The following is a 57671-nucleotide window of genomic DNA, read 5'->3' on the forward strand; positions in this document are numbered from 1 at the left end:
GAAGTTGTTGATCTGGATGAGCCCCACGACAGCCCCAACTACTGGTGGAAAACTGATTAAGCAATGGAATTAATTGTCGCCGGCGTTATTCCGAATTTCTCTTTAAAGGAAGCGTAAAAATGAGAGAGGTTTTCAAAACCAAGATCAAGGTAAATATCCACGGGTCTTTTTCGTTTATTCTCAATCAGAAAGTAGGCTTCGGAAAGACGCTTCTCCTGCAGCCATTTCCGGGGTGAGGTGCGGAATATTTTTTCAAAATCACGTTTAAAACTCGCTAGGCTACGACCGGATAATTTGGCAAAATTCTCCAAAGGAACATTATACTTATAATTTTTTAGCATAAATTCCTCCAGGTCAATCTTAAAGGGTTCGGAGAAATCAAATAGCAAATTTTTCAACGAGGGATATCTTTCCAATAATAAAGTGATCAATTCGTATATTTTGATAGTCTCCATTTGCGGGCTGACTCGATCCGAAGCTTCCGCATAGGGTGCCAGCGACTCAAAATAACTTTTGATAAACGCATCACCTTCCAGAAGGATATTGATATCTGTCGATTGCTTTTTATCCGAAGAAAGCTGATGATCCAACGCATACTTCTTGAGCCGGTCGGTGTGGAGCAAGATTGCAATAGACTGATAGACCGTATTTTTCGATGGGTATTTGAATGCCTTTGCCAATTGATTTCTTCGGGCAACCAGTAGCTGCCCTTCCTTTGTCACCAGCTTTCCCTTTTCATGGTCAAAATGTGTTTCACCAGATAGCTGGAACATCACCACATGTTCGGGAATAAACTGTTCATGACCAAAGGCCTTATCTACGTAACAAGAATACAAAAAGGCCTTTCCAAAATCTTTTTCTTCGATACTCATAATCACTTTTCTTGATAGGTTGACAATTATTTTTTTGCGGCCAGCCGCTTGCGAATGATGCTGACAAATTCGGGCGAAACACCGAGGTAAGACGCGATATAATATTGCGGTACCCGTTGTGATATCGTGGGGTATAAGTCGATAAATTCAAGATAGCGTTCAGCCGCAGGTTTGGCCATGGTATGGATCAGCCTATTTTGGAGCACGGCAAGCCGGCGCTGTACCAGCATACGAAAGACGCGTTCAAACTTTGGAACAGTATCCAGCAGTTTTTCTTTAGTCTCCGGTGTCAGCATCAAAAATTCACATTCTTCCAATGTTTCCATATACAGGCTCGATGCTGTATGATAATGGAAAGAAGCGATATCACTGATCCACCAATCTTCGACCGCAAAAGCCAAAGTCACCTCAAAACCATTTTCGTCAAGATAATAAATACGTACACAGCCTTTCTGAAGATATCCTTCAAACTGGCAGATTTCCCCCTCTTGCAGAAGCATCGTTTTCTTGGGTTCCTTCCGTATGGTCAACAGAGCGGTGAACCGTTCAGTTTCCTCATCTGTCAAGGTTATACACTTTGATACATTTTTGAGGATATTTTCGTATAGCATAGCAATTTGTTAAACCTAATTATTTTCGTGTAAAATATAACCCGCACCATAGATACTTTCAATATGGAGTTTATTATCGAGCTGAAGCAATTTACGGATACGCGAGATAAAAACCTCCAGGCTTTTACCATTAAAGAAATCCGTATTTCCCCAAAATAACAATAAGAGATCCTTCTTGTTGACCAATACGTTTTTATGAAGGATCAGATGACGCAATAATTCCGCTTCGCGAACGGTCAACTTTTGCGCTTTACCCTGCTTATCAGTCAAGCTATGGCGCTCCATATCCAGACACAGCTGACCGATCTGTAGCCTACGTTCGGGCACTATTTCGGGAGTCGAGGCCACAGCCAATAAATTACGGATCTTGAGCAGTATTTCATCCATGTCGAAGGGTTTGGCAATATAGTCAACGGCACCCAACGAGAGTCCCATTAGACGCGATGCACGCTCCTGCAGGGCTGTCAAAAAGAAAATGGGCTGTCCGGCGCTAAGCTGCAAGATCTCCTGGGCCAAATCGAAACCATTTCCATCAGGTAATTGCACATCGATAATCACCAATTTGGCCGCACATTCTCCAAAAGCTTCCAGTCCCTTTTTCGCGGTACATTCCCATATTACGGTAAAGCCCTTGTACCGGAGATAGCGCGAGAAAACCTCGCCCAAATCGGGTTCGTCTTCGATCAAAAGGATATCAATCCTGTTTTTTGCTATTGAAAGACCCATTGTCCATGTAAATATAAAAAATAGTACCGCCACTTAGGCTATTTTCGATGCGAATTGTCCATCCCAACCGATCCAAACAAGATTTCACATAGTATAATCCCAATCCGAGTCCTGGCTTGCCAACCGAAGACTGCCCACGATAGAATGCCGTAAATAACGCATTTTTGTCCGAGGAGTCAATTCCTCGTCCATTATCCTCAACTTTGAGGCAATATTGTTCAGCTTTCTGTTCCCAGCTCAATCGAATCGTCTTGCGCGGATGGTCATTAAATTTGATAGCATTTGAAATCAGATTGTCAAGTATCGAGAAATAATACCCTTCGTCCAGCCGTATGAGCACATCCTTTTCAAGTGGGATATAATCAATTTCAATCTCCCCTTGATAACGAAGACACAACTCATCCAGGATCTCCCTTGTCAATAAGTCGATAGGGGCCTGTATGATTTTAGCCTGCTGTTCCTGTAATGCAACAGATCCCATTACTTGCTCAAAATAATCGCGGAGCCGTTTCGCCTGTCGCTCCACAATCCGTCCCAATTGTACCACCTCTTTATTGTCCAGTCTAGTGTCCCTATCGATCAAGCTATGTGCACTGACCAGGATTGTTGTCAAAGGGGTATTAAATTCATGCCGCATGTGGTTTAAGAAACTCGTTTTCAGATCGGCCAGCTTACGTTGGTTGACCCAGTTTTTGTATGTTCGAAAACTCAGCAGCACGATAACAGCAATACAGGCCAAGGAAAGCAAAAATACAGGTACCATTTGCCGGATGATCCGCCAGTTCCGGTTCTCATAATCCACATAGAGACTATAGGTAAATCGATAAGGTATGGGCTCCTTATCACTGACCGCCAACTGGAACACCCGATTGTTGAGCGAGGTTTTCCTGAGCGAACCACTGATGGTTCCAGAGCTATCGTCACTGGCACTTTCATAGAAGACCTGCCAGCTATTATCCGCAGCATTGTAAAGTTCCAACTTATCGAAATGGAACAAGTAAATGAGTGCAGGATCGAGCTTTTGTTGCTTTACGATTTGGTTAAAGATGCTATCCAAAGACTGTTTCGTCCGCATAGTTTTGAGAAATAATTCCATTCGGGTCTCACCATACTGCACTGCATCGGGCGACTTATCCGTCACTTTCTTAAACCAGGTATTCAGGTAAGGCACCAGCTCCGTCTGAAATAAGGCATCTCCTCCAGGAAAGATCTTATCATCCATAATCGCTGTACCATAGGCATTCTGGACCAAATTGAGCTGGCCGATCTGATAATTCTTATCTTCCAATTGGTAGGTTTTGAAAATCAGAAAGCCGATCAGTACAGTCAAGATTAGGAAGCTGGTACCAAATGCCCAAGGGTATATATTTCTATCAGCGCTGTTCATCTGTTAAAAATAACATCTATTTATCTATTCGGAATAGCTATTAACCTTTTATTAGGCATTCATTAGGTTTCCGTTAAGCACAGTGTAATCTCTTGCATCGTATCTTTACCAGATAACAAATTAGCAAATTATGTCCAAAATTTCACAGACCTTACTTTACGGCTTATGTTACCTATTACTGAGCAATATGGTATATGCACAATCAAATTTCTCGAAGAAAGTACTTGAACAGAGCCAGCTTGATTTTGTCAATCTGGGATTCGGCATGTTTATTCATTACGGCATGCCTACCTTTATGGAGCAAGATTGGTCCGATCCAAATGCGGAGCTTGGGCTTTTCAAATCACCGAAGCTCAATGCCGACCAATGGGCCAAAGCAGCCAAGTCGGCCAATATGACCTATGGTTGTCTAACGACAAAACATCACAGCGGGTTTCCGATCTGGAACACCAAGACCACCGATTACAATGTGATGAACACCCCATTACACCGCGATGTTGTCAAGGAATTTACAGAAGCCTTCCGTAAAAATGGTCTGCGTGTCATGCTCTATTATTCCATCCTGGACATGCATCAGGGGATACGTCCACATACCATCACCAAAGCGCATATCCAGTTGATCAAAGATCAGCTGACTGAATTGTTAATACAATATGGTGAGATCGATGCTTTGGTAATCGACGGCTGGGATGCTCCTTGGTCACGTATCTCGTATGATGATGTTCCATTTGACGACATTTATTATCTGGTCAAGTCCCTACAGCCCAAGTGCCTATTGATGGATCTCAATTCAGCAAAATATCCTGGGGACGCCTTATTTTACACAGATATCAAATCTTACGAACAGGGAGCGGGACAGTTTATCTCCAAAGAACATAATAAGTTACCGGCAATGGCTTGTTTACCGCTGCAACAGAGCTGGTTCTGGAAAACGTCCTTTCCTACGACGCCGGTAAAAGATGTGAAGGAACTCGTAGAGAAATTTGTCATTCCTTATAATGATGCCTATTGCAACTTTATGCTCAATGTCGCACCCAACAGTGACGGTCTGATGGATCAAAACGCTTTGGATGCTTTAAAAACCATCGGAGCACTTTACAAGAAAACACCCAACTACAAAGCATTACCTAGCTACCAAGCACCGATTGTAGACCATAACATCGCTAGGCAGGTTCCTTCCAATAGCAGTTGGGGTGAAGATATGAGTATTATGGATTTCGCCAATGATGACAATTTCGGTAGCGCATGGGTATCCAATCCATCTACCAAAGGAGAGATCTGGTATGAACTGGATTTCGAACGCAGCAAAAATTTCAACAGTATTGTCATTACCGAAGGCAAGGACAATCCTTCCAGCTATAGTCTGAGCTATTTGAAAGATGGCAAATGGTCTCCCCTTGCGGCAAGTCCGGTCACACAGGGGCGTATCAAGATCTTTCGCTTTGATGAGGTATTGGGGCAAAAATTACGCTTGAGTATCCGCCCCGAAAAAGAGCGTGTGGTCCTGAATGAGGTGGGTGTTTATCAGGAGCGGCGTTAGCTTTTTTTCAATACAAGTACTATGGAGCCTGCTTCCAGTGCGTATGAATCATTGAGATAAAAATGTACTCCGAGTGGAGCATCATCCGGAGTAAGTGTTAAAAGCTGATTTACGAGTGAAATAAGTCTTTGCTTACTTGTGTCGACAATGGTATTTTTTTTATTGCAAAACGATAGTTGTCAAAATTATTCTAATGGTTCAATAACATAAAAAGCATCTCTTTTTGAGATGCTTTTTATGTTAATTGGAAACTAAGCTTTTATTTTGTCCATCCTGGATTCTGTACGAGGTTGGAATTTTTAACAATCGCTGTAGCCGGCAGTGGATAAAGGTATTGTTTATCTTCCCAGCTTCTCGGAACAGCCTTATACCATTCAAGGTGATTATCCGTTGTCATGGTCTGGAAATTCTTACTCCCCCCACCGATGGCAACTTTAGCTACTCCACTCGGTGCCGTTATGGAAGAGGCAGGTTTACTACCATCATAGAAAATCACATCCGGTTTGCCGTCGTGATCCAAATCCATCAGTTTTTCCAATGCTGGCACATAGATGCCTGTCCAAGCAAGGTTGGCCATCGAGGATCCCATTTTCCATCTTTTCAAGTCATTGAAACGGAAGCCCTCCAGTGCTAGCTCAACCTGCCTTTCACGACGGATTTCCAATAATACAGGATCATTTACATCCGGGAAAAATGTGTTTTTCAAATAGTTGTCCACCTTTGTTGGCAAGCTATTATTTCCTGAAGTGATTCCTGCTCGTGCACGCAAAGCACCAATGGTTTTAGTCCAATCCGTTAAATTCAACTGCCCGAGTTCCTGCTTGGCCTCTGCATAGTTCAACAGTATTTCAGCATACCGCATCAAAGGTACTGCGTTGATGTTATAGGCACCATTATCATAATAAGGATCATCCAGGGTATATTTAATCGGTTGATAGCCCGTGTATGTATAACTTGCAAAATTTGGAGGGGCAGCCTCTCCCCCACGCTTATACCCTGGTGTACGGATCAGCTGTGCCAACCGGTAGTCACGGTTTTGGCATTCTTCATAAAATTCCTCAGTTTGATAATTAGGACGATCGGTGTATGGTGTTCCATCAAGATTCAAAATGCTGTTGATAAAGGGTCTTACCAGGCTCAGTCTTGGTCCATAGGTCGCCGAGGTCCACCACCAGTTGGCATCGTTCATCAATGCCTGATCTTTGCTGAAAGCAAGACCGAACATGACTTCCTGCTTCACAGGCTGATTGCTCACAAATAATTGACGCTGTGACAGCTTTGGATCATTGGCCACATACACACTATAGGGTCCCGTTTCCATCAAGATCTTTCCTGCATCAGCGGCCATCTTAAAGAAATCCGCCGGTGTTGTCGCCAAGTTTAATTTGTGGTATTTTCTAAAAGTTCCTTCAAATAAGGCCACACGAGTCTTTAGACCCAATGCCGTCCATTTATTAATTAACGTACCATCCCCGCCGTCTCCTGTAATATTTGCATAGGCAAAATCCAGGTCTTCCATAATGCGCTTCATCACCAGTTCACGTGAATCCCTTGGCGCATGGAGGATATCTGTCTCATCAACGGTCAATGGATGATCTACCCAAGGCACATCACCAAAGCGCACCACCTTATCGTAATAGAACCAGGCCCGAAAGAAGCGGGCGATACCAATATAATTGTTTTTGACCGCATCACTCAATTGCGGGCTTGTACATTTGACGATCATCTGATTGATATTCCGTAAGGCTGTCCAGCTCCAGCCCGTACTGATTTCGGCAGAATAAGCACCTTTCACCATAAAATCATTCAAGCTATTTACTGCAGCGTAATCTGCCATCGCATCCCCTTTAAAAGCATCGCTTCTGGAGGTGATATCCCGGTAAAAAGAGTTACTGTAATTTTTCAGTCCATTCTCCGTTCCGAAGATGTCCTCTTCAGTTGCCGATGCTTTCGGTAGCTCGTTCAATTCACAGGAACTGAACAAGAGTGCTATCATAGGTATAAATAAGATTCTTTTCATTTTTAATACATTATAATCCAATGGATAAATTAAAACTAATGCTCTTCATCACCGGATAGTTAAATCCATCACCACTATTGGAATCACTGATATCCGGGTCAGATTTCATGAGATTGCCCACATCAAGATCTTTTGTTTTTTTATACAGAGGCGACCAAGTCCATAAGTTCTCGCCGGATAGTCCAGCCCGTAAGCTACTGATCTTGAGCTTCGAAGTCACAGATTTCGGAAAATTATAGCCAATCTGAATGTTTTTCATCCGAATGTAGGCGATATTCTGCAGGTACCTTGTCTGGGCTGTTGCTTTAATAGACTCGTTATAACCGGCATATCGCGGAAAATATCCATTAGGATTGTCTTCTGTCCAATAATTATTGAGGTGCCATTCGGGTAAATTGTTATATGGTCTATTGTACTGCCCCCAAAAAATAGACTCATTACTTGGGTACCAATTCTGTTTTCCAACCCCTTGAAAGAAGGTAGAGAAATAGACATTTTTCCAGTCCATATTGATATTGAAGCTATAGATATAACGAGGTTCGTAGTTACCGATAATGGTTTTATCGCCATGACTATTGATTGTATTTGTTCCGTAGTCAATTACCCCATCGCCATTGAGATCCGCAAAGCGTACATCGCCCGGATAGATAATACCAGAATTGGACGATTTGATGACCTTTTGTGTCGGAGCCGCATCTATCTCCGCCTGATTTTGGAAAAGTCCCTGGGTAACATAACCCCATATCTCGCCGAGTCGTTGTCCTTCATAATATCGGTCAGTCTGGTAGCGATCAGTCTGTAACAGACCGGCTTTATTTTCATAGCGATCTATGGTTGAGCGATAATCCGCCAAAGTAGCTTTCACCGACCAGTTAAATGGACTATTGTTCCAATCGAAACGGTCCTTATAGGCAACACTCAATTCATAGCCCTTCGTTGTCATATCCGCATAATTACCTTTTGGCGATTGCGCACCGAATATATCCGGCAACTCCACGCTGAAGGTATACATGTTCAAGGTCTTACGTTGGTAGAGATCACCTGTAAAGGTCAGCCTGCCATTTAATGATGAAAAATCCAGTCCAAAATTAGCTGTACGGGCCGTCTCCCAAGTCAGATTATCGGGAATAACCTTTGGTACCGAGGTATAGGAAGGTTTCTGTCCATTCAACAAACGATCCATGATCTTGATTTCATAGAGATCCATGTAGGTATAAGGGTCTACATTACCGTTCCCAAGTGAACCATAAGAAGCGCGAAATTTCAGGTCAGAAATAATCTTTTTGTCTACCGTAAAGAAGGGTTCTTCAGAAATGCGCCAGCCCGCAGAGGCTGAAGGGAAAAATGCCCATTGTTGGTTGGTCGGAAATTTGGAAGAACCATCGTATCGCCCATTGAATTCAAATAAATAACGATCCTTGAAAATATAATTGGCCCGCATAAATACACCAACATTCCGATACTTATTATAACCAGCGGTAGCGGTTGTATTTTGCCCGAGAGCCAGATTGATATTATCCACATTTTCGGTCAATAAGCCTGTTTTCGTGATATAGGAAGAGTTATAGACACGTTGTTCGTAATTATACCCCAGCAAACCTTTAACATAATGGTCACCTATTGTCTTTTCGTATTCACCGTAAAGGTTTCCAAATAGATATTTCCAGTTTTGGTCTACCTGGTAAATATTGTTGTTCATGTCTGTTTCCAGCTTGAGCACCTTACCTTCTTGCGTGCTATAAGGGACAGGCACACGTACACGGGTCGAGTTAAAATCGCGATTTCTAAAAGTCAGATCGCCCTTTATCCGCAGGGTATTGTTAAGAAATTTGGTTTCAAAAGACGTGGTATTGCGGAGATCCCGATTTTCACTTTCGGTTCTATTTTTTCCATAGATAAAATCACCCACGGAATAGGCCGCCGAGAAGCTAAGCGAACCATCAGGATTGAATATCGGTGAAGATGGATGTCCTTCATCCGCAATATTACGCCAGATATTCCCCCCTTCACCACCCGTCGTTGGGTCGCGGTATTTCGCGTAGTTGTAATCAATGTTATTAGCGATACGCAACCAGTCATTTACCTGTAAACCTGCTTTGGCCCTGGTATTGTAGGTCTTGTATTTATCACTATTAAAACGGTACATCCCATTATAATCATAGGCACGTCCAGAGATGTAGTAATCCAGCTTTTCGGTATTGCCACTTACCGACAGGTTATGATCCTGTACAAAGGTATTGTCCTTGATCAAGACATCGTAATAGTCCTCATTACCATAGTAAACGTAATTTCCTTTATCATCGACTGTAATTTCATCCGTAATCCCCTGCTCTTTGCGGCGTTTGAACTCGTTGAGCCAGTCCATTGTAAAGATCTGTGTTTTATTCAGCTTGCTGGGGATAGAGGAATAATTATTCCAAGCGTTATAGGCGGTAAAGAAATGCGATGCATACGCGTAGCCATCCGTTACGAATTTGGGCCTAGCAATTGGTTTCTGGAAGGATCCGCTTCCGGAATAGTTAATGGACGATTTTCCCGACTTCGCTCTCTTAGTTGTAATCAATACGACACCGAAAGTCCCCCTTGCGCCATAGATTGCAGCAGAGGAAGCGTCTTTTAGTACGGAGACATTCTCGATATCATTTGGATTTAATGAAGCTGGATCCCCCTCTACTCCATCGATCAAAATCAAGGCACTTCCGCCCTGGCCGATTGACGTGGTACCACGGATATTGAAACTCGGTGCCCGGTTAGGTTTACCATCAGCCGGGACGATATTTAGGTTGGGAACAACACCTTGTAGCATTTGGCTCGCATTGGCGAGTACGCGGCCTTCGAAAACTTCTGAGCCGACCTGATCAACTGCTCCGGTCAAGTTTGCTTTCTTCTGGGTTCCGTAGCCGACCACGACAACTTCCTCCAACTCGGTATCTTTGGATTCCATTACAAGTTGTAATTGAGCTGTATTGACAGTCACAACCTGCTCGTTATACCCCACCTGAGTCAGTTTAAGCTTTTGGCCGATGGCAGCCTCGATGTTAAACATTCCCGAGGCATTGGTAGATGTCGTTTTCTGACTGGATAAATTGGTGATGGTGACACCGGGCATAGCTGCACCGTTTTTGTCTTTTACCACACCTTTCACGGTAGACTGGACTGCAATAGCTTGCGTCTCTCTGTTCAATTTGACATAACTACGCTCTACATTAGCCCACGTGGGATATGAGAGCCCTAATGCCATACTGATTAGTAATGTTTTCTGCATTTTTAGTCTGGTTTAGAATTTAGCACCAAAGTTGGTACTTTCACTTGGTTTATAATTTACCTTAATATTAAGAAATATTTAATTAAAAACCATAACACCTCAAACTAAACAGGTTTAGCACCCTATTTATTAATAAAAAATAAACTTATAGATAACACAACTGGTAATTTAATAATTCAACACTTCATAGAGGGAATAGGGAAATTAATTCGTGAAATAAGCACAAGCAATCGTTGAAAAATATGGAATCCACGATTTGACTACAAGATCCATCGATTTGCCTACATCCAAAAAACACCTAATCATCACCTTTGTAATATCAAATTATTTAAAACAGAAAAATACATGAAATCACAAAAAGTATGGTTTGTCACTGGTGCCTCTAAAGGGCTTGGACTAACCTTAGTAAGAGAATTGCTCGCCCAGGATTATCTTGTTGTGGCGACTTCACGAACAAAACAAGCGCTGGAAGATGAAATTGGCGATCATGAAAATTTTCTGCCCCTTGAGGTAGACATCACCAACGACACAGATGTCAACCGGGCAGTACTCTCGGCCATTGACTATTTCGGTAGGATCGATGTCCTTGTTAACAATGCTGGATATGGGCAAACAGGTGCCTTAGAGGAGCTCAGTGATCTGGAGACACGACGCAACTATGATGTTAATGTTTTTGGCTCGCTCAATTTCATCCGGCATATTACACCTTATTTCCGTCGCCAACAATCCGGACATATTTTCAATATTGCTTCCATTGGCGGACTGGTGGGTAATTTCCCTGCATTCGGCGTATACTGCTCCACTAAATTTGCTGTCGCTGGTTTTACCGAAGCTCTGGCGGTCGAAATGCGGCCTTTTGGTGTCCATACAACGCTCGTTTATCCAGGCTATTTCAGGACTGAATTTCTATCTGAAAATTCCATCCACACCGCAGCGAATCCAATAGCAGACTACATCTCGGCTAGGGAAACCGAAGCCGCACATCTACAGCAGATTCACGGCAATCAATCGAATGATCCACAAAGAGCAGCCGTGTTATTGATCGAGCTGAGTACAATACCCAATCCCCCATTTCATTTTCTGATGGGTGAAGATGCTTATGAACTCGCTAAAAATAAGATCAATACATTGACTGCCGAGATTGAAAAGTGGAAAAGCTATACGATATCCACGGGTTTTGAGCAATCCGTTAAATAGCGCTTTAAAGCCGATGGTATCGAAGAATACCCCGTAATAACAAAGGATAAAATACGTAAATTTACAATTATGGAGAATACATTTCGCTTTCATTCCCTTTCGGAGTTCCATAGCTTTTGCGGACTGCCCAAGCCGGAGCACCCATTAATCAGTCTGGTTGATTATAGTCAGGTACACTACCCGATCAATGACACCAAGTTAAATTGGATCCAGCACTTTTATTCGATCGGATTAAAGCGAAATGTAAACGCCAAATTCAATTATGGACAACAACAATATGATTTTGATTCGGGGGTACTTACCTTTGTATCGCCCTTACAATTTCTAAAAGTTGAGATCAATCAAGAGATCCGTACCGAACCTAGTGGCTGGATTCTCTTGGTACATCCTGATTTTTTGTGGAACAGCGAATTGGCAAAGCATATCCATACATACGATTTTTTTCAATATGAAGTCAACGAAGCTCTTTTCCTTTCGGATAAGGAAGAAGCGATTATCGTGGATATTCTTCAGAACATTGAAAAAGAGTATCAGTCAAATATCGACAAGTTCAGCCGTGAGCTGATCCTTAAGCAGATAGAGCGGTTACTTATTTATGCCGAGCGTTTTTACGAGCGTCAGTTTATCACGCGAAAAAAATCGACCCAAGAACTTGTCATACGATTTGAACAACTCCTTTCCGCGCAGTTTGACCGGGACAAATTGCAGGAGCATGGTGTTCCAACAGTCAGTTATTTGGCGAGGCAGCTCAACTTATCTCCCAATTATCTCGGCAGCGTCCTCCGATTTTACACACAACAAAATACGCAGCAGCATATCCAACATAAAATGATTGAGTATGCCAAAGTCCGTCTGAGCACCAGCTCCTTGTCAATCAGTGAAATAGCTTACGAACTTGGATTTGAGCACCCGCAATCTTTCAGTAAAGTCTTCAAGAAAACCACCCAACAAAGTCCTGTTGAGTTTAGGCAGTTATTTCAGTAAATTCCGTCTTCAAAAAAACGAGTTCATCCGCATCTACCAGCTTCGCTTCATTTTTTTTCTCAGCATTAAGTATACATAAATCCTTACGCTAAAAAATGCTACTAACCGCTGTTCTATTGACCCGAATAATATCCTTTCACGCCGATTCCAATTGTCCAGAAAAATTTGGATTTTTCCAGGTCTTCGAGCAGCATATCCACATTATCTTCATACTCACCTTCGGCCTTTATTGCTTCGATGTCTTCCTGAATATCCTCTTCGGTCATCTGTCGCCAGACTCCGACCGAACTATTCAGAAAGGTATAACAGTATCCCGCTTCGGAATCATCAACGGGACCACTGTTCTTTTCACTGAGGATATTGAGTAGTTCCTCGGCCTCCACCTTAAACGGGTTCAGTCCATAGATGCTAATCTCCGTTTTTTCCGGAAATGGTCCATTAATGCTTTCGATAAATTCGAGTTGCCCATGATCATTGAAATCCAACCTCAGTTCGAGGTCATCATAATAATACTGGCCATCCAGTGCATCCGAAGGCGGTCCAAGAATAGCTTGCACTTCCATTTGACCCATGCCCAAAGCCACTGCCCCTAAATTCTCAATATCAATCCCCACAAGTGGGATCAGTTCGATCTTTTTCATAACTATTAACCAGGTTTGTGTTTATACCCTATAGAATATAAATTGTTATACTAAAGTTAGGGAAAAATTGTAAAGCTACCAGATGAAAGGAGATAATCTAAATCCATTGACATAAGTGATTTTAATGAGTAACTTTAAAAAAGCATCCAAAAAGGTATTATGACAGAGACACTGGAAAGTTTAGACTTACATATCAAAAATCTCAGACCAGATTTCTATGGCGATTTGCAAAACCCATTGAGCCTCGAAGCACTCAAAGCCCTGGAGCAGAAATATGATATACATCTCCCACAAGATCTCAAAGCATTCTATCAGTGGAAAAATGGACAGCGGAATAGCTGCTATGAAGCCTTTGTTAACAACTCAACGTTTATACCATTAGAAGAAGCATTGGACACTGCGCAGGAACTGACCAGTATGATAGGTACCGACTTTGAAATCGAGAACTGGTGGAACGAGCTTTGGATCCCGATTTTTCATAATGGCGGCGGCAGTTATATTTGTTATGATCAGGGTGGAATATTTACTGGTCAGGGAGGGCAACTAATTGAATATTGGAACCGGGATAATGACCGTAAAGTTATCGCCCCTAACCTCGAAGGATTTTTGGGTTTGCTAAACGATTATTACAGCAGTACGCCCAAAGCAGATTTCGACGAGTACTTCCATATCAATTCTGCAGCGGAATACCCCAAACGGTTCATGGTAAAATAAGTTTTCTGACTATTGACATCAATCTCTCTTCCACACTTCTTGCCATCTTCTAAATTCCGACGGTTTGATGCGAAAACGGGCAAAATTCCCTTCGTGTAGGGACAACAGTTCCGTATCGACAACAGTTATAAATTTCTGTCGGTCGCTTTCGGCAATCCGTTCAGCGTACTGTGCGATGGTATTGACGGCCTGCTGATGAGCCATCGACTCTAGGATGATCGCCCGGATCACCTCTCGGATATCATCGCGGTACTGCATCCGCCACAGGTCAGGCTCTCCCAGAGACTGCTTGATGGCAGCATACCGCATTGCCGAACGCTTATATGACCATATAAAAACATCTTTTAACAGGTCTATACGATTGAGTTCATATACCCCAAGCAATCCTTTAACATACAATTCTTCGGGAACATCCACAAATGCCAATGGCGACAGATTACGTTTGTTAAAAGGTATATTTGCTGCCAGGCGGGAAACGCGTTTATTGACATCATCAAAAGGCTGCAGATACGGCAGCTGTACCATGATAAAGAAGGCCTGTTCGAATGGATCTTCAATTTCCTGCGCTTTACTCAGTAATGTTCTGAACAAGTCATCAAGGAGCTGAGGTATAGCCAATGGTGTAAAAACAGATCTTGTGATACCGACTCCAAATGTTCGCAGTCGACCGGCAGCAGCGGAATCCGGAAGAAGATTATCTGCTAACAGTGCGTGCAGATTGGTAATTGTATACACATTGAAATCTATCTCCTCGCCTCCCTGAACAAGAAATTCAATAGCCTCCTTATGATTAAGAATCATCTGAGCATCAGCATCATCCTTGCGGTCCGCCTTTTTACCCAAAGAGATCAGATATTGGGTATCTAATAGACTATAGGTATTTCCCTCCAGCCGACTTGAATTCCACGAAAGATCGATCAGCAGCCGTTCCAGTACCGATCTCGCGTATGTTCCTGCGGGTTGATCCAGTGTATTTGTCTGACCTATCTCGGCTAGCTGCCGTTTTTCATCATTACTTAGATAACGATCTATATTGGGACGGTAGTTCAGCAGAAAATCAGCCTGGTAACCAACGGGAATCCGTTCAGTCAGTGGTCGGCCAACAAGCATCTTAATTTCCTCCCCCTCAGAAGACAGCGGAATTTCTGCTGACTTTTCAAACGGAAATGAAGGGTCCTTTAACATAGCTCCTTTTTCCGTCAGCGATGAAAGATGGTACATCGTGGAGCGCATGTTACCGGATAGGTATACTGCTCCCTCCTCTTTCAATTTCTCCAGACGCCTTTGCAGCGATCTGGTCTCAATAAGCAATCCGGACGCCTCCCTAATCTCTTTCAATGAAGCTCCTTGCGCAAATTTACCCAAAGTCTGCAAGATCCTATAGATCTGTTGCTCAATTTCCCGTTGTTTTCCCATAATACATCTGCATTATTTGCGACAGTTATTACGACAATAATACAAATAAAATGTCGCAATTTAGATTTATTACGACATAAACCACTCTATTTTGTCGCAATAAACCTCTATTGCGACAAAATACAATGAACAATTGCCTATGGGGTCAAAAAAAAGCCCCCATCCGGAGGCTCTCTCATTATATATTATTTGGTGGTTTTTTCTATGGTTGTCATTGGCATATCATCTGTTTTTTTTGTTTTAAGTCGATATACGCCGTTATTGCAACAGATATTATGCCAAATAATCCAATTAAGGTTATAATTAATATATTAATGCATTATTTTCTTCTAAAAAAAGCGATCAGCACTAGAAAAGTGGGATTGAGCATTCCAATATCTTTTTAAAGTAGGCTAAATATGATTATATTTAACTACCATTAGCAACAGTCGAGGCGCTATGGATGAGGTATGGATAAAGGAAAGCAAACTTTTGATCTAGCCAGTATAAGACTGGAGAAAGGACTGACACAACAAGAACTGGCAGACCAATCTGGTCTTACCAGCCGCACCATTCAACGTATAGAGAAAGGTGAAGTGATTCCCTATGGCGATTCTGTCCGGAAACTTGCGCAAGCACTGGGACTTTCCGTAGCGGAACTTTATTCTAGTTCCGGCAATACACAAACCTTAGAACCCGCCTTGGCCATACCAACTGTCAAAAACAGCGAAATTGAGGAAGTATCAACAAGCGCAGAAACCAGAATTCTAAGCTTTTTTCATTTTATGCCACTCGCTGGAGTTATATTTCCATTTTGCAATCTATTGCTTCCGCTATTTCTTTGGATCAATTACAGAGACCGAAATCGCTTATATGACTATCATGGTCGAATATCCATCAACTTCCAGTTGACCATGAGTCTCCTGCTTATGCTGTTGATTGTGTTGCTTGTATTCTATTTTCCTGTAGGCTTCGCGTTGCTCACAATTGTATATCTCTATACCTTGGTCAGCTGTATTATCAACGGCATCGGTGCACTCAGCAACAGGATACCCCGGTACCCCGGCGCTATTCCATTTTTAAAGCTTCCATCCCGCTAGTTCTAGGTTTCGATGCCTTTCATGCGACATGTCGCGCAGTTGTCGTGTAGCTGTCGTCCCTATCTCAATAGGCTTATTCAGATATTTGAAATAAAAAAAGCCATGAAAAAAATCTATCTTTTTATATCCCTGATCGGTTTATTATGTAGTAGCCGACAAGCGATCAGCCAAAGTCATGTTGTCACACGGTTGGATGGTTCAACTATTTCTGGAGGCGCTATTGATAGTATTTTAAATACACTAAAGAATCAGGCGAAAGTACCGGGAATCGGTCTCGCGATTCTCAACAATAAAAAGACCGTCTACCTCAAAACCTACGGCTACAAGAACAAACTTCGCGAAGAACTCCTCGATACCGCATCCATTGTCTACGCAGCATCCTTCAGCAAGGCTGTCTGTGGATATCTCTGTATGAAATTGGTGGACCGTAACTTGTTGGATCTAGACAAACCACTCTATCAATACCTCCGGAAGCCTATCCCCGAATACCCGAATTTCGTCGGACTAAAAGGGGACCAACGATGGAAAAAAATCACTGCGCGCATGTGTCTCAGCCATACTACAGGCTTTCCCAATCTAAAATGGTATGATCCAACGGCAGCCAATCCTGATTATGACTCGCTTGGTGTCGTCAAGATCTATTTTGAGCCTGGTTCACGCTATGCCTATTCCGGAGAGGGCTTTAAATTGCTCCAATTGGCGCTGGAGGAACTAAGCGGCAAGACTTTTGACGACCTGGCCAGCGAGCTGATTTTTAACCCCATCGGCATGTACAAGTCAGGCTATGTCTGGCACGATAGCTTTGGTGATGATCTGGCTATAGGCCACAATGATCATGAACAGCAGAATGTAAAAAGCAAAAAGACTGTTGCTGTAGCCGGTGGTTCCATGGTCACGACCATTAGTGATTATGCGCGATTTATCGAATATGTCGTCCAGGGTAAAGGAATCAAGGAAAACATATTCGAGGAAATGATCCGTCCGCAGATCCGCATATATTCCAAAACACAGTTTCCACCGATCAGCAGCGAAACAACAGACGAAAACGAAGCGGTTCAACTTGCTTATGGTCTGGGTTGGGGACTGCTCAAAACACCGTATGGCCGGGCCTTCTTTAAAGAAGGTGGTGACGACGCCTGGAAAAATTACAATATCAATTTTATTGACCGAGGTATCTCCATTGTGATGATCTGTAATAGCGTCAATGGCAGCATGTTGTTTAAAGACCTGCTTGCGCAGCTGATCGGCGATACTTTTACCCCTTGGAAATGGGAGCAGTATTATCCTATCGGTTACCAAGCGGATTAAAGTCCAAAAGAAACTGTCTTTAAGCAAAGATAGGCTCGATATCCTTACCTTAGACGAACTGGTCAGCTCCGGTAAAATCAAAGTCCCTGAAAAAAGTGTTACGCACTGCCCGCCGGATAGTTTCCAAATTTGGGGCAGTGCAACAATCTAGGACTTTATTTTAGAATCAATCCAGTACAGCGCAGCGTCTGCATGGCTAAAAAACTCCATGGGTGTCAGATGGCAATCCATGGTATCCTGCAGTCCCCCATCGGTGTAGCTAACCACTTCTTCGGAAGGTATGACCATTCCCGTCAGGATCGCATCTTCGTCAAGACAATTTAAATCGGACAGCAGTACATTAATATGGTTGGCCGTTACCCATTGTTCCATTTCCGCTTTGCTTACCCGCCGCACGCGTTCGGCAAGAAATTTCGCTTCCTCAACTTCTTTTTCAACACTATTCGGATAAAATAAGCGCAAGAAAGCTTCGTACTTATCAAATGATTTCATTCGGATGGACTCATTGCGTAGAAACTGCTTCTCCCCCAATTGTCCATATTCCTGAGCGTATTTCCGCAATTCGATCTGATGCAATTCGTGGTCGGCACATTTCGCCAGCTCAGATAGCGCATAGACATCTGTACCATGGCCATCGTGACTATTCAGATATTCCCAGATATCGCCCTGGACGACTTTGGGTTTCTTATGTTCCAGGACATTATATCCCTCGGCAATCCATTGTTCTATTTGTTCCCTTCTCATACTGTTACTTTTTTAGATGCATAAAACCCATGACTACGCCATAGGCATCGACGCCACTCCTACCAGCGCCGTCCCCTTATCTTATAGCTAAACAAATGGACGACAGAGAAAGTTTCCGATTTAATAGAAAAAGGCCAGGACACCAATAGGAACCTGACCTTTTATAACTAAGTTATCCAAACTATGGATACCTATAGGACAATAAATTAGCGTAGAAAGTTTGCCTATTTATCTATTTACTTTCGCCCATTCTACTGCTATCGAACGAATTTAATACACAAAAGTGTTTTCTATTGCTTGATATAATGCTCGACATAGATCGTTTCAAGACCTTCAGATTGATATTGACGCTGTTTTAACTCCATATACTGCCTATAGGTAAGTGTTTTATATTCGGGTTTCTCCTTTGCCTCCAGATAATAGTGATAAAACCGAAAATAATGACCTTGGGGAGCTTCTTCTTTGATGAGTGTCTGACTGCTTTTATTGACCACAAACAGCAATGCTGTTCTGCGGTGCTTCTTTATTTGATCAGGGTTATATACATCGAAATTTATTCCAAGATAATATAACAGCCCCTCTTTTTCCCAGACTCTGCAACTCAGCTCTTCGTCTTTATAGTAAAATTCCGTTTTCCCGAACTGCTTATCAAAATAGCTTTCCAATTGTTCTGTTTCTTCACTCGTACCAATAGTGACTTTATAGGCCTGAATGGTCTTATCTGTGCGGTCCTCCAAAAACTGTATGGTATTGGATGCATAGATATTCTTATCGTACCGACTGAGATTACCGGCCAATGCTATTCCGCCAAAGTGCATGACCGAACTGCTATCACTGCTGAATTTGATGGTCTCATCTTCAAGATATGTTTTGTAAGGTGCTGTTTCTACCCCCAGCATATTGAGCTGTTTCTTGTCGATTGGAAAACGGAGATCCGCCAAATCAAACTGCTTCTGTTTACAGGAAATACACAGAAGCAAAATCAGTTTGCAAATCAACAGTAGTTTTTTCATTATGAATCCTTATCTATCTTCACGTCTAGGCATACTTTCAGTCATCATCTTCGTATCTCCCTGTTCTTTGAACTCCTGTGTATTCAATTCCATTAAACCTCCATTAATGTGGTAAAGCCAACGATAGGATTTTGAAAAAATAAACCGGAAGTACCTTGCTGTGCCTGCAGCTCGAGCAAAATTCTTCGGGTCATAAAAGAAAGAATCTGCTCCCGCATATTTCTCCGGCATGGTTTCAAGTGCCCTGCCCATTTTATCTTTGTCCGCCCATTCATAACTATTCGCATAAAAGCTGATTTCGGATTTGTAACTGTTATACGTACTCTGGTAAACATGCGCCTTTTTCTTTGGATCAGTATAGGTTACTTTAAAATGTATGTCATCTAGGAATTCAATCTTGTAGGCTGTCTTTTCCTTACCAAGTACCAGTTGCATATCATTGGACTCAGAACTTGATAATGAACGATTATATTTGGCCGAAAAATACCAGGTCGTATTTTGGAACGGATAGGTCTCCGTCATCGGAAAGGTGCAATTGTCCGAAGAAAATGGAAATTTTTGCCCTTTGTCATACACCAGTAGGAATTTTATGTCACGAAACCGCTTACTGTCTATTACCGTATCCTCCGCGATCATAAACTTAATTAATAGACTTTTAAACGTCGCTTGGTAAGTATGCGCGTCGGTCTGATCTAGCTTAGGCTGATACTCCTGCAAACGCTCCCTAAAAATTTTCAGATCAGCAACAGTACGATAGGTTAGCAACACTTCATTCCTGTTGTCATATTGTTTGGTGGACAACATGACCTGTTCTTTATTTTGCTTATTTATATAAAGCGTATCACCTACCCGCTCAAATCCAGCAGAGGGTAGATAGATCGGATTTAATATGGCAACCTCATTTTCTGGAATCCCCTCATCGGTAAATGTGAGAAGGAAGTTCATGGGATAGAATTTTTGTGCAAATAAGCGATTACCCATACAACATGCAAATATTAGGAGGCACAGCAACATAACTATTTTTCTGTTCATTTTTTCTTTATGATCTATTTGAGCGTAAAGATAGGGATAGTCTGTATGCTGGCAAGCCCCCTTTAATATCCGTGCAGGGCCGCTTACAATTCGCTGTTCATTGTAAAATATACCAAAAGTTGATTTAAACCTTAAAGGTAAAAATGAATATAAAAGGCCAGGAACATACAAGAATCCTGACCTTTATAACTAAGTTATCCATCAAATGGATTAGTATAAGGACAACATTCAGGTTGAAATAGTTTAAAAAAGCTTCAATTAGTCCAATTTATTCTAAAGGTTCTATTTTACTGTCAGTTTATCATGTAAAATTTGGCAGTTTTGATGCAAAAATTTCAGTATTTTAAGCTCGGTATTTTTTTTGCGGGATATTTTATACAGTCGGCCGACTGACAGATTTAATTTATTGTTATACTTCATTAAAAGGAGGTTACTATGAAACTTGCAAAAAGAAATTGGAACAATTTTTCACTTTTTTCGCCCATGTTTGATAATTTTAACCGTGAGCTTTTAAACTGGGACAACAAAAATTACTCATCGATAAGTACCACCGTTCCTGCGGTCAACATCAAGGAAAACGGAGACACTTTCGAAGTTGAGGTTGCTGCCCCGGGCATGGCCAAAGATGATTTCAAAGTGACGCTAGACGGCAACCTATTGACCATATCTTCGGTTAAGCAGGAACAAAATGAGGAGCATCAGGACAACTATACACGTCGGGAGTTCAGCTACCAATCTTTCCAGCGTAGCTTCGAGCTCCAGAAGGAGGTTGTCGATCAGGATAATATTCAGGCACGCTATGAAAACGGTGTACTACGATTGACAATACCAAAAAAAGAAGAAGCCAAACAAAAAGAACCACGGCTGATCGAAATATCCTAAAGATCCAAATAGCAACTTTAACTTGGTTAGTCTCCCACGGGAGGCTAACCTATTTTTTCATTTATGCAGGATATGGAACGCTCAAATTATTATATAGAATTGCAGATGTACTGCCGCGGACGTTATATGACCATCGCCAGTTTTGACCGAAGCAGTTGCGAAAAGATTGTTCATGAACTATTTGATGAACTACGTGGGGACCCTCAGGCCTCCGATCTCCGGCTTCTGCGCATCAACCTTCTCCTCAATGATAACGAAAATTCAAAAACACAGCTGAGATCGATCCATTGTACGTTGGATGAATTGGCAGAAAACACGAAGATTATCATTAAGAAGACCTTCCGGTCAGTAAACTTCGACTGATGAACAGTCCGCTCCGCTATGCAGTGCAAACGATCAGCATACATACTATTTAAGCACATTTTTTTTACAATCGTTTTTTCTTTCACTCTTGATTTTTATCAAATTGATTTTTAATTTGGGAGCGGTTTTTTCAAAAAGGTACCTGATACCCGAACCGACATTTTTTAAAAGCTAATATTCTATTTAAATATAAATTTTAGTTATTGGATCATGTTAACAGAATTACTAATTACAAACACAGACCGACGTTTTTATTTCAGGCCATTTTTTATCGCACTTCTTGTGTTGGCAAACAGTCTCTATCTAACTGGTCAAACCATGAAACCGCTCAAATCCAGCTTCGAAGCGAGGTTGGTTAATATTGAAGCGCCTAGCAATGAACCTTTTCGTTATACGACGACCTTGACCAATGGATCTGCTCAATTGGTTAATTACAACTTTAACGCACTGCTACCCGATGGATGGCAGATAAGTTACCGCGTAGAAGGGTCGCAAGTGACCTCCCTACAGATGCAGCCCAATAAAGCACAGGAGATCAGCATTGAAATCAGCTGTCCGATTACCACTAAACCTAATAAATATAAAATACCTTTGAAGGCCATATCTGCGCGGGATACGCTAACACTCGATCTTGAGGCCGTCGTCAAAGGCTCCTATGCGCTAGAGCTGAGCACCCCCAGTGGGAGACTAAGCGACGAAGTCGTGTCCGGCAGCAGTAAGGAAATTCTGCTTAAAGTCAAAAACACGGGAACTCTCCCACTCAATGCATTGGATTTGAGTTCCCAGTTGCCCAGCCGCTGGGAGGCTACCTTCGATCCTGCGAATATCAAACAGCTCGAAGCAGGAAAGTCCCTCGATGTCAAAGTCAATCTTAAAGTTCCCGACAAGACTATCGCCGGTGACTATGCGGCCAAATTCGAGATCAAGTCTCCCAACAGCAACGCCGACATTTCATTCCGTATGATCGTCAAGACTTCTTTACTTTCTGGCTGGATCGGCATGCTGGTCATCCTATTGGCAATTGGTTTGGTGTATTATCTCATCCGTAAATACGGCCGCAGATAAAGTCGGGACAAAAAAGATTATCATGATGAAGGATCCTATCATTAAATTGACAGGTCTGACCAAAAACTACGACAAGTTAACCGCCGTAGACAAGTTGGACCTGCATATTTATCCCGGAGAGATTTTTGGTCTACTCGGCCCCAATGGTGCCGGAAAGACAACCAGCATTCTTATGATGCTAGGCCTGACCGAACCCACAGCCGGTACAGCTTACGTCTGTGGCCATGATGCCACCCGCAATCCGATAGCCGTGAAGCGCAAAGTTGGTTATCTGCCTGACAATGTAGGTTTCTACCCGGATATGACAGCTTTGGAAAACTTATGCTTCGTTGCAGAATTAAATGGACTTACAAAACCCTATGCACAAGCTGCGGCCAAAGATATGTTGTATGTCGTAGGACTCGAACGGGAAATACATAAAAAAACGGGTGCTTTTTCCCGCGGGATGAAACAACGTCTAGGATTAGCCGAAGTGCTGATCAAAGCCCCTGAGGTCGCTATTCTCGATGAGCCTACGTTGGGCATAGACCCCAAGGGCGTCGATGAATTCCTTGAACTTATCCAGAAGCTCAGTAGGGAGCATAATCTGACTGTACTGCTCTCTTCACACCATCTCCATCAGGTACAACGTGTATGCGATCGGGTCGGTATTTTTGTTGGTGGAAAGTTACTGGTCCAAGGATCTATCGAAAGCCTGGCCAATAACCTACAACAGCAGAAAGGCATCAGCACAGTCATTAGCCTTGGGCATTCCCAAGGCGATACAAATCGGTTTGAAGAAGCATTAAAAGTCCTACCCGGACTCCGTAATCTAACTATAAACGGGCTTTCAATCGAATTAAAGACCGACAGCGATACTACAGCAATGGCTGTACGTATTTTGGTAAACAATGGTGCTGATATTGTTGCTGTAAACCGTAATGACTACCAGCTTGACGATATTTATAATACATATTTTGAGAATAGCATAACAACAAATACTGTCTATGAAAAATCCAACGGTTTCTTCAAAAGATATCAATAACCGACCATCCGGTCCGATGCAGGTGCTGGTCCGCAAAGAAATAGCGGCACATATCCGCAGCTGGCGTTTTATTATACTTATCTTACTTATTGTACTAACCTTTGCTGCATCCATGTATGTTTCATCCATGGGACTCAAAGACGCCGTCAACATTACGGGCGATCCCGATCAGTCGTTTCTATATCTCAAGCTATTGACTACGACAGATAATTCCATTCCGCCATTTCATGTTTTTTTAAACTTCTTAGCACCATTATTGGGCATAGCTCTTGGTTTTGACGCCGTCAATGCAGAGCATAACAATGGGACACTCACCCGTCTGCTGGCGCAACCAATTTACCGCGACAATCTCCTGTTTGCCAAATTTCTAGCACCGCTGGCCGTTGTCGGTACATTATTTGTCGCGCTGGTCATGTTGATGATGGGGGGCGGACTCATTGGTATGGGAGTGCGGATAGAGCCCCAGGAATTGCTACGTATTTTTGGATTCACCTTGACCAGTGTGCTGTATGTTGCCTTCTGGCTGAGTCTTTCCGTCCTGCTGTCGATCCGCTTTCGTCAACCAGCCACTTCAGCACTTACCGCTATCGGCATCTGGTTATTTTTTACCGTATTTTTTCCAATCCTGGTGAATTTGGCCATCCGACCGTTTTTACCCAATCCCAATTATATTTCGGAGCAGGAGTACATTCGTTATAATGAATTGATCTTAAACCTGCTTCGCTTATCGCCAAGCCAGCTTTATACCGATGCGACAACCACTTTACTGATGCCATCCGTTCGTAGCTTAGGTCCTATTTCCATGGAACAGATGGTCGGTGCTATCCCCGCACCTCTCTCTTTCCGGGAAAGTTTTCTGATGGTCTGGCCACAGATTAGTGGGCTCACAGCCGCCATGATGATCTGTTTTGCCTGGTCTTATTACATATTTATGCGAAGGGAAATAAGGAGTTAATCGCAAATTATGCAAATGTTAAAACAACAAAGTCTGTACTGTCCGATCGGACAGTGCAAACTTTGCAAAGTATATAATGAATAAAAAATGGGTGCTTAATCTCTATTTTCCTTCTTATAGGCATAGTAGAAAACAATCGGCAGAATAGAGAATGAAAGAATCATACAGATAATCAACCCACCGACAATCATAATGGCCAATGGTTTCTGAATTTCGGACCCCATTCCGTTGGACAGTGCCGCTGGTAATAAGCCCATTGCGCCCATGAGCGCAATCATTAAGATCGGCCTGATCCGACTTTTTACGGCTTCGTAAATTGCAGGTATCAAGCCCATTTTGTTTAACAGGTTTTCTTTCATGACACCGATTAAAACAATTCCGTCGATCGTAGCGACACCAAAGAGAATAATAAAACCAATACCGGCCGAGATCCCAAATGTGGTCCCCGTTATCCACAGGGATACAAACCCACCGATAAATGCAAAAGCAAGTGTCAGGGAGGAGATCAGTGTATCTTTTAGATTTCCAAAATTAGCATAGAGCAAAAGCAAGATCAATAACAGTGAAACCGGGACCACCTGCATCAACTGTTTGGTGGCCCGCTCTTTACTTTCAAACTCACCGGCCCAGACAACCTTATAGGATTTGGGCAATTTAACGTCAGCCGCGATCTGTTTTTTTGCATCCGCAATGGTGCTGCCTAGATCCCGACCTTCGATGTTAAATCCAACCCCGATATAGCGGGAATTTCCGTCGCGATAGATAAAGGCTGGTCCTGTATGATAGTCTATGGTTGCTATTTCCCGCAACGGTACTTTCTGATCGTTCATCGTGGGGATAATGATGTTCCCGATCTTTTCAGGGCTATCGCGATACTGCTTCTGGAAGCGGAGACGGACATCAAAGATGCGCTCATTGTCGTAAAAATGCGTCACCGATTGCCCCCCGATGGTCATCTCAATAACCGACTGCACATCCTTGGTCGATACCCCATACTTCGCCATCTTGGAGTCATGCAGCTGAATCCGCAATTCGGGTAAGCCGATATTTTTAAACACGTTTATATCCGTGATCCCCTCGACCTTTTGAAGTGATTCGGCAAACTTGTTGGCTTTATTCTCCAGATCCTGGAGGTTCTCACCAAAAATTTTGATTACCAACGGACTTTTCACACCAGCCACATACTCCTCCACATTGTCCTGAATGGGTTGACTAAAGCCAAAATTTATGCCGGGGAAAGTCTGTAGGCTATCGCGCATCTGCCCGATCAATGTTTCCTTCGATATTTTCCGCTTCCACTCTCCCTCCGGCTTCAGTTCAATATTAAATTCGATATTGAAAAAACCCGTAGGATCAGTTCCATCATTGGGTCTACCCGTCTGTGTCATAATAAAATCAATCTCGTCAAACTGCTTGATCAATTTTGTTTTCATCGTTTTTGTTAGCTTGACAGATTCCTCCAGGTTGACACTATTTGGCAATGTCGCCCGGACATAAATGGCGCCTTCATTGAGTTTTGGCAGAAATTCTGAACCGTAATAGCTAAACCGCACCATACAGACAACCAATGCCAAGACAAAAATCCCCAAGGTCCATTTGGGATGATCAAAAGCTTTCTTAAATCCTTTAAAAATTACCCTTCGGCTTACCCGCGTTATTTTATTTTCATCCTCTTTGATGTTCTTCTTCAGCAGATATTTACACATTGCAGGCACATAGGTCAGACTCAGGACCAAAGAACCCAGCAGGGCGTAGCCAAGCGTAAAGGCCAAAGGTGAAAACATCTTTCCTTCCACCTTTTGAAAAGAGAAAATCGGCGTCAGGGCAACAATTAAGATCAATAAGGCAAAAAAGATATATCCTGCCACCGAGCCTGCACTCTTTTTAATGATACCCAGCTTGGAGACCTTATTGAAACGGGCCGTCCCCAGCCGGTGTGCCTCCTTTTCCAGGGAGACAAAAACCGTCTCCACGATCACCAGTGTTCCCTCGAGCAATAGGCCAAAGTCCAATGCGCCCATGGAAATCAGATTCGCCGGCAAGCCCTGAATTTTCAATAAGATGATCGCAAACAGGAAGGCCAATGGAATCACCGAGGCCACAATAAAGGTTGTCTTCCAGTTGTTCAAAAAGATAAAGACAATAATCGAAACCAGGATAACACCCTCGATCAGGTTTTTCGACACCGTATGCACTGTGTTGTTGACCAATTTTGTGCGGTCAATCACCGGTTCAATCTTGACATTTTCCGGTAAGATACGGCCGTTCAATTCCTCAATTTTTTCTTTCAGGCGTGTCACTACTGCCGATGGATTTTCACCCCGGAGCATAATGACAATACCCTGTACCAGGTCATCTTCCTCGTTGAGCCCCACCTGTCCAAGCCGCGGTTTGGCACCCAATTCTATTTCAGCCACATGCTTGACCAGGATAGGTGTGTTGCCTACCACCTTGATCAAAATATTGCCAATATCATCTATTTTATCCAGCAGCCCCACGCCACGCACGACATAGGCCTGATTTCCTTTTTGGATTACATCACCACCCACATTGATATTTGAGCGCGATACCGCCTCATACACATCCAACGGTGAAAGGTTGTAGTTGGCCAGTTCCGTTGGATTGATCTTTATCTCATAGATCTTTTCTTCACCACCAAAGCTCACGACATCTGCCACCCCCGGCACCCCCACAAGCTCCCGTTCGATCACCCAGTCCTGAATAGCAGATACCTCCTTGATCGGCAGGTTACTTTTGACCACATAGCGAAAGATTTCCCCTGTGGCTCCCGAAGGCGGTTCAATAGAACTTTCGGCCCCTTCCGGCAGCTCAATGGAGCGCATCTTATTACCCGCATATTGCTGCGCATAGAAGTCTTCTACCTCATCCTCAAACTGCACTGTCACCACAGAGAGCCCAAACAGGGAAATCGACCGCACATTCGTCTTTTTGGGGATGGTGTTCATTTCCTTGGTGACGGGCAGTGTGACAAATTTTTCAATTTCTTCGGCACTGCGTCCCGGCCATTGTGTGATGATCCGAACACGGGTATTGGTCACATCTGGAAATGCTTCGATCGGGGTATGCAGGTAAGCGTAAATTCCACCGAACAATAAAGCCAGCGTAAAAAATAGCACCACCAAGGAATGTTTCAATGAAAATGAAACGATATTTTGTACAACCTTCTTCATCCTATCTATTCATCAATTCATCAAATACAATCAATTCATTTTCTGTCAGTACACGGTCCCCTTCCTTCAACCCCGTTTCGATAAAGGCATAGGTTTCGTTTTCCGACACGATATCAACAGTCCTTACGGATAGATCACAGTCGCTTTTGTAGATCACGACATAATTCTTGTTATTATGCAAGATAATGGCGTTTTTGGGGATTGCCAGCAAGTGTTGCTGTTGCCCTGCGGATCCCTTCTCGACCAACACATCCACGCTCATGCCCGGTTTCAACCTCAAATCCTTATTGAGCAGCTTGACGCGTGCTTTGACCACCCGCTCTTCGGGATCAAAAAAGTTGGCCACCTGGTCAATATAGCCTTCAAAATATTCGCCTTTATAGGCCAAGGTTGTGATCCTCACATGAGCGCCATTTTTGACAAAGGGTAAGTTATTCGCGTAAATATTGACGGTCACCCAGACCTCATTCAGGTTACTGATGGACAGTAGATCCGTATCGTCACCTACGGTCATCCCCGGACTTACTTTTTTGTCTACGATATACCCCGTTTTGGGTGCACGGATATAAAAAACACCATTCTCGGAGGATCCGTTCAGCAATTTCATATTCGCCTTCACGTTCTGGATCCCGATCTGCACAGATTTCAGTTCGCTTTGCATCTCTTCCAGCTCACGCTGGGAAGCCATGCCATCTTTGAGCAAGCTACGTAAACTATTCACCTTACTTTCGGCCAGGCGTCTATTGTTTTCCAGCTCGCGGAGTTCCTTTCCTAGGTCATTGACCGAGGTGCCTTTGAGTGACACCAGCACCTGCCCTTTCTCCACATAATCACCCATTTTCACAGCGACATATTGCACCATTCCCTGAATAGGACTCTTCAGCGCAGCGAGCTCATCCTGGTTGTATTGAATTGCGCCGTTTAAGGCGATCTGTTCAGACACATCCCGCTTTTGGATCGAATCAATTTTGATATGGCGTTTGAAATCATCGCTTAAGCAAAAGCCTTTTGTCTCTACGACATGCTTTTCCTCCTTTTGCTCCGACTGACAGCCCCACAGGAGGCAAATAGACAAAAGCGTCAGTGGCATTAAAAAATTACCCTTCATTAGACAATATCCTTTCCGACCAAATAGGTCAGTTCTTCACGATACTGAAGATATTTAGCCCTGCGTTCCAATATTGATTCTTTGTTTTCCATATAATTATTGATAAAGTCTATAAACTCAACAATGGTCAGCCTACGTTCCTGGAAATTTCGGACATAGCGTTCCAGGGCAACATCCAGTTTACCGTCAAACCCTTTATCCATCGTTTTTAGGCTAGATTCCAAGTTGCTTAGCCGTGCGGAAAGAAAATCGATCTCCCGTTCGATATCAATACGAAACTGTTCGATTTCAACCTTATTTTTTTCCAGTTCCAGTTTTGCGATCTTGATATTCCCTTGGTTTCTATTAAATAGGGGCAGATCCATAGAAAGCCCCAGTCCAATAAAATCGCGCATAATATTTCCGCCCCGATCATAATTCACGGAGACTTCCAGATTTGGCACACGTTCGGCTTTCTCTATTTCCAGTTGGGCCTGCCCTTTCTTAAATTCATTGTGAATGATTTTATAATCGCTTCGATTATCCATGGCCATGATTTTCCATTCGTTTTGTCTATTCGCAATAAAGGCAGGGCTACCGATGGTATCCGCGATGGAAAGCGCCGTTCCCTTTGCCCCAAGATAACGTGCGACATCGTTCATTTTTGCTATTTTCTCCTGCTGTATTTCATTCAGCTTATTCCCAAAAGCCATGGATTCACTCTGGATCCTGAGGTAATCCATTTCGCTGACATTGCCTTCTTTCCACTGATTTTGATAAGACTGCGCCAGCTTCTGGAAGATTCCGACCTGATTGCTGTAGAGACGCTCCTTTTCCTGCAGCACCTGCAATTCCAGACATTGGCTACGGAGGTCATATTTCAGGTTGCGGAGTAATTCCTCAAACTGAAGTTGCGCATTCTCCTTTTCAAGGAGTTGCAGCTGTACCCGTTTTTTTCTTTTGCCGGCCAATTCAATCGTCTGCTCCAGTTCCATTTCCACCTGTTGGTATCGTCCGTAATTTCCCATCAATGCTGGCAGCTCCTCACTGGAAGAGTTTTTCCAGAGGTTGACCTCACCGATGGAAATCTTGGGGTTGGGCCACAGCTTGGCCTGCAGTACCGCTGCTTCAGCCTGTTTCATCTGAAAACGCTGCGCCATCAAGGACAGGTTATGTGTTAGGAATACCTGCTCAATCTCTGATTTTTGCAGATGATTTTCGGGCATTTCCTGTGCAAATAGTCTGCTGTTCAGGCCAAGAAGAAGAACTAATGTAATGCGTATTTTTCCCACTCTATTTTGTATTTCCACAAAACTAAGAGACAGGGATTACAGGCAACTTTAAGGTAAATTAAAGTTTGATTAGAAGAGATTAGAAAATGATTAGAATTTTGGAAACAGCAGCGATACGGTCGTCCCCAGGTCATTGGAACGAATAGCAAAGTCCACCCCCTGGTCTTTAAACACGATCTGCGCAAAGGAAAGGCCGATGCCACTACCTTTGACAGTTCCGACATTCGACCCACGGTAAAAGGTCTGCTTCACCGCCTCCAGTTCTGCCCGTGGAATACCGATACCCTGGTCAATAATTTCTAGCGATAGACGCTCATCGAGGGTCGACATACGCACCAGAACTTCCTGACCATTGGCATATTTAAGAGCGTTTTCAATCAGGTTGGAGATCGACAGGGCCACAAGCATGCGATTACCCCGGAAATTAAAATAATGTGGTTCATCCACCTGTAGCTCGATTTTCAGGGGTACGGCAAATGTCCGCTTAAACTTAGGTACCAAGTCCCAGACCACTTCATCGATGCGAAAGACCTCCATCGACCGCTTCAAAGCCTGATCTTCTGTCAGCAATAGAAAATTTCCGATCAGGTGATTTAGAAAATTTACATGCTCGGTGATTGTCGCTGCCAGTTCCTGATATTCCTCCTGGCTACGGGCTTTCGTTCCAAAAACCTCCATCGACCCCAAAATACCGGCGAGAGGTGTACGAAACTCATGGGATACATAGCTCACAAAATTCTTTCGGATAATCATGTTTTCACTGATCCGGCGCAGGAGCGCATTGTAGCTTTCGATCAGGTCTTGCAGCTCATCTTTTGTTTTGATAACCGTCAACGGCTCCTGGATAGTATTTAAATCCTTATGTTGGATTTCCTGAATGACATTCCGGATGGGCAGATAAGCATATTTACTCAGCCAGACCGATAACAAGACAATGCTGATCAAGGCAACCAGAAAAACGAGCACGAGAATAAAAAGCAGGCGATTTAGCTGCTGATTAAAGTCCGTATTAGACTCTTTGACAAAGACAAAAAAATCACCCTGATTATCGGGATAATACAGGCCAAAATAAAAGCTGTCTTCCGTTTTAAAATAAACAGTTTTTTGGGATTTCAGCTGTGTCAACAAGCTTTTACTGATTTGATTATCATATTTCAGACCACCATAGCTCACTTGGCCTTCGGCATTATAGACCGCTACCATGGCCCGCTTGACCAGACTTTCATATTGATTTTTGGACTCCAGATGTTTTAGGGGGCTCTGTTCATCCGCCTCCAGGTAATAGATACCGGCGATTTTTGCGTTTTTTTCCAGCGAACTGATCAGATGCCGTTCGGAAGAATTATAGAATATCCAGTAAATGACCAGCGTCGCAAGTCCAAAAATGATCGTGAAGACCAAGGAAGAAAAAAGTGTCAGTCTGATCTTGAGGTTCATGGTCAGTCCGTTTTGAGCATGTAACCTACCCCTTTGACCGTCCTGATAATGGATGTATCACTTCCATCATCCACTTTCCCCCGCAGATAGGAGACGTACACATCCACGACATTAGTATTGTTATCAAAATCAATACCCCAGACCGCCTGTAGGATCGCGGTACGTGAAAGGGTCTTATTGCGGTTTTCGATCAGATACTTAAACAGCTTAAATTCTTTAGGCGAAAGATCGACATTTGCACCACCTTTATAGACTTCATAACGGTCCAGATCCACTTTGAGATCGCGAATTTCGATGCAGCTATCATTCACATGGCTTGTATTTTTATAGCTGTCCCGACGTACCAAGGCTTTGATGCGGCTGACGAGTTCCTTAAACGAAAAAGGTTTGACCAGGTAATCATCGGCACCACTTTCCAGGGCATCGACTTTATCTTCAATTTCACCAAGTGCGCTGAGAATCAGAATGGGGATATGGTTTTTGCGGTAGCGCAGCGTTTTTGTAAACTGGATCCCATCGATTCCCGGCAGCATAATATCCAGTACCACAACATCCAGGGAATCAGCATTGACCCATTCCCTTGCCGCTTCAGCGGATTCCGCCAAAATGACCTGATGGCCCAACTCTTCCAGCCCTTTCACCACAAAGCTACTAATACGACGATCGTCCTCTACCAAAAGTATCTGCATAAACTGATTTTATTTTTATACGGGATTATAAAAATTATGAATATCCTAATGGAATCTACAAGTATACGAATTTACAAATTAATCCTTAGACAGGCCACAGCCCTCTATTGCCCATATCGACCTGTCTATCCAGATCTCAGGCACTGATCTGGGATCAATTCTTGGCTGAGATCTTAACAGGAATAAAATGCCAAAGTGGATCAGGTGGTAGCCAACCTTTATTTCAGACAACGGGCGGTGACCAGCAGCTGGCCGACATGGCGCTGTGCATGTTCAGCCGCATGAAATAAGAGACCGATCAGGGTTGTTGGAATCTGCTTTCTCCCCAGAAAACGTTCTTCGGTCAACGTTGAGGGGTCAGTCACCGATAAGATAGCTAAAGCCCGTCCGATCTGCAGCTGTAGGTTTCCGACTAGCGTAGCAACGCTGAGTTCCATATCCACGATGCCTTCCTTTTGGAGATAATCAAACTGCTCGGCAGACAAGGATTTGCCTGCAGCATAGGTAAACATGCGATCAATCACACCGCGGATATGCAGCAGATGAAATCCGATGCTAGCGTTGCCACAGGGGCGTGCCCAGAGCTGCTCTGACGACAGCTGGGTTGTATATTTTGCACTATCCTCTTCCACTTGCAGCAGCGCATGTGCTACCGGCTGCAAAAGATCTGGAATCCCCTTGATTGGTCCCCGCATCCATACTTCTAAATTGTCCATACCTGATTTAATAAGCTATTTTCGTTTACTGGTGCTCTTCAATGCCCATAGCACCAGTATCGGTTGAAAAAATAAACGGGCAAGCCTTTTCCCATCACTGTCCAATCCAAAACCATCCCGATGTTCTTTATATTGGGCGATATTGCCTGGGAACACCGCAACAAAAAACAGCGCGGCAATTTTTCCAACGGTAGCACGCTGTTTGCCCTTTGCCAATAGCAGTGCACTGCCCAGCGCAATTTCAGCAAATCCCGAATACAGGACTGTATCATCTTTGGAGATTGGCACCCAATCAGGTACCTGTGCCTGAAATTCCTTCCGGGCAAAGGTCAGATGTCCGATTCCCGCTACCATTAAGAAAGCACCTAAGCCATAGCGTGCAATCTTTTGAAGGCAAGATTTTTCCATACTATCTTTTTAATAGAAGACAGTACAGGGCGAAAATAGTTTGCTAAGGCAAATAAGATTCGAAAAATAACGCTTACCGCCACTCCTATATTGAGCTATATTGTTAGGCAATACCCAGCGCCTTTATTTATCGAAGGCATTGACAAAGAACCCTATGGTTACCAGATTGATTTGTCCAATGATCTGGATTTAAAATTTAATGCCGATGGTAGTTTCATCGGTCTTGATGACTAAGGCGAAGCATCAAAAAAGGGACTTATCAAGCGATAAGTCCCAACCAGTAAAAAACAAACATTGACAAACTATTGCTGGCGATCCCAGCCGCCACCAAGAGATCTATATATCGCTACACTCGCTTTGAGCTGATTCGCTTTCTTCTCAACCAGTTCAAATTTGGATTCCAATGCATCGCGTTGCGTCAGCAACACTTCCATATAATCCGCGCGGGCATACTTAAATAAATCATTGGAGATAGCAATAGATTCCTTTAAGGCATCGACCTCCCGGGTCTTGATCACAAGGCCATTTTCCAGATTTTTAATTTTCGAAAGCTGGTTAGCGACTTCGATATAAGCAGCTAATAGGGTTTGCTCATAATGGTACACCGCCTGCACCTGTCTTGCGTTGGCATTATAATAGGCCGCTTTGATCGCTCTTTTATTGATCAGGGGAGCAGTAAGCTCGCCGACAAGTGAAGTCAAAAAGGATTCCGGTTTAATCAAATAGGTCGGATCAAACGCCTGCAAGCCCACTCCGGCAGCAATATCCAAGGAAGGATAGAAACGCGCTTTCGCGGATTTAATATCCAATTTGGAGGCAGCTAGTTCATATTCTGCCTGCTTGATATCCGGTCTATTTTCCAGCAGATCAGCCGGGATACCCGTGTAGACTGTCTGTGGCACGAGCTGCTCAAAAGCATCCTTGTTGCGCTGCACTGGCTGCGGAAATCTACCGACCAGATAATTGATCCTATTTTCAGTTTCCGTTATCTGTTGCTGGATATCATATTGCATCCCCTGGGTTTTCAGGATCTGTGCCTCGAATCTTTTGATGGCAAGCTTGTTCGACCGCGCGTTCTTTTTCAAGTCATTGACCACTGTTAGCGCATCATTTTGGATCTTCACGTTTTCATTGACCACCAGCAGTTCGTTGTCCAGTGCCAGGAGCTCATAATAAGCATCTGCAATTTCGGAGATGAGATGCGTCACCATAAAGTTTTTGCCTTCCACACTCGCAAAATACCGCTGCAATTGCGCTTTGGTGGCATTGTGCAGTTTACCCCAGATATCCGTTTCCCATTGCGCCTGTACACCGACACCAAAATCAAACAGCGGTTCGGGCATCTCCCGGCCAGGTTCGATTTCCGTATTTTTCTCCATCGCACCGATATTGGTGTAACGGCTCACTTTGTCAACACCGGCACCTACTTTAAGCCCTACCGAAGGTAAATATTCCCCTTTTTTGGCACTGACCTCATTTTTGGCCATCTCGATTTCCTGAAGCACAATATGGAGCTCCTGATTATTTGCGAGTGCCAGACCGATCAGTCCCTGTAGATGGGGATCATTGAAATAACTGTTCCATTTGATTTTCCCAGTATTTGTAGAGTCATTTTCGGCAGTACCATATTTCTCTGGTACAGCCCTATTTTCAGCACGCTGTTGTATTTCCAAAGGTTTGCAGCCCACGAAACTCAGTAAGAAAAGTGCAAAACCTGTATATTGATATAATCTATTTCTATTCATAATGTATCATGTCTTCGCTTAAAGGTGATTCGTCTTCGGCCTGGATCATTTTTCTACCATCCGCCAATTTTGCAAAAATGTAATAGAGTCCCGGAATGACGATAACGCCAAAGATTGTCCCGACGAGCATACCACCTAATGCAGAAGCACCTATGGTATGGTTTCCGATCGCTCCGGCACCACTCGCAAAGACCAGCGGAACAAGTCCGGCGATAAAGGCAAATGAGGTCATCAGGATTGGTCTGAACCGAGCTCTTGATCCTTCTATGGCCGCTTCCAGTATTGAATCTCCGGCCTGGCGGCGCTTGACGGCGAATTCAACGATCAGCACGGCATTTTTACCCAACAGACCGATGATCATGATCAGTCCCACCTGTGCATAGATATCGTTTTCGAGCCCCATCGCTTTCAAGAGGAAGAATGAACCAAATACACCGACCGGTAGCGACAACAAAACCGCAAACGGGATAATAAAACTTTCGTATTGCGCTGCCAACACAAGGTATACGAATACCAGGACCACCAAGAAGACATAAATGGCTTCATTTCCACGCTGTGCTTCATCGTAGGACAAGCCCTCCCAAGCCACTTTGTAACCGTGTGGCAATGTTGCCAGTGCTGTCTCATTGATCGCCTGAATGGCGTCGGCCGTTGTATAACTATTTGCCGGAAGCCCGCGCACCGCAGCAGAATTATACATATTGTAACGTGTGATCTCGTTGGGGCCCTGTGTTTTTTTCAAGGTCATAAATGCCGAATACGGAACCATCTGATCATGATCATTTTTGACATAAAGATTCATAATATCCGAAGGCAATCTTCTGAATTCGGGTGATGACTGCACATAGACTTTGAAGAATTGACCAAAACGGATAAAACCCTGTTCGTAAGTACTACCAATCAGGATATTGAGGTTATCCATGGCTTTACCGATAGAAACCCCTTTTTGCATGGCGGCATTATTGTCAAATACCAGTTCATATTGCGGGTAATTGGCGGCGAAGAAAGTAAATACTCCCGTCAGCTCCTTGCGTTTTTTTAGATTAGCAATAAAAGCTTTGTTTACTTTATCGAAATCCTGGTAATCTGTTGTCCGGTTTAAATCAAGTAAGCGCATCGAGAAACCACCCGAGGATCCAAAACCAGGAACAGCCGGCGGTTCGAAAAACTCTACAGTCGCCCCCAGATTTTTTGATTTTTCTTCAAGTTCTTCCATGATCTCTTTCACACCATGCTCCCGCTCACTCCAAGTCTTGAGGTTGATCAGACAGGTTCCCGCATTTGAACCACGACCTTCCGTCATGATCTCATAGCCGGCCAGGGAAGAGACCGACTCCACACCGTCCACCCCCTGACAGATCTTTTGCAGTTCGCGGGAAAGCTTATTGGTCTGTTCCAGCGTCGATCCCGGTGGCGTCTGAATGATGGCATAGATCGTTCCCTGATCCTCGCTCGGTATAAAACCACCCGGAAGCGTTTTGTTGATCAGGAAAGTCCCCACACAGAAAACGATGAGGATGCCCCAGGTGATGACCCTCCGGCTGGCGATCTTGCGCAGCAAGGAGGCATAAGAGCCCGTTACCCGATCGAAAGTGCGGTTAAACGTATCAAGAGCTTTGGTAAATAGATTTGTTTTTTGGGGTTTTCCATGATTATTTTTCAATAACATCGCTGCAAGCACAGGTGTGAGTGTAAGTGCTACCACCGCCGATATCACAATGGAACTCGCCATGGTAATTGAAAACTGACGGTAAAATGTCCCGACAGGGCCTGTCATAAACGAAATCGGGATAAACACGGCAACCATGACCGCCGTAATAGCGATGATCGCGCCAGCGATTTCAGCCATCACTTCCTTGACGGCATTGTAAGGCGAGATTGCGCTCTCCTCCATCTTGGCGTGGACGGCTTCAATCACGACAATAGCATTGTCCACCACAATACCAATGGCCAGGACAAGTGCAAAAAGTGTAACCAAGTTGATCGACATTCCGAACCACTGAATGACAAAGAATGTACCTATCAGCGATACTGGAACCGCAATGATCGGGATCAGCGTAGAGCGCCAGTCGCCCAGGAAAATAAATACAACGATAGCTACCAGGATAAAGGCATCACGCAAGGTATGCATTACCTGTTCGATCGAGGCATCCAAAAACTGCGATACGTCATAGCTGATCTTATAGTCCACACCCGGCGGGAAATTTCCTTTCATCTCCGCCAGCTTAGCTTTTACATCCTTAATAACATCATTGGCATTGCTACCATAATTCTGTTTGAGTACAATGGAAGCCGAGGGATGTCCATCCAGATTCGAGTAAATATCAAAAAACTCACTGCCCAATTCGACTTTGGCAACATCTTTTAACTTGATATTTTCACCTTCGCCATTTGCCCGAACGATGATATTTTCATATTCCTCGGGTTTATTGTACTGGCCTTTATAGGTCAACACATACTCCAGCGACTGGGCAGCAATACCTGAGCTCTGCCCCAATCGTCCCGGTCTACCAATAATACTTTGCTCACCGATAGCCTTCATCACCTCATCGACAGATAAGCTATAGGCACGCATACGGTCAGGATTTAACCAGATCCGCATTGCATAACGTCTGCTCCCCAAGATCTGGGATTTGGCAATACCATGGATCCGGTTGATTTCGGGAATAATGTTTACGGTCGCATAGTTGTACAGGAATTTTTCATCCATACTTTTACTGGTACTGTACAGGTTCACGTACATCAACATACTGGGCTGAATCGGATTGACGATCACCCCTTCCTTTTGCACCAGCTCGGGCAACAGCGGCATCACCTGATCCACTCTCGTTTTGACCAGTACGACCGCATCATTGGGGTCTGTCCCCGGGTCAAAGACCACGTTGACCGTAGCCTCTCCGGCACTGGTCGCATCTGTTGCGATATAACGCATGCCCTGTACCCCATTAATGGCATTCTCTAAGGTAATGAGTGAAGATTTTACAAGCACATCTGCACTTGCCCCCGGGTAGGCGATGGAAACCGCCACTGTGGTGGGGGCGATCTTTGGAAATTGTTCGGTAGGAAGCTGCTTGATAGCCAGACCACCGATAAATAAGATGACAACCGATATGACAATAGCAAATACCGGCCGATGTATTACTTTTTTAAACATAATGCTGCTTTTTAATTACTCTGCATATAAATCTAGGTTTGACATGACTTTCTCCGGGGTCTGGTACTTTGATTCAATGGTCTGATTTTCCTGTACCATGCGAAGTCCATTCAGTAAAATCTTTTCGTCTTTACTCAAGCCCGAAGAGACAACATAGATATGTGGCAGTTCAGCAGCAACCTTTATTTCTCTTGCTTTAACTTTATTATCTTTTGTGATGACATAGACATATTTCTTTTCAAGCTCCTCAAATGTCGCTTTCTGCGGGATCATCAACGCATTCGTATAGGGTGAGGTGATCACAATATTGCCGGTCTCGCCAAACCGCAATAAACCTTTTGGATTTGGGAAGGTCGCTCTGTAGGCAATATTTCCGGTTTCGTTATTGAAATCCGATTCGATTGTTTCGACAATACCTTCCTGGCCAAATTCCTTTCCGTTGGCCAGGTTCAACCGGACATGCATTGGACTGTTATCCTTTTTAGCCTCCATCTGATTGAGGTACTCTACTTCGGGCACATTGAAGTAAACCCACATTTTGCTATTATCAGATAGCTCCGTAATCAGCTCCCCTTCATCCACCAGACTACCTTTACGTAGATGCAGTTTACCGACAATACCGGAGAATGGTGCTACGATGTCCGTAAATTTGAGGTGCGTATTCATGGATGCCAGTTCGGCTTTGGCCTTTTCATATTTTGCTTTGGCCATTTCGGTTTCCTGGGGGGCAACAATATCTTTTTCGGAGAGATTTTTGGTATTTTGATATTCGATTTCCGCGTATTTCACCTCAGCTCTTGCCCGATTGACATCGGACTCATAGAGGTTGGGCATAATTTTAAAGAGTGGTTGCCCTTTTTGTACAAACTGCCCCTCGTCCACAAAAATAGATTGAATATAACCTTTTTCTTGGGCGCGTAGCTCGATATGATTGATCGAACGGATCTGGGCGACATAATCTTTATTGACGAGTGTATCTTTCACCAACGGAGTGGTCACGTTGAAAACTGCTGCTTCTTTTTTTTCCTTTTTCTCGGACTGGCAGCTTGTAGATAGCATAATAAGGCACAGGTTGATATACATGAAATTTTTCATGACCATGATCATAGATTTTTATAATAATTTTCGAAAAATTGAACAATAGTGTGACAGGCGTCCAAATTACCTTGAAAGCCATTTTTGATATTTTCTAAAAAAAATTACTTAAAAATCACAGCCTGAAGACGCTGTAATGGATATAAAGGGCGTTTTTTAGTGGGGTAAGACGCTGTGTGTTGGCAAGCGATATCGCTGTGCAGGTATTGTGAAACTCCGGATGGATGTAAGTGGTCAGATTTCCAAGATCATTTTTGGAAAGTGCAATTAAATTTGGCGAGTCAGTGTCACTTCCGGTATCATCATTTTCACCGTCTTTTTCAGCAAAATAAGCCCTGAGTTTTTCGTGGCGCCGATGTTTACTTTTACGGATGACATCGTTATCCTGTTGTGCGCCTTTGACCTGTCGATTGAAGTGTTCGACAGCATGCCGGTTGATTGCTACGTTAGATTCTGCTGTTGCTGCATAATGCCAGCCTAAACTGACAAGTATTGCGCACCATACGCCGAACAGATATTGACGGAATCTTCCTTGCATCGTTAAAGCAAATGTAATTAAACTTTAAAAAGGATGCAAGCAATTTAGATACGGAAGTGTTAAAGATTAAATACTATTGTTACAAAGTATTTAAAATTAACTGTTTAAAATTAAAATAATCACATTAACAGAAATTTATGTAAACACTTTAATTTAACAGCCGCTCTAGTGTTTTAAGGCAGAAGCATCTCACATGCAAGTTTAACGCTAACACAGGACGAGGCATTCCCGCTTTTGCCAGAATGCCTCGTCCACATGCATCAGTTTAATTTCTTTTGTAGGATTTATTTGATTCCTTCTTCCTGCACAGTTTTTTTTGGCCTGCCGCGCTGCCTTTAAATCGAAAGATTAAGCTCCGCGATGTCACCCAACACCTGGGTCTCAGCTAGATCAACACTTTTTGCTGTACGCGCCACTTGATACAGGCCGGCGATAGGCAAATTAGCGGTAAAATCTTTTGGGCTCCCGTGTTTAAAGTTGAGCACTCCGGATATGCGGATATGAACACCTTTTAGATCATCAATCTTTGCCCCTTTCTTTATGACCTTAAAACGGACAGATACATTTTTTGGAGCAGCAGCTCCCTCCAATGAAACCAGCAGCATATGTTCGAGATTGACATCCAAAGCTGAATGTAAAGGTTTTACCTTTTTTATAACAACATTTTTCAATGTATCGTTTGTACGCTCGGCATTGAAAATAAAGACGCCACTTTTTGCATTTCGATCGCCGCTATATTGCCCCGGGTGTTCCTGAACCATATAATCGACCGCAATCTTGACATTTGCATTAAACCGTTGTGCTAATTGTTTTTTTCTCCAAAAAAAAGCTCCCAAAAAAATAAATAGAATAACTAGAATACCCGTAACCATAAAACATGTGTTTAATATAACATAGATAGATGGCACAAAAGTAGCGGTTTTTTGTTTCTTAATGAGCACACATACAGCTCTTAACCAGATTCATATAGTAAAAAATGGAAAATTGTAATTTATAAGCTACAAATCACGCATACAAAAATGCATTTCCAAAAAAGTCGTTATAAACAAGCATAAATCAGCAACCTTCCCCATCGATTAAATCAAATTGTCCATCGAATTATGTCGCGCAAATATCACCACAAGCAAAACGAATCGTAAACAAAGTCTCACGGATATAAATAGATAAAAAAATGCCCCGTTTTAATGCCCATATTTGCTTTAACAAAAAAGCCGATCAACATGAAAAAATATATTATCGTTTTTAGTCTCTCCATACTCGCGCTTACTGCGGCTGCACAGAAGAAAAAGAAAGCAAAATTTCCAGAACCTAAGCGAGTAGAGGTAATCCCTGTGATCGAAGCAAGCCCGGTTACAGAAGGCTCTTCTGAGCCTGCAGTCTTTGCTGCGCCGATGCCTACCACGAGTACCCCTACTATTCATGCTACAACAACCGGCGGAAAGGAAATACACTTCCAGGATATCGAAGAATTTAAAAATGCAGATCTATCGACCTTGAAAGAATTATCTTTTAGTACCATGGTCTCGGGAAAAACGATTGAAAGCAGTCTTCTACAGAAGATCGTGAACGAAGGCACACAATTGGAAGTTTTGACAATCAACAATTTCGTATTAGATATTTTTCCAGAAATCAAAACGCCCAATCATCGGTTGAAAAAGCTGTCATTAACGCAAAATCAGTTAAAAACACTTCCGGCCAGTATTTCCAATCTTACCGCACTTGAAGGTTTCGATTGCAACAACCCGTTGACAGCATTGCCGGCATCATTTGCGCAGCTCAAAAATTTACAGCAGCTCGGACTCAACAGCTACATGTTTACGGTCTTTCCAAAGGAAATCTTTAGCCTCAATAAATTGTCCGTGTTATATCTATCGCGCAATTACAAAAGTAAACCAGAACAGACGGAGCTTCCTGATTTGTTTCAGCAGCTACCCGAATTGAAAGAGCTCGGTATAGAAAATGCAGAACTATCTGCCCTGCCAAAATCTATTGCTACACTTAAAAAATTAGAAAAAGCTAATTTTTCCTACAACAAATTTACTTCCTTTCCCGAAGTACTAGCAGCAAATCCCAAACTGACCTATATCCCCTTTACCAATAATCCCCTGCAATGGGAGCCGTTTTTGGCTTCCGTCAAAAAAATAAAATTCGGTGGGTTGTTTTTCTTGGAGGAAACAGGTCTTACCAAAAAACAATACGAACAGATTCAGGATATCCTGACCAAAACAGATGTCTATTATGACGGCATGAATGATTAAAATTCATAAGATCCGCCAACGATATATTTAGGCAGTCCGGTCAAAAGCCAGGCTGTCGCAATCTTCCTTTTATCTATGCATATGCACTTGAGCAGATCAAAAAAAGCAAAGGGTACAGCGCATCATAAGATCAAGCCAATTTAATCAAACCGTATCCTAACCGCACAAGGAATACAAGTTGAAACAGGAAGGTTTAAGATTGTATAAATTTGTGTTTTTTCACCAATTAAATTATCTGCAACAGCTTTTAACAGCTCCATATTTTGATTCGCATTTTTCATGTCATCGATATCGGATTTTACGACCTGTCCATTTTGCGAAATTGTAAGATGATAAAATAAATTAATTGTTCCATACGGATTATCAAATACATAGTCTAAATCTTTATATTTTATGCTCATATTACAACTATATTTCTGACCTTTTAAATGTTTAGTATCAAATACAATTTGATTCTTATTGAAGTCAACGACCTTGTTTTCTAGCTGACGAGACAATATCATAGAAAAATCCTCATTGGAAATTTGTTCAACTTTTGGACCTAACCCAGCATCTTTCATCATTTCTCCCATTGAAAAATATCCCTTTATATCGTTTTTAGGGCTTTCTTTATTTTTCCTGGCAATAGTCCACATTGGATAAGCTTGTCCTCCAATATAACTTATTTTCGGATTATACGGATCTTTCTGATGATCTCGCCAATCCATAAAAATGGTATCATTACTTTTTTGGCCAAAGAATTTCACGATATGAACACTGTCCATTAGACCTATCTTATATAAATAAATTGCATTTGATTCTTGAACGACTGCAACAAGAAATGAGCTATCTGGGTTCCTCAAGTAGGTTCCATTTGCAGGAACCTTATGCAAGATTCTAGCAGTTGACTGCTGTAGCTTAGTTTCAGATTTACAACCAAAAAGAATAAAAATAACCCAAAACGCTACTTTTATAGATGACTTATTTGTATTTAATACTCTCATTCCAAAAAAAACAAAGTAAATAGTTTTATTATCAGACGGAGCTGTCATGTAGTCTCCACTACTATGATGCAAAAATTAATAAAATTCACAGAAGTCTCTGCAAAAAATTAATATCCGCTGTCATTCCAAAATGTTCTGTACAGAAATCCTGCTTTTTAGTGGAAGTTATCCCGATTCAAAAGTTTAGCATATTTTCCTATATTTATGCCATGCTCCAAGAGCTCCTATTATGTCAATTGCTTAATACATCTTAAATCACTTGGAAAATTTGCAGACATCTCTACCTTATGATATTGAATCGCTTTTTCAACGGTATTACAAACAGCTCTGTCTGTTTGCAAACAATATACTGCATGACGAAGCGTTGGCTGAAGATATTGTCCAGAGCTTTTTCGCTGGACTCTGTGAGGGGCGGAATGCCTTGCCCGAAGATGAGGGGGCACGCAAGGGCTATCTTTTTATTGCCGTCCGAAACAACTGCCTCAAACAGATCCGAAGCGAAAAAGTAAAAAGCAAGTACTTCGATCAGCTCGATAAGGACATGATCGAAGAACAGACGATCATGGATGCCATGATGCAGGCTGAAGTTATCAACCAGCTGATGGAAGCGATCAACCAATTGCCACAAGGCTGTAAGCAGGTGCTGCATATGGCCATTTTTGAAAAGCTCTCCAACGATGAAATTGCCAATAACCTGACCATTTCCATTAATACCGTCAAAAGCCAGAAAAAAAGAGCGATACAGCTTTTACGCACGCGTCTGGATAGCCGGATGCTAGCACTCCTATTATTTTTACTACCTGATTAACAATACCTTATACTTTTTCTTCATTTTTCCTTCCATCCTTTTACATCCCTTGTGGCTCTTTTAATCAAACAACCGATTGAAGAACATGAAGGATCAGCAATTTATACTAGTAGATTACTTAGTAAAGCACTTTAGTGGAACACTGAGTCAGACAGATATCCAGTCCCTTCAAAAGATCTTTGAAGATAATCCTACCTTGCGCGATCAATGGGAGAAATATACCAGTCAAGGTGTCAAGTCCAGCGATGCCCAGTTTTGGAATAGTCTTGACCTCGATCAGGCAAGAGCTAAAATACTAACCCACGAACCTGCCAAATCCGCAATCCGATCAGTCGGCATTCGCAGCATCCGAAACCTAAAAATCTATGTGAGTATAGCTGCCAGTCTGCTCGTCATTATTGGCGCCGCGCTGCTCCTGAATACGACACATCAGGACAAGCAGATTGTTGCCGATCAGGTGTATCATTATAAAAATGATGTTTTACCTGGCGGGCAGAAAGCTACACTGACACTTTCCGATGGTAAAACCATCGCACTATCGCACGAACCAGCCACCCTGCAAGAAAAGAATGGCGAACAGCTCCAAATTACAGATGGGCAGCTTCACTATAAAACTAACAACGAACAGGCGGAACTCGCCTCCTTAAAAAATACCTTGACTGTGCCGGCCTCCGGATTCTACCGGATGGTACTGCCCGATGGCACCAAAGTCTGGGTCAATTCCGCATCGGAGCTGAGTTACCCTTTGGCCTTCGGCAAATCGATCCGACAGGTAGAACTGCGTGGGGAAGCTTACTTTGAGGTGGCGCACGAAAAAAATCGACCATTTATTGTCCGTACTGCCCATGGTGATATCAAAGTCCTAGGGACAGCTTTCAATCTAACGGCATACAACAGTAGTTCATCCAAGGTCACCCTGATCAATGGCAGTATCCAGCTGACCAATAAAAACAAGACAACAAAACAGCTAATCCCTGGGCAAAAAGCTGAATTCGATGGCAGCGACATGCGCGTCTCCCAAGCGAATATTGAAAAAGAAACCGCTTGGCAGCAGGGTTACTTCTATTTCGAGCATGACAAGATACAGGATATTATGGAGCAACTGGCGCGATGGTATGATATTAAAGTCATTTATCAGGGTCAGATCACCAAGAAAACCTTTGGCGGAAGCATTAGCCGAAGCGTCAGCCTGGCCGAAGCCTTGGAATTAATAAAACGTGGTGCCGGAGTTGAATTCGTCATTGACCAAAAAACCGTCACCGTAAAGAATAAGAATTAACAACACAAGCAATTACTAAAGGAGGACCAATCTATGATCTAAAGATTTACTTAACCAAACTTAGCGGTACCGCGTCAGTCGATGCTAACCGACGGTACCTGAGTACCTGAATTAAAACCAAAAAACCAACCCTATTGCTGAATATATGAATTACTTTATCAAATGTAAAGATTACTTGTTCGGGAGTCGAATGACCGAACCCAGCTTTACACCCCTCATTTCAAAAAAGGTCAAAGCCACCTTATTTCTGGGTTTACTATTTACCTATGGTGTATATGGTAAAACAGAAGCACAGCAGGTCACCATGCATGTCAACAAAGGGAACCTGAAAACTATCTTTCAAGAAATCAAGAAACAGACCGGCTACCATTTCTTTTATGACGAAAGTCTCTTTAATGGCTTAAAGATGGTGAGCGTCAATGCCAACAACCAAAAGCTCGAAAACCTGCTCAAGGAACTTTCGGATGAATTGCCCGTGCAGTTTGAGATCCACAAAAAACATATTGTTGTCTTGCCAAGTGCTCCAAAAAATACTGTTCAGGCGCAACAGCAATATACCATCAAAGGCAGATTGACTGCAGCTAAAGACGGAGCCCCTATTGAAAATGCAACGATAAGCTTAAATGGAACTACGACCAGAACATCTTCGGATAGCCAGGGTAACTTTTCACTTAAATCTTCATCCGCAGAGGGTACACTGACAATTTCCCACCTTTCCTTCAAACCACAGACTATAAAATTCAACAGTACGACGGCAAGCGATTTAGCCATATCGTTAGAAGAAAACGACAGCGCACTGGAGGAAGTTGTGGTTGTCGGCTTCGGTACACAAAAGAAAGTCAATTTAACAGGGGCCATTTCACATGTCGGTAAGGAGGCTTTCGAAAATCGGCCGGTTGCCAATATCGGTCAGGCTTTACAGGGCCTTGTCCCCAACCTGAACATTACCTTTGGAAACGGTTCACCAAACAGTACGCCCGGATTTAACCTGCGCGGCGGTACCTCCATGAACTATAATGCAAATACACAGGTCTTTGAATCCGTCAATGGCGATCCTTTGATCATCATCGACGGCGTAGAAAGTACGACCGGTGCCCTGAATCAGCTCAATCCAAATGACATCATGGACATGTCTTTTGTCAAAGATGCATCTGCGGCTGCGATCTATGGTACCAAAGCGGCATATGGGGTCATTTTGGTCCGTACCAAACGGGGAGAGTTTAATCAAAAAGGCAAAATAGCGTACAACTTCGACTCCAATTTCGATACGCCATCCGGGCTCCCCGATATCCTCAACGCCTATGAGATCCAAAAATCAGGTATGGACAGAACATTATGGACAAATGGCAAACCCGGTACTGCAGATGAAAAAAAACTGGAGATGATCCAAAAGTACATGGATAATCCCACGCCAGAAAATGCTTGGTATCAGGAGGGAAACAGCATCATTTGGGTAGCCAATGTCAACCCCTTTGAGGAAGCGGTCAAAAAATGGACACCGATGCAAAAACATACCCTCAATCTCAGTGGTGGTGCCGAGTCCATTAACTACTATATTTCCGGCGGCTTACAGAATCAGTCGGGTATGTACAAGATCAACACTGATAAGCTGAAACGCTACAATGCCCTGATGAATATCAATGCCAAGGTGAACAGCTGGTTCAGTGTTTTTGGAAAGATAGGTTTTGATCAGACTAATTTCAATAGCCCTTACATCGTTGGTGGTAAAGGAAGTATATGGTCTGCCATGATGGGCGAAACGAACAAAAATATCAATATGCCCATCCAGACCGGGCCGAATGATCCTCTGCCAAATACCTATACCGATAATATCCTGGCCTGGCTGAGCTATGGGGCCAACAACCAGTCCACGGATAGAAGGGTATCGCTATTGATCTCGCCCGAATTTACATTGATACCGAATGCCCTGAAACTAAAGGCAGACCTCAGCTATCAGCCGCAGTCTTACAGCCTGAACCGCTACAGTCCCAAGTTTAACCAAGTCGTGGACTCCTGGCAATTAACCTCCCAACAGGCCGAAGCTGCGGAAAATAGAGCCTATTTTGACAACAATAACACTAATAAATACCTCATTAATATCTATGCTGATTATAAGAAAACCTGGGCCGGGAAACATAATTTTTCCACTGTAGTTGGTTACAATCAGGATCAGACAAAATTTAATCAGATCACCAATACCTTCCGAAAATTGATCTCTCCAGATATACAGAACCCTGATGCTGCCGAAGATCCATCTTTACATACCGTATCCCGAAATGCATATACACTAGCTGGACGTGCCATATTCGGACGTGTGAACTACAACTTCGCCGAAAAGTATTTTTTTGAGAGCAATCTCCGCTATGATGGCAGTGCGAAGTTTACTGAAAAAGACCGATTTGTAACATTCCCTTCCTTCTCGGCAGGATGGCGGATATCGCAGGAGAATTTTATGGAAGGTACAAAAAATTGGCTCAACGAACTAAAACTGCGCGGAAGCTGGGGAAAACTGGGCAATCAGCCCTCATCCATCTATCCATACCAGGCGACAATGGCTACGGGAAAGGCTCCTTATCTAATCAATGGGCAACAGATCGTCTATATCAACCCGCCGGGACTGGTATCACCTTACCTGACCTTCGAGAAAGCCAGAACCTGGAATATCGGATTGGATGGTACATTTCTCAAAAATCGCTTGGATGTTACCTTTGAATATTACAACCGGAAGACCACCGATATCCTGACGGACGGCAGCGCTTCATTTCCGACGACATTGGGGACTGCTGCACCGTTGGAAAATTCAGGGATACTCGAGACAAAAGGCTTCGAGCTTTCTTTTCTTTGGAAGCAGACCATTAACAGCGACCTCCGCTATCGTGTAGGCCTTAACCTATCTGACTATCTGACCAAAGTACAGCATTATGCTGCCAATACCACGATGATGATTACCAATTCTTCGAACAGGGAGGTGATGTATGACGGTAAAACAATCGGTGAAATATGGGGATACCGTACCGGCGGCATACTGCAGGAAGGCGATTTTGCGGGACGAAACGAATCAAATGGCAACTGGATCTACAATGGCGCTAATCAGGGCAACGTTTTTCCGGGTTATATCTGGTATCAGGATCTTGGCGGCCCCGAAGGCATTCCGGACGGTAAAATAGATGCCGGATTGAATACATTGGCCAACCCAGGTGACCGTGTTGTCATCGGAAATTCCACACCACGTTATCGCTTTGGTATCACCGGAAATGTGCAGTACAAAAATTTCGATCTTGATTTCTTGTTCCAGGGTGTACTCAAGCGTGATATCTGGGCCGGCTTATCATCCTACTGGGGCGGTGGCGCCGGGTCAAAATGGATGTATGAACGGTCCTGGACACCTGAGCGTACCGATGCGGAGTTTCCGATGTATGGCCTTTCAGTAAACGTGCAGGACCGGTACCTGATCAATGGCGCCTACCTCAGACTGAAACAGGCGGTATTGGGCTATACCTTGCCCAATCAGCTGACCAAACGATTTGGCGTCGAGCGATTACGCTTCACACTTGCCGGTTACAATATCTTTGAAGTCACAAAAATACCGACAATTTTTGATGTCGATCAGATCTCTGCCGATTATCCACAAAAGCGGTCTATTGCTTTTGGTGCTCAAATTGTCTTCTAACTAAACTATTATGAAAAAGAACATATTCAGATTCATCGTCATGGCTGCCGCAACATCCCTGTTGTTGACCCAATCCTGTAACGATAAATTTTTACAACTAAGTCCTGAAACCGATCTATCGCGGGAAAACTCATTACGTACTGAGACGGAATTAACTTTATACCTGAATAACCTTTATGCCAGTTATATTCTAGGGCATGGTACGGGCTGGGCAGATGCCAAAGTCAATCCCAATGTTGTCGGCGGCAGCCATTTGCTGGCCAGCGATTTTATGACCGACAATATGGTCCGCTATGGCAATATCGACCGTATGCTGGACAACACCTTTATTCCACCAAATGCAGGCACCTCGGTCGATTGGACATGGGAAAACCTGCGTTCGGTCAATTATTTTATCCAACACTATACAAACGCTTTGCCCGCGGTCAATAACGACATGACCCGGCTAAACAAATATCTTGGGGAAGCCTATTTCTTTAAATCCATGGATTATTACCGCAAACTTATGCTGTTTGGGGATGTGCCCTGGCTTTCCAGTGACCTCAATATCGACAGCAAGGAATTGTACAAACCCCGGGATAAGCGCACCGTGGTTGCCGACTCCCTGATGAAGACTATCGATATGGCCATAGCCGGGCTAGAAGGCATTAACGGTCGTCCAGATGGACGTATTAATCAGGACATGGCTTTGTTTTTAAAAGCGCGGATAGGTCTGTTCGAAGGCTCCTTCCGCACGTATCACAACGAATTGTCCTTACAAAGTACAGCAAAATCTTTCCTGGAAGCGTCTGTGGATGCCTGCGAAAAAATCATCGCCAGCGGACGTTATCAGCTCTATGCCACAGGTGACAGCCCCTATTGGAAAATGTTTACTTTCAAGAAAGACCCAACTTCGGACGGTAACAAAGAAGCAATCCTGGCCCGGGTATACGATGGTACTGTGGTAGGCCATGCGACCCAACGTTATTGGGACCAGAACAACAGTCTTTCGGGTGCACGGCCAGCAGGCGGGGCCACACGAGGTCTCGTAGACGAGTATCTATGTATCGACGGTAAACCGATTTATTCTTCGGGATCGGCCGGCAACTACACCGCCAACCCCCTATTCAAAGGCTATGACGGGCTATGGTCCGAACTTGAAAACCGCGATCCACGCCTGAAGCAAACCATTAATTATCCCGGTGAAAACCGCTCCCTGTTTAACAGAACGGATGGGACCACCAGTCTCGAAAAAAATGGGATCACCTATCCCCGACTGTCCTATAATGTCGGTGGCGGAACGACAGTAACGGGCTACCTTCCCATTAAACACTGGATGGGTGATCGGCCCGAAAACGAGGCGACAACAAACGGCCAGCAGACGGCTATCGAATTCCGCTACGGCGAAGTGCTGCTGATGTTGGCCGAAGCAAAAGCAATCTTAGGTACGCTGACCCAGAATGATTTGGACCGGACGATCAACCTGTTGCGCCAGCGCGCAGGATTTGACTTTGCAAAATATCCAGGCAGCAAATTAGAGCTTGGCAACCCGCCTGCGGATCCTAGGCTTGATGAGATCTATGCCACCAAACTTGATTACGCCGTTAGCCCCATCATCCGTGAAATCAGACGTGAACGTCGTGTAGAAATGGTCTTGGAAGACCGCCGTTACGAAGACCTGATGCGCTGGAAAGCCGGCAATCTGATGACCGTTCCCCTACGTGGAATGAAATTTACAGCCGAAAAAGGAAAACTATACGATGGTACACATACCGCCAAACCGATTATTGCCTTAAAAGAAGAAGTCAATAAAGATATCTTTTTGGATAACAATGGATTTATTATCGCCTATCCAAGAAGTGCAAACATCAGCAATGGTACTGCGCTATGGGCAGATTACCGCTATTATTGGCCCTTACCTTTATACGACCTGACCCTGGAGGGCAATCAGCTGGTTCAGAATCCGGGATGGTTGGGCGCAAAATAATGAGGATAAAAAGAAACAACATTATGAAAATTAGATCAAATATATACCTGTTAATAGTCTGTCTGTGCGGAAGCCTGGGTTTACATTCCTGCAAAAAAGACCTTGGTCCCATCAAAGACAATTTAACCGTAAGGGAAGCTATACTTTCGGGAGGATTTATGCAGATTCCCGTTAAAATCGGAACACCGCTGCAGATCAATCTGGCAGTCAATCCTGGAAACCGTACCGTAACCACGGCCACGTACAGCAACAAACATCCAGAAATTGCCAGCTATAGTACGACAGGGCTGATTACCGGCCTGAGCGTTGGCAGAGATACCGTTACCATACAGTCCGGCGAATTGAATGTCTGGTATATCGTCAATGTAACGAACTAATAGCCGACAGTCGGTCAAAAAAATGGTAGAGGTGACCATCGCGTTAATTTAGCGTGTTTAGTTTGACTATCAGGCCGGATGGCCTGATAGTCTTCTTTTATTGACCCGGAAATATCTCAGCCAGAAACCAGCGATAGTATATAGGAGGTATCAAAGCGATCAAGAATGCTCGCCTGAAGTTTTTCAATTCGGACTTTTCAAAAAAAGCAATTCCAAAATATGAAAAAAATAACGATAAAAGATATTGCCAAGGCCATGGGGTACTCCATAGGCACCATATCCAAAGCGCTCTCAAACAGTCATGAAATAAGCCCGGTAACTAAAGTTGAGATCCAAAAATTTGCCAATGCGCATGGCTATCAATCCAATCAATATGCTAAACTATTGCGTAAGGGGCGAACAAATATTATCGGAATGATTGTTCCTTCGATCGGCAATCCGTTTTTCTCGCAGATTCTCGAAGGCATTGAAAGAGAGATGTCAGAAACGACTTATAACCTGATCATTATGCAGAGTGCGGACGACCCCAATCTTGAATTGAAACATTTAGAGATGTTATCTAAAAAGGGTGCAGATGCTGTCGTCATTGCAGCTACAGGAAATCATCTTTCGTTAAGATATCTCCAGCGGTTAAAAGATGAGGGTACCCCTATTGTCCTTATTGACCGGACCAATTATGCGATAAATACTTATAAAATCGGAATAGACAATTTTAAAGTGGTTTACCAAGGTATTTCTCAGTTGGTCAATCGGGGCAAGAGGAAAATTCTGTTTATTTCCAATCTGTCGCCGGGAACATCAATGGAGCGCCGGCGCGGTTATATTCAATGTCTGCGGGATTTTGACATTACTTACAATTCAGATTATCTCCTATCGATAGCAACCAATGGCGGAAGAATGGAGGTGCTGGAGCAATTAAAAAATAAGCTTATACATCTCGTTAATTCAAGTAGCCCGCCCGAAGCAATTTTTACCGCCTCAGATCAACTTACCTATTTAACGTTAGAGGCTTTACATGCCATCGGAATAGCGGTACCAGATCACTTGGCCCTGATCGGTTTTGCTAATTTTCAGTACACCAATATTTTTCAGCCGTCATTATCAAGCATTGTACAGCCTTCGCATGAAATCGGCTCTCAGGCTTTCGCTATTCTCAGTAAAATTTTGGACAGTTCGGATAACGAGATTGTAGCAGCCTACCAAAACATTGAGTTACAAGCTTCTATTCTGACACGCAAATCCTCTGAATAAAGTATATCAATTGAAACGTTTTCGCAGATTACGCAAACGTTTGACTTAAACGAAAACTGCTATAAATCAAAATATATTTTCTACTATAGATATGTGTTTTGGTTGGCGCCATCTAACCAATACCCATTAACAATTATAGATTATTTATTTTAAAAATTATGAGAAAACAAACAAAAAAATGGATGCAAATCATTCAGGGAATTGCATTGTCCAGCACAGTCCTGTCACTTTTTTTCGCCTGTTCAAAGCCATTGCCCGAGCAGAATCCTACAGAAATCCGACGGACAAAGGCGTCCTCGAACGGTGTTATCGATACCTCCCTGGCCAATCTTACATTTGTAACTAATCCCGTAAACCTCAATATCATTATGTTTGTACCCACAGACAATCCAGCTTTACCCGGCTACAAAACACGGCTATCTCAGCTGTTTGTCCATTTCCAGGACTGGCTACATAATGAAATGGGACGCTATGGCTACAGCAATTATCTGGGCCTGGCAAAAGATTCTACAGGTCTGGTCAACATTATTGAAATTCCGGCGGCGGGAGCTCAAGCGGACTACCCCTACAGCTCAGCTATTTCAGCCGGTAAAATTATAAATGAGATCAATGCATACAAAACCAGCCATCCGGGCCAATTTTCATCCAACAATCACTACTTAGTACTTTTGCCAGCAAGAACAGACGGCGATGGCAGCCAGCCATTCTATGGCTATGGAAAATACTGCTTTGCCGTGGACAATTCCTCCATGTCCGTCAATGGAATTCCAAATCCAAGTTCAAACTACCTCGGCGGTATGCTACATGAATTAGGACATGGATTAAACCTACCCCACAACCGCGCGAAATATGTCAGTGAAGAACCTACATTGGGCACATCACTGATGGGAAGCGGCAATGTAAGCTTTAGCAAGGGACAGCCTACTTTCCTAACCGGCTCCGATGCCGCAATTCTCAGTAGAAATGAAGTTTTTCAATCCGCGGTGGCGACGGCCAGTCCTTACCAGGCACCCAGTTATTCCATACAACCTCAATTTGCAATTGACAACAGTCAGCAAAAAATCTTTATTACAGGAAATTATACATCTAATTTACCTGTGAGCGAGATATTGGTCTATATGGATCCCAATGTGAACAACGAAGGTACTGGAGCCAACAAAGATTACAACGCCGTCACATGGAAATTTACGCCGCTTTCCTCCGGTAACATCCAAGGAACCATAGACCTCAATGAACTCTATTACAAAGGCAATACACCTTACGAACTCAAAGTAAAATTATTATTGCAAAACGGATACACAACCTCCAATGTTTACGACTTCAACTATGTTAATGGGCTTATGACGACCAATCAAGATTCGGTATATACCTATTCCAATGCATCCTATGCCGGTGTAAAAGGAAGCTTTGGTAAAGGGCAGTATACCACATCGGATTTGTTGGCAAAAGGTGTGACCGACAATAGCATCTCTTCCATTAAAGTTGGAGCAAATGTTAAAGTCACCTTATACAACGGGAATAATTTTACTGGCGATAGCCTCGTCGTGACCTCTTCGTCTTCCTATCTCTCGACTTTCAACGATAAAGTTTCATCCATGAAAGTACAAAACCGCTAGCGAGGGCCGAGAGCAACGATGAATACATTCATTTTTAGAAACATAAAAACAATCCTGCTTTTGCTATTTGCTCTAGCAGGATTAAACCTGTCTGGCCAGCCCGCTACTTGGTTTACCGATGGCAAATTTGGTCTATTTCTGCACTGGGGTCTGTACTCCCAGACGGCAGGCGACTGGAATGGGCATCCCACCAAAGGGGGGGAACATTTTATGCTCTACGAACGGATCCCCGTCAAAACCTATGCGAAGATCGCCGACCAGTTTAACCCCACCGGCTTTGATGCCGACCGTTGGGTGCAGATGGCCTATGACGCCGGCATGAAGTATATTGTGATCACCGCCAAGCATCACGATGGCTTTTCGATGTACAATTCGGCCGTCAGTGATTATAATATCGTCCGGAGAACGCCCTGGGCCAAAGATCCGATGCTGGCGCTTGCGACGGCCTGCAAGAAATACGGGCTAAAGCTCTGTTTCTATTATTCCCTGGGCCGCGATTGGGAAAACCCCGATGTACCGACCAACTGGCCGACAAAAGCCGGTCGCAGCAATACCTGGGACTATCCTGATGAAGATGCCAAAGACCTCAACAAGTATGTCGAGAACAAGGTCAAACCGCAGCTTCGTGAACTGCTGACCCAGTACGGCCCCATTGGCATTATCTGGTTTGACACGCCCGAGCTAATCACCAAAAAACAGAGCCAGGAGATCCGTGATCTGATCCATTCCATCCAACCACAGTGCATTATCAACAGCCGGATCGGCAATGGTCTAGGCGATTATGCCGTCGTTGAGCAAACATTGGTTTCGACAGCACGAAAGAATTGGGAAGCCTGTATTACGATGAGCGAAAATTGGGGCTACAACCGGCACGATCACAAATGGAAAAGCCCCGAACTGCTGGTGCGCAATCTCATTGAAGTAGTCAGCAAGGGCGGTAACCTCCTGCTCAATGTCGGCCCCAAAGGTGACGGTAGCTGGCCAGTAGAGAGCCAGGAAAACCTGCACGCTATAGGTGCCTGGATGAAGATCAACGGCGAAGCACTATATGGTAGCAGTGTCTGGGCCGGGAATAAAGAAGATGCTGCAGCGCAAACAGAACAGGAAGAATCCGAAAAGGAAAAAGCAGGTATGAAAGATGCCGTCAATGATGCGACATCCAAGGAGATTGTCGCCGACTACCGCTTTACCCAGAAAGGCAATGTTGTCTACCTCTTTGTCCGAAACCCAGCAACAGCGAGGGTTGACATTCCGGAGCTTGCCAAAAACAAACTTGCGATCCGTTCGATCAGTCTGCTTGGCAACACATCGAAGGTCACATGGACACAGGGCAAAGAAGCCCTAACACTGACCTTACCGACTGTCAAAGATCAGCGTATACCAATATACGTTTATAAAATCCAGCCAAAGCATAATTAATTAAAATCCCCGACAACCAAAATGTAACACGTAAACGCCTGAGGTTTCTAGACTCAGGCGTTTGTGTTATTGGATTTATTTCCAGTTTTTGATGATTTCGCTCATCTTATCAAAAGAGGTTTCGCCGCCGCCCGTACTTCGGTAGACGATCTTGCCATTGGGATCCACGAGGATCTTTGTCGGAAATCCGGTGATATTCAGACGCAGGACAAAATTGTTGCTACCTTTGTCGTTCAATATTTGCACCCAGTTGAGCTCGTGCTGCTCGATGGCTTTGCGCCAGCTCTCATTTTTATCGGACGCGATGCCCAGTACACGTAGCTGATCGGGATAGCTGTCTCTCAGTTTTTTCAGATCAGGCACATCGGCCATACAGGGACCACACCATGAGCCCCAAAAATCGATGAGATAAAATTTACCTTTCCAGCTGTTTGAGTCGAATGCCTTACCATCATAGGTATTGCTGCTGTTTATCTGGAAGATGGATTTGCCTACATCGTATTTGCTGCCCTCTACCCGATTCTTTAAGGAGCTATAAAAAGGCGAGCTTCGATATGCCTTATCTACGGTAGGTAACAGTGCCTCCACTGTCTCGATCGTGACAATCTCCCGGACCAGCATATCTTCAAGGTAATAGAGGCCGGCTACAGACGAAACGTTCTTCTTTAGAAAGTCGTTCATGTATTTAGCGGCTTGGGCATCGATCTGTTCTTGCTCAGCTGCAAGACGTTTGTTTAGCGCCGCATCTGAAGTGTCTTTTGCCAGTTTCAGCTCGATATTAGCCGATTTATTCAACAGCGGGTGGTATCCCTTATTTAATGCACTAATCGTATTATTCTCTTTATCTCCGCTAGGATATACCTCGGCAAAGTCGGATAGCTTTCCTTTGAGTAATACCTTGCCACCCGGCATAGCGACAAACCAGATGGATTGGCTTTTGACAGGGATATAACCCCGGTCGACACGCTTAAAAAGCGATTCGGTCGGCAGGGTGAGCCGTACGATTAAGGGTATAGAGGTCGTGTCCTGATAAAATATCTGCCCGTTTTTAGTGCTGCCTTTTTTGTAATAGGCATCGGTCACACCATTCCAGATGGTCATGTTGTAGGTGCTGTCCTTAAAGTCAGCGATCTGGGAGGTCACCGTAAATGTTTTGCTCTGCCCAAAGCTATGCAGGTTGCTGGCTACCAGTAGACCTGTTAAGACAAGTAATTTTCTGAATTTCATGATTGTATTGATTCGCTAAATAATTTTTTCTAGTATGGATTCTGTTGTATCTGTCCCTTGCTGGCATCGATCTCTACACCATTGATAGGTACGAGCAGATGCTTGCTTTCCAGGGTGTAGGTTTTGGGTGTATTGAGATCAACACCTGTTATACTGACCTGGTAGAAATCTCTTTTTACAGTGATATCATCCGCAGCATAGTCGTTGACACTAAATCGGCGTATATCGTACCAGCGCATCACAAACGGAAGCTCACGACGTCGCTCGGCGAGCACCTGTTTGATGGCTTCGTCTTTGTTAGAAGCCGTAAGCGCACTATAAGTAGACATGCGTTTTTGACGTAGGGTATTGACGGCTGATAAGGCGTTCGGAACATCGCCTTTACGGGCCAGCACCTCGGCTTTGTTGAGCAGCATCTCCGCTCGGGTAGGACCTGAAACCAAGGTACTACCATCGGTAAACATGGTGTACCGATACGCTGCTGGTGTCACGACACTGAAACGTCGGCCGCCATTAGGGATCATCAGGTGCTTGTAACGGAGGTCGTTGGCCTGATCGTATAGGGCTACCAATGCGCTGCTCGGACTATACCATTGCGCACCTGTGTATTGATAGCGGCTGTAATAG

At 43.6% G+C, this 57671-nt stretch carries 47 protein-coding genes (2 of these 47 running past the window's edge); 21 read left to right on the top strand and 26 right to left on the bottom strand.

The window, feature by feature from the left end; genetic code table 11:
- Positions 1-60, top strand: partial view of an MBL fold metallo-hydrolase gene (locus ABFX33_RS00805; protein WP_346083638.1) — the final stretch only. It extends 1068 nt beyond the left edge of the window; only the last 60 of its 1128 coding nucleotides appear in the window; its start codon lies beyond the left edge, outside the window; its stop codon occupies positions 58-60.
- Here the strand turns inward: ABFX33_RS00805 and ABFX33_RS00810 are convergent.
- Genes ABFX33_RS00810 through ABFX33_RS00825 form a run of 4 tightly spaced genes read right to left on the bottom strand, consistent with a single transcriptional unit; the run spans position 57 to position 3596 of the window.
- The gene (locus ABFX33_RS00810; RefSeq protein WP_346083639.1) at positions 57-872 is read right to left on the bottom strand and encodes a helix-turn-helix domain-containing protein; all 816 of its coding nucleotides are present in this window, start codon (positions 870-872) and stop codon (positions 57-59) included. The two genes, ABFX33_RS00805 and ABFX33_RS00810, sit on opposite strands and share 4 nt — an antisense overlap.
- Before the next feature lie 26 nt (positions 873-898).
- Positions 899-1483, bottom strand: a complete 585-nt coding sequence (locus tag ABFX33_RS00815) for a Crp/Fnr family transcriptional regulator (protein ID WP_346083640.1) — start codon at positions 1481-1483, stop codon at positions 899-901.
- Between the two features lie 15 nt (positions 1484-1498).
- On the bottom strand, positions 1499-2209 hold the full coding sequence (locus ABFX33_RS00820) for a response regulator transcription factor (protein WP_346083641.1): 711 nt from the start codon (positions 2207-2209) through the stop codon (positions 1499-1501).
- Positions 2178-3596, bottom strand: coding sequence for a sensor histidine kinase (locus ABFX33_RS00825; protein ID WP_346083642.1), 1419 nt, complete (start codon positions 3594-3596; stop codon positions 2178-2180). The genes ABFX33_RS00820 and ABFX33_RS00825 overlap by 32 nt, the downstream gene beginning before the upstream one ends.
- Before the next feature lie 130 nt (positions 3597-3726).
- Between ABFX33_RS00825 and ABFX33_RS00830 the strand changes: the two genes are divergently transcribed.
- Entirely contained in the window at positions 3727-5136 is a 1410-nt protein-coding gene (locus tag ABFX33_RS00830) for an alpha-L-fucosidase (protein ID WP_346083643.1), read from the top strand.
- A gap of 259 nt (positions 5137-5395) precedes the next feature.
- Here the strand turns inward: ABFX33_RS00830 and ABFX33_RS00835 are convergent, their stop codons facing one another.
- Both ABFX33_RS00835 and ABFX33_RS00840 read right to left on the bottom strand, forming a co-directional pair.
- Positions 5396-7156 carry a RagB/SusD family nutrient uptake outer membrane protein gene (locus tag ABFX33_RS00835; RefSeq protein ID WP_346083644.1) on the bottom strand — a complete coding sequence of 587 codons (1761 nt, stop codon included), beginning with the start codon at positions 7154-7156 and terminating at the stop codon, positions 5396-5398.
- 10 nt (positions 7157-7166) lie between these two features.
- Positions 7167-10421, bottom strand: a complete 3255-nt coding sequence (locus ABFX33_RS00840) for a SusC/RagA family TonB-linked outer membrane protein (protein ID WP_346083645.1) — start codon at positions 10419-10421, stop codon at positions 7167-7169.
- A gap of 345 nt (positions 10422-10766) precedes the next feature.
- On the opposite strand from ABFX33_RS00840, the gene ABFX33_RS00845 reads away from it, so the two are divergent.
- Together ABFX33_RS00845 and ABFX33_RS00850 are read left to right on the top strand one after the other, a co-directional pair.
- The gene (locus ABFX33_RS00845; RefSeq protein ID WP_346083647.1) at positions 10767-11618 is read left to right on the top strand and encodes an SDR family NAD(P)-dependent oxidoreductase; all 852 of its coding nucleotides are present in this window, start codon (positions 10767-10769) and stop codon (positions 11616-11618) included.
- Positions 11619-11687: 69 nt separating this feature from the next.
- Positions 11688-12602, top strand: coding sequence for a helix-turn-helix domain-containing protein (locus tag ABFX33_RS00850; RefSeq protein WP_346083649.1), 915 nt, complete (start codon positions 11688-11690; stop codon positions 12600-12602).
- A 113-nt stretch (positions 12603-12715) separates the two neighbouring features.
- Here the strand turns inward: ABFX33_RS00850 and ABFX33_RS00855 are convergent, their stop codons facing one another.
- Complete coding sequence (locus ABFX33_RS00855; RefSeq protein WP_346083650.1) at positions 12716-13243, bottom strand: hypothetical protein; 528 nt, start codon at positions 13241-13243, stop codon at positions 12716-12718.
- 159 nt (positions 13244-13402) lie between these two features.
- Here ABFX33_RS00855 and ABFX33_RS00860 point away from each other — a divergent pair, with 159 nt between their 5' ends.
- Complete coding sequence (locus ABFX33_RS00860; RefSeq protein WP_346083651.1) at positions 13403-13957, top strand: SMI1/KNR4 family protein; 555 nt, start codon at positions 13403-13405, stop codon at positions 13955-13957.
- A gap of 18 nt (positions 13958-13975) precedes the next feature.
- Here the strand turns inward: ABFX33_RS00860 and ABFX33_RS00865 are convergent, their stop codons facing one another.
- Positions 13976-15373 carry a Fic family protein gene (locus ABFX33_RS00865; RefSeq protein ID WP_346083653.1) on the bottom strand — a complete coding sequence of 466 codons (1398 nt, stop codon included), beginning with the start codon at positions 15371-15373 and terminating at the stop codon, positions 13976-13978.
- 449 nt (positions 15374-15822) lie between these two features.
- On the opposite strand from ABFX33_RS00865, the gene ABFX33_RS00870 reads away from it, so the two are divergent.
- Complete coding sequence (locus ABFX33_RS00870; protein WP_346083654.1) at positions 15823-16452, top strand: magnetosome magnetite crystal formation protein family; 630 nt, start codon at positions 15823-15825, stop codon at positions 16450-16452.
- Between the two features lie 102 nt (positions 16453-16554).
- Positions 16555-17760 (top strand): serine hydrolase domain-containing protein, encoded by a 1206-nt coding sequence (locus ABFX33_RS00875; protein WP_346083656.1) that lies wholly within the window; start codon positions 16555-16557, stop codon positions 17758-17760.
- Positions 17761-17907: 147 nt separating this feature from the next.
- Here ABFX33_RS00875 and ABFX33_RS00880 read toward each other — a convergent pair whose 3' ends face one another.
- The 3 genes from ABFX33_RS00880 to ABFX33_RS00890 form a co-directional block, all read right to left on the bottom strand.
- Entirely contained in the window at positions 17908-18504 is a 597-nt protein-coding gene (locus ABFX33_RS00880) for a hypothetical protein (protein WP_346083658.1), read from the bottom strand.
- A gap of 290 nt (positions 18505-18794) precedes the next feature.
- Complete coding sequence (locus ABFX33_RS00885; protein WP_346083660.1) at positions 18795-19517, bottom strand: hypothetical protein; 723 nt, start codon at positions 19515-19517, stop codon at positions 18795-18797.
- 9 nt (positions 19518-19526) lie between these two features.
- Positions 19527-20462, bottom strand: a complete 936-nt coding sequence (locus ABFX33_RS00890) for a hypothetical protein (protein WP_346083662.1) — start codon at positions 20460-20462, stop codon at positions 19527-19529.
- A 522-nt stretch (positions 20463-20984) separates the two neighbouring features.
- Between ABFX33_RS00890 and ABFX33_RS00895 the strand changes: the two genes are divergently transcribed.
- The 5 genes from ABFX33_RS00895 to ABFX33_RS00915 all read left to right on the top strand — a co-directional run bounded on the left by ABFX33_RS00895 (position 20985) and on the right by ABFX33_RS00915 (position 24838).
- A complete protein-coding gene (locus ABFX33_RS00895; RefSeq protein WP_346083664.1) occupies positions 20985-21431 on the top strand; it encodes an Hsp20/alpha crystallin family protein in 447 nt (148 codons plus the stop codon).
- A gap of 72 nt (positions 21432-21503) precedes the next feature.
- Entirely contained in the window at positions 21504-21794 is a 291-nt protein-coding gene (locus tag ABFX33_RS00900; RefSeq protein ID WP_257092461.1) for a hypothetical protein, read from the top strand.
- Between the two features lie 210 nt (positions 21795-22004).
- Entirely contained in the window at positions 22005-22859 is an 855-nt protein-coding gene (locus ABFX33_RS00905; protein ID WP_346083666.1) for a COG1470 family protein, read from the top strand.
- Between the two features lie 22 nt (positions 22860-22881).
- Positions 22882-23883, top strand: coding sequence for an ABC transporter ATP-binding protein (locus tag ABFX33_RS00910; RefSeq protein ID WP_346083667.1), 1002 nt, complete (start codon positions 22882-22884; stop codon positions 23881-23883).
- Positions 23846-24838 (top strand): ABC transporter permease, encoded by a 993-nt coding sequence (locus ABFX33_RS00915; protein ID WP_346083669.1) that lies wholly within the window; start codon positions 23846-23848, stop codon positions 24836-24838. The genes ABFX33_RS00910 and ABFX33_RS00915 overlap by 38 nt, the downstream gene beginning before the upstream one ends.
- A 95-nt stretch (positions 24839-24933) precedes the next feature.
- Here ABFX33_RS00915 and ABFX33_RS00920 read toward each other — a convergent pair whose 3' ends face one another.
- The 12 genes from ABFX33_RS00920 to ABFX33_RS00975 all read right to left on the bottom strand — a co-directional run bounded on the left by ABFX33_RS00920 (position 24934) and on the right by ABFX33_RS00975 (position 41062).
- Positions 24934-28029, bottom strand: a complete 3096-nt coding sequence (locus ABFX33_RS00920) for an efflux RND transporter permease subunit (protein ID WP_346083671.1) — start codon at positions 28027-28029, stop codon at positions 24934-24936.
- A gap of 1 nt (position 28030) precedes the next feature.
- Positions 28031-29137 (bottom strand): efflux RND transporter periplasmic adaptor subunit, encoded by a 1107-nt coding sequence (locus ABFX33_RS00925; RefSeq protein WP_346083673.1) that lies wholly within the window; start codon positions 29135-29137, stop codon positions 28031-28033.
- Positions 29137-30408 (bottom strand): TolC family protein, encoded by a 1272-nt coding sequence (locus tag ABFX33_RS00930; RefSeq protein WP_346083674.1) that lies wholly within the window; start codon positions 30406-30408, stop codon positions 29137-29139. Before ABFX33_RS00930 ends, ABFX33_RS00925 begins: the two co-directional genes overlap by 1 nt.
- Before the next feature lie 90 nt (positions 30409-30498).
- Positions 30499-31845, bottom strand: coding sequence for a sensor histidine kinase (locus tag ABFX33_RS00935; protein WP_346083676.1), 1347 nt, complete (start codon positions 31843-31845; stop codon positions 30499-30501).
- Between the two features lie 2 nt (positions 31846-31847).
- The gene (locus ABFX33_RS00940) at positions 31848-32534 is read right to left on the bottom strand and encodes a response regulator transcription factor (protein WP_346083677.1); all 687 of its coding nucleotides are present in this window, start codon (positions 32532-32534) and stop codon (positions 31848-31850) included.
- Positions 32535-32752: 218 nt separating this feature from the next.
- Positions 32753-33250, bottom strand: coding sequence for a DinB family protein (locus ABFX33_RS00945; protein ID WP_346083679.1), 498 nt, complete (start codon positions 33248-33250; stop codon positions 32753-32755).
- 15 nt (positions 33251-33265) lie between these two features.
- Positions 33266-33658: a DoxX family protein gene (locus ABFX33_RS00950; protein WP_346083681.1), complete on the bottom strand. Its 393-nt coding sequence runs from the start codon at positions 33656-33658 to the stop codon at positions 33266-33268.
- 302 nt (positions 33659-33960) lie between these two features.
- Positions 33961-35403 carry a TolC family protein gene (locus ABFX33_RS00955; RefSeq protein ID WP_346083682.1) on the bottom strand — a complete coding sequence of 481 codons (1443 nt, stop codon included), beginning with the start codon at positions 35401-35403 and terminating at the stop codon, positions 33961-33963.
- The gene (locus ABFX33_RS00960; protein WP_346083683.1) at positions 35396-38557 is read right to left on the bottom strand and encodes an efflux RND transporter permease subunit; all 3162 of its coding nucleotides are present in this window, start codon (positions 38555-38557) and stop codon (positions 35396-35398) included. Before ABFX33_RS00960 ends, ABFX33_RS00955 begins: the two co-directional genes overlap by 8 nt.
- A 15-nt stretch (positions 38558-38572) precedes the next feature.
- Entirely contained in the window at positions 38573-39652 is a 1080-nt protein-coding gene (locus ABFX33_RS00965; protein ID WP_208642557.1) for an efflux RND transporter periplasmic adaptor subunit, read from the bottom strand.
- Between the two features lie 115 nt (positions 39653-39767).
- Positions 39768-40190, bottom strand: coding sequence for a hypothetical protein (locus ABFX33_RS00970; protein WP_346083685.1), 423 nt, complete (start codon positions 40188-40190; stop codon positions 39768-39770).
- A 335-nt stretch (positions 40191-40525) separates the two neighbouring features.
- Positions 40526-41062 carry a hypothetical protein gene (locus ABFX33_RS00975; RefSeq protein WP_346083687.1) on the bottom strand — a complete coding sequence of 179 codons (537 nt, stop codon included), beginning with the start codon at positions 41060-41062 and terminating at the stop codon, positions 40526-40528.
- A gap of 348 nt (positions 41063-41410) precedes the next feature.
- Between ABFX33_RS00975 and ABFX33_RS00980 the strand changes: the two genes are divergently transcribed.
- Positions 41411-42448: a leucine-rich repeat domain-containing protein gene (locus ABFX33_RS00980; protein ID WP_346083688.1), complete on the top strand. Its 1038-nt coding sequence runs from the start codon at positions 41411-41413 to the stop codon at positions 42446-42448.
- Between the two features lie 140 nt (positions 42449-42588).
- Here ABFX33_RS00980 and ABFX33_RS00985 read toward each other — a convergent pair whose 3' ends face one another.
- A complete protein-coding gene (locus ABFX33_RS00985) occupies positions 42589-43431 on the bottom strand; it encodes a hypothetical protein (RefSeq protein ID WP_346083690.1) in 843 nt (280 codons plus the stop codon).
- A gap of 259 nt (positions 43432-43690) precedes the next feature.
- Here ABFX33_RS00985 and ABFX33_RS00990 point away from each other — a divergent pair, with 259 nt between their 5' ends.
- The 8 genes from ABFX33_RS00990 (at position 43691) to ABFX33_RS01025 (ending at position 55817) form a co-directional block, all read left to right on the top strand.
- A complete protein-coding gene (locus ABFX33_RS00990; RefSeq protein WP_346083691.1) occupies positions 43691-44239 on the top strand; it encodes an RNA polymerase sigma-70 factor in 549 nt (182 codons plus the stop codon).
- A gap of 85 nt (positions 44240-44324) precedes the next feature.
- A complete protein-coding gene (locus ABFX33_RS00995; protein ID WP_346083692.1) occupies positions 44325-45518 on the top strand; it encodes a FecR family protein in 1194 nt (397 codons plus the stop codon).
- Between the two features lie 145 nt (positions 45519-45663).
- Positions 45664-49188, top strand: a complete 3525-nt coding sequence (locus tag ABFX33_RS01000; protein ID WP_346083693.1) for a TonB-dependent receptor — start codon at positions 45664-45666, stop codon at positions 49186-49188.
- Between the two features lie 10 nt (positions 49189-49198).
- Positions 49199-51154 (top strand): RagB/SusD family nutrient uptake outer membrane protein, encoded by a 1956-nt coding sequence (locus ABFX33_RS01005; RefSeq protein WP_346083694.1) that lies wholly within the window; start codon positions 49199-49201, stop codon positions 51152-51154.
- A 23-nt stretch (positions 51155-51177) separates the two neighbouring features.
- Entirely contained in the window at positions 51178-51531 is a 354-nt protein-coding gene (locus ABFX33_RS01010) for an Ig-like domain-containing protein (protein WP_147420427.1), read from the top strand.
- A 219-nt stretch (positions 51532-51750) separates the two neighbouring features.
- The gene (locus tag ABFX33_RS01015) at positions 51751-52782 is read left to right on the top strand and encodes a LacI family DNA-binding transcriptional regulator (protein ID WP_346083696.1); all 1032 of its coding nucleotides are present in this window, start codon (positions 51751-51753) and stop codon (positions 52780-52782) included.
- A gap of 158 nt (positions 52783-52940) precedes the next feature.
- A complete protein-coding gene (locus tag ABFX33_RS01020; protein ID WP_346083698.1) occupies positions 52941-54398 on the top strand; it encodes a beta/gamma crystallin family protein in 1458 nt (485 codons plus the stop codon).
- An 18-nt stretch (positions 54399-54416) separates the two neighbouring features.
- The gene (locus ABFX33_RS01025; RefSeq protein WP_346083699.1) at positions 54417-55817 is read left to right on the top strand and encodes an alpha-L-fucosidase; all 1401 of its coding nucleotides are present in this window, start codon (positions 54417-54419) and stop codon (positions 55815-55817) included.
- A gap of 75 nt (positions 55818-55892) precedes the next feature.
- On the opposite strand, the gene ABFX33_RS01030 is transcribed toward ABFX33_RS01025, so the two are convergent.
- Entirely contained in the window at positions 55893-57044 is a 1152-nt protein-coding gene (locus ABFX33_RS01030) for a TlpA family protein disulfide reductase (protein ID WP_346083700.1), read from the bottom strand.
- Positions 57045-57073: 29 nt separating this feature from the next.
- Positions 57074-57671, bottom strand: the end of a protein-coding gene (locus tag ABFX33_RS01035) for a RagB/SusD family nutrient uptake outer membrane protein (protein ID WP_346083701.1). It continues 866 nt past the right edge of the window; the window shows 598 of its 1464 coding nt (coding positions 867-1464); its start codon lies beyond the right edge, outside the window — the gene reads right to left on this strand; its stop codon occupies positions 57074-57076.

It is taken from the genome of Sphingobacterium ginsenosidimutans, from assembly GCF_039536865.1.
In the GTDB taxonomy this organism is placed as follows: Bacteria; Bacteroidota; Bacteroidia; order Sphingobacteriales; family Sphingobacteriaceae; genus Sphingobacterium; species Sphingobacterium detergens.

Excerpts from the sequence above, each read along its gene's own strand:
- ABFX33_RS00995 (WP_346083692.1), top strand. The coding sequence starts at position 44,325 with ATGAAGGATCAGCAATTTATACTAGTAGATTACTTAGTAAAGCACTTT.
- ABFX33_RS00830 (WP_346083643.1), top strand. The coding sequence starts at position 3,727 with ATGTCCAAAATTTCACAGACCTTACTTTACGGCTTATGTTACCTATTA.
- ABFX33_RS00835 (WP_346083644.1), bottom strand. The coding sequence starts at position 7,156 with ATGAAAAGAATCTTATTTATACCTATGATAGCACTCTTGTTCAGTTCC.
- ABFX33_RS00850 (WP_346083649.1), top strand. The coding sequence starts at position 11,688 with ATGGAGAATACATTTCGCTTTCATTCCCTTTCGGAGTTCCATAGCTTT.
- ABFX33_RS00870 (WP_346083654.1), top strand. The coding sequence starts at position 15,823 with ATGGATAAAGGAAAGCAAACTTTTGATCTAGCCAGTATAAGACTGGAG.
- ABFX33_RS00950 (WP_346083681.1), bottom strand. The coding sequence starts at position 33,658 with ATGGAAAAATCTTGCCTTCAAAAGATTGCACGCTATGGCTTAGGTGCT.
- ABFX33_RS00905 (WP_346083666.1), top strand. The coding sequence starts at position 22,005 with ATGTTAACAGAATTACTAATTACAAACACAGACCGACGTTTTTATTTC.
- ABFX33_RS00925 (WP_346083673.1), bottom strand. The coding sequence starts at position 29,137 with ATGAAGGGTAATTTTTTAATGCCACTGACGCTTTTGTCTATTTGCCTC.
- ABFX33_RS00875 (WP_346083656.1), top strand. The coding sequence starts at position 16,555 with ATGAAAAAAATCTATCTTTTTATATCCCTGATCGGTTTATTATGTAGT.
- ABFX33_RS00935 (WP_346083676.1), bottom strand. The coding sequence starts at position 31,845 with ATGAACCTCAAGATCAGACTGACACTTTTTTCTTCCTTGGTCTTCACG.
- ABFX33_RS00955 (WP_346083682.1), bottom strand. The coding sequence starts at position 35,403 with ATGAATAGAAATAGATTATATCAATATACAGGTTTTGCACTTTTCTTA.
- ABFX33_RS00985 (WP_346083690.1), bottom strand. The coding sequence starts at position 43,431 with ATGAGAGTATTAAATACAAATAAGTCATCTATAAAAGTAGCGTTTTGG.
- ABFX33_RS00895 (WP_346083664.1), top strand. The coding sequence starts at position 20,985 with ATGAAACTTGCAAAAAGAAATTGGAACAATTTTTCACTTTTTTCGCCC.
- ABFX33_RS00810 (WP_346083639.1), bottom strand. The coding sequence starts at position 872 with ATGAGTATCGAAGAAAAAGATTTTGGAAAGGCCTTTTTGTATTCTTGT.
- ABFX33_RS00945 (WP_346083679.1), bottom strand. The coding sequence starts at position 33,250 with ATGGACAATTTAGAAGTATGGATGCGGGGACCAATCAAGGGGATTCCA.
- ABFX33_RS00960 (WP_346083683.1), bottom strand. The coding sequence starts at position 38,557 with ATGTTTAAAAAAGTAATACATCGGCCGGTATTTGCTATTGTCATATCG.
- ABFX33_RS00920 (WP_346083671.1), bottom strand. The coding sequence starts at position 28,029 with ATGAAGAAGGTTGTACAAAATATCGTTTCATTTTCATTGAAACATTCC.
- ABFX33_RS00880 (WP_346083658.1), bottom strand. The coding sequence starts at position 18,504 with ATGAGAAGGGAACAAATAGAACAATGGATTGCCGAGGGATATAATGTC.
- ABFX33_RS00855 (WP_346083650.1), bottom strand. The coding sequence starts at position 13,243 with ATGAAAAAGATCGAACTGATCCCACTTGTGGGGATTGATATTGAGAAT.
- ABFX33_RS00825 (WP_346083642.1), bottom strand. The coding sequence starts at position 3,596 with ATGAACAGCGCTGATAGAAATATATACCCTTGGGCATTTGGTACCAGC.
- ABFX33_RS00885 (WP_346083660.1), bottom strand. The coding sequence starts at position 19,517 with ATGAAAAAACTACTGTTGATTTGCAAACTGATTTTGCTTCTGTGTATT.
- ABFX33_RS01010 (WP_147420427.1), top strand. The coding sequence starts at position 51,178 with ATGAAAATTAGATCAAATATATACCTGTTAATAGTCTGTCTGTGCGGA.
- ABFX33_RS00910 (WP_346083667.1), top strand. The coding sequence starts at position 22,882 with ATGATGAAGGATCCTATCATTAAATTGACAGGTCTGACCAAAAACTAC.
- ABFX33_RS00890 (WP_346083662.1), bottom strand. The coding sequence starts at position 20,462 with ATGAACTTCCTTCTCACATTTACCGATGAGGGGATTCCAGAAAATGAG.
- ABFX33_RS00975 (WP_346083687.1), bottom strand. The coding sequence starts at position 41,062 with ATGGTTACGGGTATTCTAGTTATTCTATTTATTTTTTTGGGAGCTTTT.
- ABFX33_RS01005 (WP_346083694.1), top strand. The coding sequence starts at position 49,199 with ATGAAAAAGAACATATTCAGATTCATCGTCATGGCTGCCGCAACATCC.
- ABFX33_RS00840 (WP_346083645.1), bottom strand. The coding sequence starts at position 10,421 with ATGCAGAAAACATTACTAATCAGTATGGCATTAGGGCTCTCATATCCC.
- ABFX33_RS00900 (WP_257092461.1), top strand. The coding sequence starts at position 21,504 with ATGGAACGCTCAAATTATTATATAGAATTGCAGATGTACTGCCGCGGA.
- ABFX33_RS01025 (WP_346083699.1), top strand. The coding sequence starts at position 54,417 with ATGAATACATTCATTTTTAGAAACATAAAAACAATCCTGCTTTTGCTA.
- ABFX33_RS00815 (WP_346083640.1), bottom strand. The coding sequence starts at position 1,483 with ATGCTATACGAAAATATCCTCAAAAATGTATCAAAGTGTATAACCTTG.
- ABFX33_RS01030 (WP_346083700.1), bottom strand. The coding sequence starts at position 57,044 with ATGAAATTCAGAAAATTACTTGTCTTAACAGGTCTACTGGTAGCCAGC.
- ABFX33_RS00965 (WP_208642557.1), bottom strand. The coding sequence starts at position 39,652 with ATGAAAAATTTCATGTATATCAACCTGTGCCTTATTATGCTATCTACA.
- ABFX33_RS00980 (WP_346083688.1), top strand. The coding sequence starts at position 41,411 with ATGAAAAAATATATTATCGTTTTTAGTCTCTCCATACTCGCGCTTACT.
- ABFX33_RS00970 (WP_346083685.1), bottom strand. The coding sequence starts at position 40,190 with ATGCAAGGAAGATTCCGTCAATATCTGTTCGGCGTATGGTGCGCAATA.
- ABFX33_RS00865 (WP_346083653.1), bottom strand. The coding sequence starts at position 15,373 with ATGGGAAAACAACGGGAAATTGAGCAACAGATCTATAGGATCTTGCAG.
- ABFX33_RS01015 (WP_346083696.1), top strand. The coding sequence starts at position 51,751 with ATGAAAAAAATAACGATAAAAGATATTGCCAAGGCCATGGGGTACTCC.
- ABFX33_RS00845 (WP_346083647.1), top strand. The coding sequence starts at position 10,767 with ATGAAATCACAAAAAGTATGGTTTGTCACTGGTGCCTCTAAAGGGCTT.
- ABFX33_RS01000 (WP_346083693.1), top strand. The coding sequence starts at position 45,664 with ATGAATTACTTTATCAAATGTAAAGATTACTTGTTCGGGAGTCGAATG.
- ABFX33_RS00820 (WP_346083641.1), bottom strand. The coding sequence starts at position 2,209 with ATGGGTCTTTCAATAGCAAAAAACAGGATTGATATCCTTTTGATCGAA.
- ABFX33_RS01020 (WP_346083698.1), top strand. The coding sequence starts at position 52,941 with ATGAGAAAACAAACAAAAAAATGGATGCAAATCATTCAGGGAATTGCA.
- ABFX33_RS00860 (WP_346083651.1), top strand. The coding sequence starts at position 13,403 with ATGACAGAGACACTGGAAAGTTTAGACTTACATATCAAAAATCTCAGA.
- ABFX33_RS00915 (WP_346083669.1), top strand. The coding sequence starts at position 23,846 with ATGAAAAATCCAACGGTTTCTTCAAAAGATATCAATAACCGACCATCC.
- ABFX33_RS00940 (WP_346083677.1), bottom strand. The coding sequence starts at position 32,534 with ATGCAGATACTTTTGGTAGAGGACGATCGTCGTATTAGTAGCTTTGTG.